Annotated in this window: 66 protein-coding genes and 2 tRNA genes (1 of these 68 running past the window's edge); 19 read left to right on the top strand and 49 right to left on the bottom strand. The window is 46.4% G+C overall.

The features are described from left to right. Together nadA and nadC are read left to right on the top strand one after the other, a co-directional pair. A protein-coding gene (nadA, locus tag T2812B_RS06050; RefSeq protein WP_004082140.1) for a quinolinate synthase NadA crosses the window boundary here: on the top strand, positions 1–690 show its 3' portion. The gene continues 207 nt to the left of window position 1, outside the view; only the last 690 of its 897 coding nucleotides appear in the window; the start codon falls outside the window, past its left edge; it ends in the stop codon at positions 688–690. Positions 691–694: 4 nt separating this feature from the next. Next, positions 695–1,516 carry a carboxylating nicotinate-nucleotide diphosphorylase gene (gene nadC, locus T2812B_RS06045; RefSeq protein ID WP_008194698.1) on the top strand — a complete coding sequence of 274 codons (822 nt, stop codon included), beginning with the start codon at positions 695–697 and terminating at the stop codon, positions 1,514–1,516. Here nadC and T2812B_RS06040 read toward each other — a convergent pair. The 21 genes from T2812B_RS06040 to T2812B_RS05940 form a co-directional block, all read right to left on the bottom strand. Then, the gene (locus T2812B_RS06040) at positions 1,507–1,965 is read right to left on the bottom strand and encodes a YaaR family protein (protein WP_004082145.1); all 459 of its coding nucleotides are present in this window, start codon (positions 1,963–1,965) and stop codon (positions 1,507–1,509) included. The genes nadC and T2812B_RS06040 overlap by 10 nt on opposite strands. Then, positions 1,962–2,618, bottom strand: a complete 657-nt coding sequence (locus T2812B_RS06035) for a hypothetical protein (protein ID WP_004082147.1) — start codon at positions 2,616–2,618, stop codon at positions 1,962–1,964. The genes T2812B_RS06040 and T2812B_RS06035 overlap by 4 nt, the downstream gene beginning before the upstream one ends. Further along, positions 2,602–3,198, bottom strand: coding sequence for a bis(5'-nucleosyl)-tetraphosphatase (symmetrical) YqeK (yqeK, locus tag T2812B_RS06030; protein ID WP_004082149.1), 597 nt, complete (start codon positions 3,196–3,198; stop codon positions 2,602–2,604). Before yqeK ends, T2812B_RS06035 begins: the two co-directional genes overlap by 17 nt. Beyond that, positions 3,199–3,480, bottom strand: coding sequence for a DUF503 domain-containing protein (locus T2812B_RS06025; protein ID WP_004082152.1), 282 nt, complete (start codon positions 3,478–3,480; stop codon positions 3,199–3,201). A 14-nt stretch (positions 3,481–3,494) separates the two neighbouring features. Next, positions 3,495–4,763 (bottom strand): alpha-amylase family glycosyl hydrolase, encoded by a 1,269-nt coding sequence (locus T2812B_RS06020; RefSeq protein ID WP_008194696.1) that lies wholly within the window; start codon positions 4,761–4,763, stop codon positions 3,495–3,497. Between the two features lies 1 nt (position 4,764). Next, positions 4,765–6,816 (bottom strand): elongation factor G, encoded by a 2,052-nt coding sequence (gene fusA, locus T2812B_RS06015; RefSeq protein ID WP_004082156.1) that lies wholly within the window; start codon positions 6,814–6,816, stop codon positions 4,765–4,767. After that, positions 6,816–8,477: a phosphodiester glycosidase family protein gene (locus T2812B_RS06010; RefSeq protein WP_004082158.1), complete on the bottom strand. Its 1,662-nt coding sequence runs from the start codon at positions 8,475–8,477 to the stop codon at positions 6,816–6,818. The genes fusA and T2812B_RS06010 overlap by 1 nt, the downstream gene beginning before the upstream one ends. Next, entirely contained in the window at positions 8,474–9,778 is a 1,305-nt protein-coding gene (locus T2812B_RS06005; RefSeq protein WP_004082160.1) for a pyrimidine-nucleoside phosphorylase, read from the bottom strand. The genes T2812B_RS06010 and T2812B_RS06005 overlap by 4 nt, the downstream gene beginning before the upstream one ends. A gap of 5 nt (positions 9,779–9,783) precedes the next feature. Then, entirely contained in the window at positions 9,784–11,022 is a 1,239-nt protein-coding gene (locus tag T2812B_RS06000) for a cell wall metabolism sensor histidine kinase WalK (RefSeq protein ID WP_008194692.1), read from the bottom strand. Between the two features lie 3 nt (positions 11,023–11,025). Beyond that, positions 11,026–11,745: a response regulator transcription factor gene (locus tag T2812B_RS05995; RefSeq protein WP_008194689.1), complete on the bottom strand. Its 720-nt coding sequence runs from the start codon at positions 11,743–11,745 to the stop codon at positions 11,026–11,028. 60 nt (positions 11,746–11,805) lie between these two features. Continuing rightward, complete coding sequence (locus tag T2812B_RS05990) at positions 11,806–12,468, bottom strand: hypothetical protein (protein ID WP_008194686.1); 663 nt, start codon at positions 12,466–12,468, stop codon at positions 11,806–11,808. A 68-nt stretch (positions 12,469–12,536) separates the two neighbouring features. Continuing rightward, positions 12,537–12,827 carry a 30S ribosomal protein S20 gene (gene rpsT / locus T2812B_RS05985; protein ID WP_008194684.1) on the bottom strand — a complete coding sequence of 97 codons (291 nt, stop codon included), beginning with the start codon at positions 12,825–12,827 and terminating at the stop codon, positions 12,537–12,539. A gap of 15 nt (positions 12,828–12,842) precedes the next feature. Next, entirely contained in the window at positions 12,843–14,030 is a 1,188-nt protein-coding gene (metK, locus tag T2812B_RS05980) for a methionine adenosyltransferase (RefSeq protein WP_008194682.1), read from the bottom strand. A 73-nt stretch (positions 14,031–14,103) separates the two neighbouring features. Then, positions 14,104–14,430 (bottom strand): hypothetical protein, encoded by a 327-nt coding sequence (locus T2812B_RS05975; protein ID WP_008194680.1) that lies wholly within the window; start codon positions 14,428–14,430, stop codon positions 14,104–14,106. 4 nt (positions 14,431–14,434) lie between these two features. Then, positions 14,435–15,406 carry a M23 family metallopeptidase gene (locus T2812B_RS05970; protein WP_008194678.1) on the bottom strand — a complete coding sequence of 324 codons (972 nt, stop codon included), beginning with the start codon at positions 15,404–15,406 and terminating at the stop codon, positions 14,435–14,437. 13 nt (positions 15,407–15,419) lie between these two features. After that, positions 15,420–15,914, bottom strand: a complete 495-nt coding sequence (gene def, locus T2812B_RS05965; RefSeq protein WP_008194676.1) for a peptide deformylase — start codon at positions 15,912–15,914, stop codon at positions 15,420–15,422. Next, positions 15,914–16,657, bottom strand: a complete 744-nt coding sequence (gene surE, locus T2812B_RS05960) for a 5'/3'-nucleotidase SurE (protein WP_008194674.1) — start codon at positions 16,655–16,657, stop codon at positions 15,914–15,916. Before surE ends, def begins: the two co-directional genes overlap by 1 nt. Beyond that, a complete protein-coding gene (ecfA1, locus tag T2812B_RS05955) occupies positions 16,617–17,396 on the bottom strand; it encodes an energy-coupling factor ABC transporter ATP-binding protein EcfA1 (protein ID WP_008194672.1) in 780 nt (259 codons plus the stop codon). The genes surE and ecfA1 overlap by 41 nt, the downstream gene beginning before the upstream one ends. Then, a complete protein-coding gene (locus T2812B_RS05950; protein WP_008194670.1) occupies positions 17,377–18,009 on the bottom strand; it encodes a class I SAM-dependent methyltransferase in 633 nt (210 codons plus the stop codon). The genes ecfA1 and T2812B_RS05950 overlap by 20 nt, the downstream gene beginning before the upstream one ends. Next, a complete protein-coding gene (locus tag T2812B_RS05945; RefSeq protein WP_008194669.1) occupies positions 18,002–18,553 on the bottom strand; it encodes a HAMP domain-containing sensor histidine kinase in 552 nt (183 codons plus the stop codon). The genes T2812B_RS05950 and T2812B_RS05945 overlap by 8 nt, the downstream gene beginning before the upstream one ends. 5 nt (positions 18,554–18,558) lie before the next feature. Next, a complete protein-coding gene (locus T2812B_RS05940) occupies positions 18,559–19,749 on the bottom strand; it encodes a M20 family metallo-hydrolase (protein ID WP_008194667.1) in 1,191 nt (396 codons plus the stop codon). 104 nt (positions 19,750–19,853) lie between these two features. Here T2812B_RS05940 and xylA point away from each other — a divergent pair, with 104 nt between their 5' ends. Beyond that, a complete protein-coding gene (gene xylA, locus T2812B_RS05935) occupies positions 19,854–21,188 on the top strand; it encodes a xylose isomerase (protein ID WP_004082185.1) in 1,335 nt (444 codons plus the stop codon). Then, a complete protein-coding gene (locus T2812B_RS05930) occupies positions 21,188–21,679 on the top strand; it encodes a DUF192 domain-containing protein (RefSeq protein ID WP_004082186.1) in 492 nt (163 codons plus the stop codon). The genes xylA and T2812B_RS05930 overlap by 1 nt, the downstream gene beginning before the upstream one ends. Positions 21,680–21,780: 101 nt before the next feature. Here the strand turns inward: T2812B_RS05930 and T2812B_RS05920 are convergent, their stop codons facing one another. Continuing rightward, complete coding sequence (locus T2812B_RS05920; protein WP_227738452.1) at positions 21,781–22,131, bottom strand: hypothetical protein; 351 nt, start codon at positions 22,129–22,131, stop codon at positions 21,781–21,783. Between the two features lie 262 nt (positions 22,132–22,393). Then, positions 22,394–22,468: transfer RNA gene (locus T2812B_RS05915), tRNA-Glu, on the bottom strand. Between the two features lie 151 nt (positions 22,469–22,619). Here T2812B_RS05915 and T2812B_RS05910 point away from each other — a divergent pair. Further along, a tRNA-Pro gene (locus T2812B_RS05910) sits at positions 22,620–22,696 on the top strand. 31 nt (positions 22,697–22,727) lie between these two features. Here T2812B_RS05910 and T2812B_RS05905 read toward each other — a convergent pair. Both T2812B_RS05905 and T2812B_RS05900 read right to left on the bottom strand, forming a co-directional pair. Beyond that, positions 22,728–22,988, bottom strand: a complete 261-nt coding sequence (locus tag T2812B_RS05905) for a FlhB-like flagellar biosynthesis protein (protein ID WP_004082188.1) — start codon at positions 22,986–22,988, stop codon at positions 22,728–22,730. Beyond that, entirely contained in the window at positions 22,975–24,132 is a 1,158-nt protein-coding gene (locus tag T2812B_RS05900; RefSeq protein WP_004082189.1) for a flagellar hook-length control protein FliK, read from the bottom strand. The genes T2812B_RS05905 and T2812B_RS05900 overlap by 14 nt, the downstream gene beginning before the upstream one ends. 62 nt (positions 24,133–24,194) lie before the next feature. Between T2812B_RS05900 and T2812B_RS05895 the strand changes: the two genes are divergently transcribed. From T2812B_RS05895 to T2812B_RS05885, 3 genes are read left to right on the top strand one after another with little or no spacing between them, the layout of a single operon-like run. Next, a complete protein-coding gene (locus T2812B_RS05895; RefSeq protein ID WP_004082190.1) occupies positions 24,195–24,908 on the top strand; it encodes a YdcF family protein in 714 nt (237 codons plus the stop codon). A gap of 4 nt (positions 24,909–24,912) precedes the next feature. Then, on the top strand, positions 24,913–25,419 hold the full coding sequence (locus T2812B_RS05890; protein WP_004082191.1) for a DUF996 domain-containing protein: 507 nt from the start codon (positions 24,913–24,915) through the stop codon (positions 25,417–25,419). A gap of 21 nt (positions 25,420–25,440) precedes the next feature. Then, positions 25,441–26,637, top strand: coding sequence for an HD-GYP domain-containing protein (locus T2812B_RS05885; RefSeq protein ID WP_008194655.1), 1,197 nt, complete (start codon positions 25,441–25,443; stop codon positions 26,635–26,637). Here T2812B_RS05885 and T2812B_RS05880 read toward each other — a convergent pair. From T2812B_RS05880 to T2812B_RS05865, 4 genes are all read right to left on the bottom strand, one after another. Next, entirely contained in the window at positions 26,594–27,361 is a 768-nt protein-coding gene (locus T2812B_RS05880) for an MBL fold metallo-hydrolase (protein WP_008194653.1), read from the bottom strand. The genes T2812B_RS05885 and T2812B_RS05880 overlap by 44 nt on opposite strands. Positions 27,362–27,409: 48 nt before the next feature. After that, positions 27,410–27,613, bottom strand: coding sequence for a DUF5320 domain-containing protein (locus tag T2812B_RS05875; protein ID WP_004082196.1), 204 nt, complete (start codon positions 27,611–27,613; stop codon positions 27,410–27,412). A gap of 5 nt (positions 27,614–27,618) precedes the next feature. After that, the gene (locus tag T2812B_RS05870) at positions 27,619–27,828 is read right to left on the bottom strand and encodes a DUF5320 domain-containing protein (protein ID WP_008194650.1); all 210 of its coding nucleotides are present in this window, start codon (positions 27,826–27,828) and stop codon (positions 27,619–27,621) included. A 70-nt stretch (positions 27,829–27,898) separates the two neighbouring features. Further along, entirely contained in the window at positions 27,899–29,356 is a 1,458-nt protein-coding gene (locus tag T2812B_RS05865; protein ID WP_231556569.1) for an HD domain-containing phosphohydrolase, read from the bottom strand. Positions 29,357–29,728: 372 nt separating this feature from the next. Here T2812B_RS05865 and T2812B_RS05860 point away from each other — a divergent pair, with 372 nt between their 5' ends. The 3 genes from T2812B_RS05860 to T2812B_RS05850 all read left to right on the top strand — a co-directional run bounded on the left by T2812B_RS05860 (position 29,729) and on the right by T2812B_RS05850 (position 30,674). Continuing rightward, a complete protein-coding gene (locus tag T2812B_RS05860) occupies positions 29,729–29,929 on the top strand; it encodes a cold shock domain-containing protein (RefSeq protein ID WP_008194648.1) in 201 nt (66 codons plus the stop codon). Positions 29,930–30,050: 121 nt separating this feature from the next. Then, positions 30,051–30,266: a 50S ribosomal protein L31 gene (gene rpmE, locus T2812B_RS05855; protein ID WP_008194646.1), complete on the top strand. Its 216-nt coding sequence runs from the start codon at positions 30,051–30,053 to the stop codon at positions 30,264–30,266. Positions 30,267–30,299: 33 nt separating this feature from the next. Continuing rightward, positions 30,300–30,674, top strand: coding sequence for a S1 RNA-binding domain-containing protein (locus tag T2812B_RS05850; protein ID WP_004082201.1), 375 nt, complete (start codon positions 30,300–30,302; stop codon positions 30,672–30,674). A 32-nt stretch (positions 30,675–30,706) separates the two neighbouring features. Here T2812B_RS05850 and T2812B_RS05845 read toward each other — a convergent pair whose 3' ends face one another. The 9 genes from T2812B_RS05845 to thiI are packed head-to-tail and all read right to left on the bottom strand — an operon-like array spanning position 30,707 to position 38,115. After that, positions 30,707–31,855: a L,D-transpeptidase family protein gene (locus T2812B_RS05845; RefSeq protein ID WP_038050981.1), complete on the bottom strand. Its 1,149-nt coding sequence runs from the start codon at positions 31,853–31,855 to the stop codon at positions 30,707–30,709. After that, positions 31,818–33,002, bottom strand: coding sequence for a bifunctional phosphopantothenoylcysteine decarboxylase/phosphopantothenate--cysteine ligase CoaBC (gene coaBC, locus T2812B_RS05840; RefSeq protein ID WP_008194642.1), 1,185 nt, complete (start codon positions 33,000–33,002; stop codon positions 31,818–31,820). The genes T2812B_RS05845 and coaBC overlap by 38 nt, the downstream gene beginning before the upstream one ends. A gap of 2 nt (positions 33,003–33,004) precedes the next feature. Beyond that, positions 33,005–33,244, bottom strand: coding sequence for a DNA-directed RNA polymerase subunit omega (locus T2812B_RS05835; protein ID WP_008194639.1), 240 nt, complete (start codon positions 33,242–33,244; stop codon positions 33,005–33,007). Next, positions 33,229–33,852, bottom strand: a complete 624-nt coding sequence (gene gmk / locus T2812B_RS05830; protein WP_008194637.1) for a guanylate kinase — start codon at positions 33,850–33,852, stop codon at positions 33,229–33,231. The genes T2812B_RS05835 and gmk overlap by 16 nt, the downstream gene beginning before the upstream one ends. Positions 33,853–33,863: 11 nt before the next feature. Next, entirely contained in the window at positions 33,864–34,142 is a 279-nt protein-coding gene (locus T2812B_RS05825; RefSeq protein ID WP_004082206.1) for a DUF370 domain-containing protein, read from the bottom strand. A gap of 12 nt (positions 34,143–34,154) precedes the next feature. Next, positions 34,155–35,033 (bottom strand): YicC/YloC family endoribonuclease, encoded by an 879-nt coding sequence (locus T2812B_RS05820; protein ID WP_008194632.1) that lies wholly within the window; start codon positions 35,031–35,033, stop codon positions 34,155–34,157. Positions 35,034–35,066: 33 nt separating this feature from the next. Continuing rightward, the gene (locus T2812B_RS05815) at positions 35,067–36,221 is read right to left on the bottom strand and encodes a cysteine desulfurase family protein (protein ID WP_008194630.1); all 1,155 of its coding nucleotides are present in this window, start codon (positions 36,219–36,221) and stop codon (positions 35,067–35,069) included. Then, positions 36,218–36,961, bottom strand: coding sequence for a 1-acyl-sn-glycerol-3-phosphate acyltransferase (locus T2812B_RS05810; protein WP_008194628.1), 744 nt, complete (start codon positions 36,959–36,961; stop codon positions 36,218–36,220). The genes T2812B_RS05815 and T2812B_RS05810 overlap by 4 nt, the downstream gene beginning before the upstream one ends. Further along, on the bottom strand, positions 36,958–38,115 hold the full coding sequence (thiI, locus tag T2812B_RS05805; RefSeq protein ID WP_008194626.1) for a tRNA uracil 4-sulfurtransferase ThiI: 1,158 nt from the start codon (positions 38,113–38,115) through the stop codon (positions 36,958–36,960). The genes T2812B_RS05810 and thiI overlap by 4 nt, the downstream gene beginning before the upstream one ends. A 107-nt stretch (positions 38,116–38,222) precedes the next feature. On the opposite strand from thiI, the gene T2812B_RS05800 reads away from it, so the two are divergent. The 6 genes from T2812B_RS05800 to T2812B_RS09830 are packed head-to-tail and all read left to right on the top strand — an operon-like array spanning position 38,223 to position 44,052. Further along, positions 38,223–39,296 carry a tetratricopeptide repeat protein gene (locus T2812B_RS05800; RefSeq protein WP_008194624.1) on the top strand — a complete coding sequence of 358 codons (1,074 nt, stop codon included), beginning with the start codon at positions 38,223–38,225 and terminating at the stop codon, positions 39,294–39,296. Further along, complete coding sequence (locus T2812B_RS05795) at positions 39,281–40,003, top strand: A24 family peptidase (protein ID WP_008194622.1); 723 nt, start codon at positions 39,281–39,283, stop codon at positions 40,001–40,003. The genes T2812B_RS05800 and T2812B_RS05795 overlap by 16 nt, the downstream gene beginning before the upstream one ends. Then, the gene (locus T2812B_RS05790) at positions 40,004–41,179 is read left to right on the top strand and encodes a class I SAM-dependent rRNA methyltransferase (protein WP_008194619.1); all 1,176 of its coding nucleotides are present in this window, start codon (positions 40,004–40,006) and stop codon (positions 41,177–41,179) included. It abuts the gene before it with no gap. Then, positions 41,179–42,372 (top strand): pyridoxal phosphate-dependent aminotransferase, encoded by a 1,194-nt coding sequence (locus T2812B_RS05785; protein ID WP_038050978.1) that lies wholly within the window; start codon positions 41,179–41,181, stop codon positions 42,370–42,372. Before T2812B_RS05790 ends, T2812B_RS05785 begins: the two co-directional genes overlap by 1 nt. 37 nt (positions 42,373–42,409) lie before the next feature. Next, positions 42,410–43,078 carry a hypothetical protein gene (locus T2812B_RS09835; RefSeq protein ID WP_231556567.1) on the top strand — a complete coding sequence of 223 codons (669 nt, stop codon included), beginning with the start codon at positions 42,410–42,412 and terminating at the stop codon, positions 43,076–43,078. Positions 43,079–43,131: 53 nt separating this feature from the next. After that, positions 43,132–44,052, top strand: coding sequence for an HD-GYP domain-containing protein (locus tag T2812B_RS09830; protein ID WP_231556617.1), 921 nt, complete (start codon positions 43,132–43,134; stop codon positions 44,050–44,052). Here T2812B_RS09830 and T2812B_RS05775 read toward each other — a convergent pair. Continuing rightward, positions 44,039–44,641 carry an HAD family hydrolase gene (locus T2812B_RS05775; RefSeq protein WP_008194615.1) on the bottom strand — a complete coding sequence of 201 codons (603 nt, stop codon included), beginning with the start codon at positions 44,639–44,641 and terminating at the stop codon, positions 44,039–44,041. The genes T2812B_RS09830 and T2812B_RS05775 overlap by 14 nt on opposite strands. A 64-nt stretch (positions 44,642–44,705) precedes the next feature. Between T2812B_RS05775 and T2812B_RS05770 the strand changes: the two genes are divergently transcribed. After that, a complete protein-coding gene (locus tag T2812B_RS05770; RefSeq protein WP_008194612.1) occupies positions 44,706–46,082 on the top strand; it encodes an MATE family efflux transporter in 1,377 nt (458 codons plus the stop codon). An 11-nt stretch (positions 46,083–46,093) separates the two neighbouring features. Beyond that, on the top strand, positions 46,094–46,477 hold the full coding sequence (locus T2812B_RS05765) for a hypothetical protein (RefSeq protein ID WP_004082218.1): 384 nt from the start codon (positions 46,094–46,096) through the stop codon (positions 46,475–46,477). On the opposite strand, the gene T2812B_RS05760 is transcribed toward T2812B_RS05765, so the two are convergent. The 10 genes from T2812B_RS05760 to T2812B_RS05715 are packed head-to-tail and all read right to left on the bottom strand — an operon-like array spanning position 46,459 to position 55,621. Continuing rightward, positions 46,459–48,240, bottom strand: coding sequence for an LTA synthase family protein (locus T2812B_RS05760; RefSeq protein WP_008194609.1), 1,782 nt, complete (start codon positions 48,238–48,240; stop codon positions 46,459–46,461). The two genes, T2812B_RS05765 and T2812B_RS05760, sit on opposite strands and share 19 nt — an antisense overlap. 1 nt (position 48,241) lies before the next feature. Continuing rightward, the gene (locus tag T2812B_RS05755) at positions 48,242–49,987 is read right to left on the bottom strand and encodes a peptidyl-prolyl cis-trans isomerase (RefSeq protein WP_008194606.1); all 1,746 of its coding nucleotides are present in this window, start codon (positions 49,985–49,987) and stop codon (positions 48,242–48,244) included. Next, positions 49,984–51,492 (bottom strand): lysine--tRNA ligase, encoded by a 1,509-nt coding sequence (lysS, locus tag T2812B_RS05750; RefSeq protein ID WP_008194604.1) that lies wholly within the window; start codon positions 51,490–51,492, stop codon positions 49,984–49,986. The genes T2812B_RS05755 and lysS overlap by 4 nt, the downstream gene beginning before the upstream one ends. A gap of 13 nt (positions 51,493–51,505) precedes the next feature. Then, positions 51,506–51,976, bottom strand: a complete 471-nt coding sequence (gene greA, locus T2812B_RS05745) for a transcription elongation factor GreA (RefSeq protein WP_004082222.1) — start codon at positions 51,974–51,976, stop codon at positions 51,506–51,508. Continuing rightward, positions 51,973–52,443, bottom strand: coding sequence for a transcriptional regulator NrdR (gene nrdR / locus T2812B_RS05740; RefSeq protein ID WP_004082223.1), 471 nt, complete (start codon positions 52,441–52,443; stop codon positions 51,973–51,975). The genes greA and nrdR overlap by 4 nt, the downstream gene beginning before the upstream one ends. Next, the gene (gene whiA / locus T2812B_RS05735) at positions 52,440–53,324 is read right to left on the bottom strand and encodes a DNA-binding protein WhiA (protein ID WP_227738401.1); all 885 of its coding nucleotides are present in this window, start codon (positions 53,322–53,324) and stop codon (positions 52,440–52,442) included. The genes nrdR and whiA overlap by 4 nt, the downstream gene beginning before the upstream one ends. Continuing rightward, a complete protein-coding gene (locus T2812B_RS05730) occupies positions 53,321–54,265 on the bottom strand; it encodes a YvcK family protein (protein WP_008194599.1) in 945 nt (314 codons plus the stop codon). The genes whiA and T2812B_RS05730 overlap by 4 nt, the downstream gene beginning before the upstream one ends. 3 nt (positions 54,266–54,268) lie before the next feature. Beyond that, positions 54,269–55,114: an RNase adapter RapZ gene (rapZ, locus tag T2812B_RS05725; protein WP_008194597.1), complete on the bottom strand. Its 846-nt coding sequence runs from the start codon at positions 55,112–55,114 to the stop codon at positions 54,269–54,271. Next, positions 55,111–55,377, bottom strand: coding sequence for a hypothetical protein (locus T2812B_RS05720; RefSeq protein ID WP_004082227.1), 267 nt, complete (start codon positions 55,375–55,377; stop codon positions 55,111–55,113). Before T2812B_RS05720 ends, rapZ begins: the two co-directional genes overlap by 4 nt. Beyond that, positions 55,355–55,621 carry a DivIVA domain-containing protein gene (locus tag T2812B_RS05715; protein ID WP_004082228.1) on the bottom strand — a complete coding sequence of 89 codons (267 nt, stop codon included), beginning with the start codon at positions 55,619–55,621 and terminating at the stop codon, positions 55,355–55,357. The genes T2812B_RS05720 and T2812B_RS05715 overlap by 23 nt, the downstream gene beginning before the upstream one ends. Between the last annotated feature and the right edge of the window lie 20 nt (positions 55,622–55,641).

Raw genomic sequence — 55,641 nt, 5'->3', positions numbered from 1 at the left:
AAAAAAGTGATCGTCCCCGACAGAAGCGCGACCTGTCCCATGGCGAACCGTTTGACACCGGAGATCATCAGAGAGTACAGAGAAAAATTCCCAGATGCACCGGTGGTTCTCTACGTGAACAGTACGTCCGAATGCAAAACGCTCGCCGACGTTATCTGTACGTCTGCCAACGCCGTGGAAGTCGTGAAAAAACTGGATTCCAGTGTGGTCATCTTTGGTCCGGATAGAAATCTTGGAGAGTACGTCGCGGAAAAAACAGGAAAGAAGGTCATCACGATACCCGAGAATGGCCACTGCCCAGTCCATCAGTTCAACGCTGAATCCATCGACGCTGTAAGGAAGAAATATCCGGATGCCAAAGTAATCGTTCATCCAGAGTGTCCAAAACCGGTGAGAGACAAAGCCGATTACGTGGGAAGCACGGGACAAATGGAAAAGATCCCAGAGAAAGACCCTTCCAGGATCTTTGTGATTGGAACAGAGATAGGAATGATCCACAAACTGAAGAAAAAGTTTCCTGACAGAGAATTCGTGCCACTCGAGATGGCAGTGTGTGTGAACATGAAGAAAAACACACTGGAGAACACTCTCCACGCTCTGCAGACCGAATCTTTCGAGGTAATTCTCCCAAAAGAAGTGATCGAGAAGGCAAAGAAACCGATCCTTCGAATGTTCGAACTCATGGGGTGATATGATGGAGAAAATCCTCGACCTTTTGATGAGTTTTGTCAAAGAAGATGAGGGAAAACTCGATCTCGCCTCTTTCCCGCTTCGAAACACAACTGCCGGCGCTCATCTTCTTTTGAAAACGGAAAACGTGGTTGCCTCTGGTATAGAGGTTTCTCGAATGTTCCTGGAAAAAATGGGATTGCTTTCTAAATTTAACGTGGAAGACGGAGAGTACTTGGAAGGAACCGGGGTGATAGGAGAGATAGAAGGCAACACCTACAAGCTTTTGGTCGCGGAGAGAACTCTCCTCAACGTTCTCTCTGTTATGTTTTCTGTGGCTACAACAACAAGAAGGTTCGCCGAAAAACTTAAACACGCAAAGATAGCAGCGACGAGGAAGATCCTGCCCGGTCTGGGAGTTCTTCAAAAGATCGCTGTGGTGCACGGAGGAGGAGATCCCCACAGGCTCGATCTGAGCGGATGTGTGATGATAAAAGACAACCATCTGAAGATGTACGGCAGTGCCGAACGGGCTGTTCAGGAGGTCAGAAAGATAATACCCTTCACCACAAAAATAGAAGTCGAAGTGGAAAATCTGGAGGATGCACTGAGAGCGGTTGAAGCTGGAGCGGATATTGTCATGCTGGACAATCTCTCTCCCGAAGAAGTGAAGGACATATCCAGGAGAATAAAAGATATCAATCCTAACGTGATCGTGGAAGTGTCCGGTGGGATCACGGAAGAGAACGTTTCTCTCTACGACTTTGAAACAGTCGATGTGATCTCCTCGAGCAGACTGACACTCCAGGAAGTGTTTGTGGATCTCTCACTCGAGATTCAGCGGTAGAGGTTGAGGATCAGTCCGTTTATCTCTTCTATTCTGGCGGCCAAGTTTATGGTCTGCCACTCGTTTTTCATGATCTTCTCCGTGAGATCCATCAGTTTTTCGTTCACTTCTTCGACTACCAAGTGGAGCCTTGCACGGCCACTGTTCATATCGAAACTTCCAGCCAGTTTGTAGATTTTCTTCTCTATGAGTTTCAAGAACTCCTTTATAGCGTTTTTGTATCTCTTCAAGTTGGAAGGAGTGGGGGAGCGCACGAGCTCGTTTCCTGAGTCGATCACTTCTTCCACAGCTTCCTCGAGCAGTTTTTCGAAGTGGTCTTCTTTCACATCCTCCAGAATATCGAAAAACTCCTTTTTCTTCGACTCACCAACTCTGGAAGTCTTTCCGGATTTTTTACCCTTCACTTCCTGGTTCTTCAGAGACTCCCCACCGAGAGGATCTATCCTCACCTTTTCATCTCCTCGGAGATGGCTTTGAGTTTCTCCGAGTCCAGATACAGTCTCTCGTACTTCTTGCCTTGAACTTCTATCACAATGGGCTTTTCCGTCACCGTCGGCGCTTCGAAAACGTCTACGGCGTAGTTCGAAATCTTCTCAAAGAACTTGTAGAGAGAGAACCTGTTCAGGTTGTTGAAACCGAACTTTTTCAACCAGCTTCCAACAAAGAGAAAGTCGAAAAACTTCAGTTTTCTTTTAGAGAACTCTTTAACGAAGTTCGAAAAACTCTCACACTGCTTTCCGAGAAGATCCTGACAGAGTTTTAGAAACTCTTCCTCAGACATAACGGAGTAGAAGGCTCTTTCAGCCTTTACATCAAGAAGGTTCTCCATCTTTTCAAGATCGCTCAGAGGTCTTTCAGAAATGATCGTTTCTCTTCTTTCGGGATCAAAGGACTCCTTTGGAAAAGAAACGACGAAGACCATTCTCTTCGAATCGTCTATTCTCACGAAGTAGCTATTGTCTCCCACTCTGAAGAGATAGTGAACCTCTGCTGCTTTGTAATCCGGGGAGGTGAGGAACGATCTGTAGTAAAGGAACAAAACGGCAGAGAGAGCAACAGCGATCAGCACAATTACCAGTACGATTTTACTCGACCTCTTCATCGACAAGACCTCCTCTTCCCATAAGAATGCTGTTCCACAGTTCAACGGTTTCCGGGATCAACAGGTAGTTCTTCCCGACCGCGTAAAAGATCTTGTTTTTCAAAACCTGAAAGAATCCTTCCTCCAGGTTCCTGAAAGCGATCCTTCGAAGCTCATCCACCCCTGGAAAGTCACGCGTGAACTCCAGAGAATCGGCTATGAACAGAATCTTTCCTACGGTTTTGAAGCTCACATGCCCTGAGGTATGATAAGCTACCGCGTTGAGAACTTCTTCGTCTTCCACATTGAAGCGCCTTTTCAAAAATTCCGCCGCAACTTTTCCATGCAGAAGAACGGGGTGTGTTCTCTCCAGTTCCGAAATCTTCAGACCATAAGCTTGGGCCATTTTCAAAAGCTTCCTTGGTGGAACGTCTCTGAAGAGATCGTGAGAGATAGCTGCAAGTTCCAGTTTATTTGAATCCGCACCGTACATTTCTCCCAGTTTCCTTGAAAATTCCACCACCGATCGCACGTGGTTGATCCTTTTTCTCGAAAGAAGCCTCTCCATAATGCTTTCAAGCTCGTTCGTTATCACGACCATTCACCACACCTCTCTTTCGATCTCTTCCACTTCCATTCCCGGATAAAGATCCAGATAATCGATGATTGAATCGAAAACTCTCTCAATAACGGCTCTGTCAGTGTTCACCATGGCGATTCCTATTTCAAAGAAGCTCTTCGAATCGTGCGCTCCTACTTCAGAGATGGAGATGTTGTACTTTTTTCTCAAATCGTTCATCAGTCTCTTCAGGATTCCTCTTTTTTCTTTCAAAGATCTCACACCGAAAAGTCTCACTCTCAGACTCACAACACCTACACTCATTCTACCACCCGCTCTCAGTAGAGCACGAAAGAGAGTATCAGAGGTTCTTTCCCTATCTCAACAGTCGCGCGGGAATTTTTCACAGGAACTCGAACGATCTCATCGTTGAACACGTTCTTCGAATGTATACACGCGTTTTCCCAGATACCGGAGAAGTCGAGAGTTACTTTTGTGTTTTCAAGAAGGGGATTCAGCATACAGAGGATGTATCTGTTTTCGTATCTCCAGAGATAAGATATCACCTTCTCTGGTTGATCGTTTTTCACAAAAAGCATCTCTCCTTCACTGAAAACACTTGTTCCGTATCTGTAGTGTGCGAGTTTTCTGTGAAGAATCGAGATTCTGTTCTCTTCCATGGGAAACGGTAACGTGTACTCGTTGAATATGTCCACGTCTTCTTTGAGACCGTACTCCTGTCCGTTGTGAACGAGCGGAACTCCCTTGAAGGTGAAAAGAAACGCTATCCAGTGGACCAGCGAATCCTCTTCGATGAACTTTGCAATTCTCGGCTGGTCGTGGTTTTCCAGAAACCTCATCTTTATGTAACCTCTGGGATACATGTGATCCTGCATCCTCAAGAAATCCACATACTCCCTCAAACTGCCTCTTCCTTCTATGAAATCCCTGAACTTGTAGTAGCCATCGTAGTCGTAAGTGATATCGAACGCCTGGTACATATAGGGATCGTGTGTTTCAGAAAGCCAGATGAGTCTCTTCACAGGATCGAGTTCTTTCCTTGCCTGCAGCCAGAAGTCCAGTGGGACAAGTCCTGCTACATCGCATCTGAATCCATCGACGTCGAATTCTTCGACCCAGTACTTCATCATGTTGATCATGTACTTTCTCAGCTCTCCATTCGAATAATCGAAATCGACTATATCTGTCCAGTCCGGAACCTTCCTTGTGGGATTTCCCTTTTCATCCCTGAGGAACCACTCGGGGTGTTCCCTGACTAAGACGTTGTCAGCTGCCGCGTGGTTCAGGACCATGTCCATCAAAACGTACATGTTCAACTCGTGAGCTCTCTTCACGAATCTCTTGAAGTCATCTTTTGTTCCTATGAGGGGATCTATCTCGTAGTAATCGCGTATGGCGTATGGAGATCCTAGAGTGCCCTTTCTTCCTTCTATCCCGGTAGGATGAATGGGCATCAACCACACTGTGTTGATGCCCATTCCTTTTAGTCTTTCAAGATCTTTTATGAGAGAATCGAATTTCTTTCCTTTTTCTCCTGGATAAGCGCGTGCAAAGGCTTCGTATATTATCAGCCTTTTGAAGTTCATCTCACTTCTCCTGTTCCTGCATCTCTCTTCTTCTCTCTTCGATGATCTTCTCCTGTATGTTCGGAGGCACTATTTCGTACCTCTGGAACCTCATCGTGAAGTATCCTCTACCGCTTGTGATGGAAGAAAGTTTGCTGGAAAAGTCGAGCATCTCAGCGAGTGGAACCTCTGCCTTCACCTTTACCATGCCTTTTCCAGACGGCTCCATTCCAAGGGGTCTTCCCCTTCTACTGGAGATCTCTCCCATCACGTCTCCTGCGTTCTCTTCTGGGACAAAGACCTCAACTTCCATTATGGGTTCCAGGATGACGGGTTTTGCCGCTTCCATTCCTTTTTTGAAGGCCTGAATAGCGGCTATCTGGAACGAAATATCCGAAGAGTCCACTTCATGGTAAGAACCATCAAAGAGTATGACTCTGACATCCGTCACAGGGTATCCCGCCAGAACGCCCTTCTTCATGGCTTCCCTGATACCCTTATCGACAGATGGTATGAAGTTCCTCGGGATCACTCCACCAACGATCTTGTCAACGAATTCGTACCCTTGTCCCCTTGGAAGAGGCTCCAGCTGTATCTTCACGTGACCGTACTGACCGTGTCCACCCGTCTGTTTCTTGTGCTTGTGTTCGGCGACAGCGGTTGTCGTGATCGTCTCTCTGTAGGCGATCTTCGGCTTTCCAACTTCCACATCGACACCGAAGATCTTCTTCAATCTCTCTATCATGACGTCGAGGTGCATCGCACCAAGACCAGAAACGACGGTTTCTCCTGTTTCAGGATCGTATTCCCACACGAACGTTGGGTCGGAGTCCGAAAGCCTTGAAAGTCCACTGCTGATCTTGTCGATATCGGACTTCGATTTTGGATGAACTGATCTGGAGAACATGGGTTCCGGGAAGGCAGGAGGCACTATTTTCACCCTTCTGTCTCTGTGTGCGAGTGTTTCTCCAACGGCACCCTCCTTGAGTTTCAGAAGAACAACGATCTCACCGGGACCAGCGGATTCAACTTCCTTCTGCTGTTTGAGGATAGGAACATAAACGTGTCCAACCTTCTCTGTAACATCTTTCTGGACGTTCACGACGGTATCACCGGGCCTGAGAACACCAGCTATAACCTTGGCGAAAGTGATTCTTCCAACGAACTGGTCAACCACGGATTTGAAAATGTAGGCGCAGAACGGTTCTTCTTCAGAAAATTTCACTTCTATCTCCGTTCCATCTTCCAGGAGTGCCTTGTACGAAGGAGCTTCCTCGGGAGAAACGCCTATGTCTCCCAGATAATCGAGAAGAAGATCCAATCCTATTCCTTTCAACGCGGATCCCGAAAGTACAGGCACGATTTCTCCCTTTTTGTAACCTTCTTTGAGTACTCTCATGAGTTCGTCGTATCCGATATCTTCGCCGTCGAGATACCTCATCATCAATTCTTCATCTTGTTCCACGATATCTTCGAGAATTTCTGATCTCATATCGTTGAAGCTCTCTGGCATGTCTTCTTCTTGAACTTTATCTCCATCGTACCTGTAGGCCTTTTTCTTCAGAAGATCCACGACACCCTCGAAGTTTTCAGCCGCACCGATTGGAACAACTACCGGGACGATCTTTCTGGAGAACCTCTCTTTCAGTTCTGCCACCACATTCTCAAAATTGGCTCTCTCTTTATCCATCTGGTTGACGAAAACTATGATGGGTTTTTTCATCTCATCCGCCATGTTCCATGTTCTTTCGGTCTGTATCTCCACACCGGCAACGGCGTTCACCACGGAGATGATGTTTTCAGAAACGAAAATCCCGTTTATAACCTCCGATATGAAATCCGAGAATCCAGGGGTATCTATCAAATACACCTTTTTGCCTTTCCATTCAAGGGACGCCACGTGTGAGGAGAAACTGGCTCCTTTCTCCTCTTCTACAGGATCGTAATCCACGTACTTTGTATCTGCTTTGTCGATCAGACCTGATTTGTAAAGAATCTGTGCGAGAAGAAGAGATTTACCCGATCCGTTGTGCCCTATCAAAGCGGCCGAACGCACATTCTGAAGTCCTCCCATCACTTACCCACCTCCGTCTTCTTTTTCTCCCAGACTACGATTCCCACAGGTATCGCGGCTGTGCTGTTCTCCGTCCTGCCGAAGAGACTGCCAGCCACTGCCATTACAGAGGAGCTTCCCCCATCTACACACATGGCGTCTTCGAACCCCCTGGAAACAAGAAAGTCCACGAGTTCATCGTAAGTCAATCCCCTCGTTATATGATTATAACCTTCGAAGACGAGAAACCAAAGCTTTCCATCTTTTGTAGCAATAACCGTCCTTGGAGCCTTCGCGTACGCTATTCCACCACCGTACCTTGCCTTCTCTTCCCAGGCATCTGGGATCGGAGCACCGTTCTGGATGAGAAGAGGACCCCCTTCAACTGCCTGCTTTATGCGCAGCGGAATGTTTGGCTGAAGAGATATATACACTTCGTCTCCTTCTTTGAGATCAGAGAGGTATTCTTCGTACTTCTTGCTGATAGAAACAACATACTCAGAATCTTCCGCGTGGCTTTTGTATCCAATTTGCGATACTTTGCTGTCTTTCACCACGAAGTAGATTTTGTCGTCTTTCTTCGGTATCTCTTTGGAGAATTCCTTTGTGTAAACGAGGACTTCACCTTCTCCGAGGGTGTTTATTCCCTTCACGAGAAAGAGGACATCCTTCACCATGAGTGTGACATCCACTATAACCCTTCCTATGAACACCTCGTTGTCCTCGGTGATGGCAAAAACCGGTCTTCCGCTGAACATGGCAGAATACGGTTTCCCATCTATCACAACAAGACCGATGGGGAACTTTGTGACCGGGTCGAAGTAGTTGCCGTTTATCCCGGCGATGCCTCCCACTCTTTTCACCATTTCGTCGAGCCGCTCGATGGTCCCAAAACCGTTTTCCGACACAACCGGTTTTATCGTTACCTTCTCTGGATCCATTATGAGATAATTGACAACCGTCTTCTCACCCTCGTCGAATTCTTCGATTTTCCTTTCGAAGACTACTCCATCTGCGACCTCCAGCCTTCCAAAGAAACCTTCGACGAGGAGAAACCGGAAAAGCAGTTTCCCATCACCAATGGAGTACTCCACGTCTGGATAAAAGTTTCCCACATCTACAATAAACGAAAGACCATTTTTCTCAAGTTCAACCTTTATGTCTTCAGAAACATTTGGAAGACTCACCACAACAGGAGACAGATTTATTCTGACTCTTCCCATGCTTTTTTCCACACTCACCATATCAGGAACGATCGTTCCCGTGTATGTTATCGTAACTCCATTTTTTTCCTTCGCCGCTGAAAGCACGATCGGAAGGGAATCGTAGATCAGAACCTTCTCACCTTTCGTGTACATTTGATAGCCTTCCATCACCTTTTTTAAGGCATCGATAGGCACGAAAAGAAGGCCATCTACGAAGAGCGGAGGGGAGAGTTTTTCCACAAAATCAAAAATCGTCTCATGCTCTTTTATGAAGAGCACGTGGTTGTCGTAGACGATGTAGTGGTAGCCGTTCGAATGTATGTAACCAACTCCGGCAGGTGCGAGATCCTCAGCGCACACATAATAAATCCCTTCACTGAAGACGGTTCTCAACGGAAAAGCCTTTCCACCACTGATCAGGTAGGAACCAAAAACGACACTTGCGAAGATCAAAAGAACCAGAATTATTTGCTTCATTTGATCACCTCTTCAACAACTCTGGGTGGTTCTGAAGGAGAGTCAGAGATCACATACGCTTCTTTCAGAAGTTTCAGAGCGCTTTCAACATCACTCCTGTCTGACACGAAGAGTCTCGCTATCGCCTCTCCCTTTTTCACAGAGTCGCCGAGCTTTTTCTCAACGATGATTCCAACGCTGTGATCGATTCGATCTTCTTTCTTTTTCCTTCCCGCTCCAAGCATCATCGATGCAATACCCACTTTCTCCGCGTCTATCTTTGAAACAAAGCCCTCTCTCGCTGCAGAGAATTCCACCACCTGTTCTGCGACCGGGAGCACTCTCCACGGGTCATCCACCACTCTTTCGTTTCCTCCCTGAGCCTTGACGAGAAGCCGAAACTTATCCAGAGCCTCTCCTGTTTCGAGCTTTTCCTGCAAGATCTTCTTTCCTTCTTCAAAATCCGCCACTCCGGCAAGTTCCAGCATGAGAGCTCCCAGAGTAAGCGACAGTTCCTTCAAATCCTCAGGACCGTTTCCTTTCAGAGTTTCTATCGCTTCTATCACTTCCAAGGAATTTCCAACGGCTTTTCCGAGGGGTTGATCCATATTCGAGAGAACGGCGACCGCTTTTTTTCCATGCTGCTGGGCTATTCTGAGCATGAGAAAGGCGAGTTTTTTCGCGTCTTCGAATCCCTTCATGAAAGCACCTGTTCCGAATTTCACATCCAAAACGAAGGCATCGCTCCCACCGGCGAGTTTTTTGCTCATGATACTGGAAGCGATCAGAGAAATCTCGTCAACGGTTGCCGTTGCGTCGCGGAGTGCGTATATCTTCTTATCGGCGGGAACAAGATTCCCCGTCTGTCCTACAATCGCTATTCCATATTTTTTGACGTTTTTGATGAATTCTTCAAGGGAAAGTTCCGTCCGAAACCCAGGAATCGACTCCAATTTGTCGATGGTTCCTCCTGTGTGACCAAGGGCCCTTCCAGACATCTTGGCAACAGGTACCCCAGCAGAAGCCACAAGAGGTGCGACGACCAGGGTTGTTTTGTCACCGACTCCCCCCGTCGAGTGCTTGTCCACCTTCGTTCCCGGTATTTCCGATAGGTCGAGTACCTCTCCCGATCTCATCATCGTCTCCGTGAAGTAGTAAGTTTCCTCCTCGTCGAGATGGCGGAAGTAAACGGCCATCAAAAAAGCTGCCATCTGGTAGTCTGGAATCTCACCTTTCACGTATCCACCAACCATGAACTCTATTTCTTCTCTTGAAAGCTTCTCCCCGTTTCTCTTCTTGAGTATCACATCGTAAGCTCTCACTTTATTCACCTTCTTTTCGGCAGGAGCACCCTCATCAGCGTTCCCTGGTTGATCTCACTCTCAACCTCTATCTTTCCTCCGTGTTTGTCAACGATCGTTTTCACTATCGTGAGACCCAATCCCGTTCCGCCCATCTTTCTGGAACGCGCTTTATCCACCCTGTAGAACTTCTCGAAGATTCTGCTCTGGGCTTCCTTGGGTATTCCAGGTCCCGTGTCTTCTACCTCAACAACCACCCAGTCCGGTGTATCGTAGGCCCTCACCCAGACCTTCTTTTCTCCTTTTTCCTTCAAAGATGTGTATTTGACAGCGTTGTCCACAAGATTCAGGAGCATCTGGATCAGCCTTTCTTTGTTTCCCCTGACCACAACATCCTCACATTCAACGATGAGATCCACTTCGTTCTCCTCGGCTATCGGTTGTATGATTCTGTAAACGTATTCTATCACTTCACACAGATCCACATCTTTCATTTCAAAATTGGCTTCGCTTTCTTCTGTTTTCTCAAGATCGAGAAGATCGTTGATGAGGCGTGTCATTCGAGCGGATTCTTCCTCTATGATCTTCAAAAACCTTTTAACCAGTTCCTTGTTCTCCAGATCATCTTCGAGGAGCGTTTCCGCATAACCATGGATGGAGGTGAGGGGAGTTCTGAGTTCGTGTGAAACTGTGGCTATGAATTCTCTTCTCATCTCGTCGAGCTTTCTTTCCTTGGTCACGTCATGGAAGAGAATGACAAAGATTTTGTCGCCGCTTTTCAGCTCGACGGGTATCACCTTCACGTGGAAGTATTTCTTCTCGTTACCAACATAGGTAACGAGAGTTCCTTCCTGCGGTTCTTCGCTTTTGATTGTTTCTTCCACCATCTCGTTTATATAGTAATCTTCGAATATTTCATAATAAGGTCTTCCTTCGGGGTTGATTCTGCCTTGCACGAGTTCACGGGCAATTTCGTTCAAAAATGTGATCTTTCCCTCTCGATCCAGAATGAATATGGGTTCGCTGAGGCTGTTCAAAATCGTGAGAAAGTTATCTCTGCTCACTTCGACACGTGAAATTGTTTCTTTCAGATTGTCCACGTACTTTTTCAGTCTCTCGAAAAGATAAAGTGGGGGAACACCCTTTTCCCCCAGCATATCTGACAGCTTTTCGATGAGAATTTTGTACTCGGAGAGACGCTTCTTGAACACCAGAAAGAGCAGGACGAATAGAACGGCTACTATGACGAACAGGAACACACTCATAGATCAGTCTTCCTTTCCGGGGTCTCTGAATTTGTATCCCTTTCCTCTCACAGTGATTATGTATTTCGGATTCGAAGGATCTTCTTCTATCTTCGTTCTCAGCCTTCTTATGTGAACATCTACAGTTCTCGTATCTCCGTAGTAATCGTATCCCCAGAGTTTGTCCAGAAGAACATCCCTGCTGAAAACCTTTCCTTCGTTTTCCGCGAGGAACCTGAGCAGTTCAAATTCGAGAGGAGTGAGATTCACCTTTTTCCCTCTCACCTTCACTTCGTACTTTTCCACATCGATCTCAAGGTCTTTTGCTACGATCTTCTTTGGTCTTTCTTCCTTGCTCTGAGTCGCAGCGGAGAGTCTTCTGAATATAGCCTTCACCCTCGCAAGAAGCTCTCTCACGCTGAACGGCTTGGTGATGTAGTCGTCCGCACCGAGCTCCAGTCCAAGCACCTTGTCGAATTCCTCTCCCTTCGCACTCAGGAAGATCACGGGGGTGTTCTTGTATTTCTCCATGGATCTGATCTTCCTGACCAGCTCGAAGCCGTCGATTCCAGGAAGCATGATATCCACTATGAACATGTCCACGTCTTCGTCGTTGGCAATTTTGAGTGCTTCCTCTCCATCATAAGCCTTGAGCACCTCGTATCCTTCCTTGGAAAGGTTGTATCCTACCAGCTCAAGAATCGCCGGGTCGTCGTCAACCACCAGAATCTTCTTTTTCGCCATCTTCGATCCCCCGAAGGGGTACACCTCCTTTCAGATCTGGTTTCTATACTATTTTAACATTTATGAACTCGTTTTTTGATAGGACCTTTTCCTGAAAGTGAACCACGCGGAAAGAAACAGGAAGAGCAGAAACAGAGACACGTAGAAGAAGATCATCGTTTTGTTCGCAAAGAAGGTTTCTGGTTTGAACTCTATTCCGAAAAGATCGGAAAGATAAAACAAAACCAGCACTGAAAGAATCGCTGCTCCCACCACAACTGAAAGGATTCTCGCGAATTCTTTTTCCTTGCGGTAAGCAGTCAGACCGGCTAAAAGTCCGATGAAAACGGAAAGTCCGAGCGTTATCCAGTTCATGTACTGAACACCCTGAAGATTAAAAGAACTCACCAGAAAGTTTATAACGTAGTAGGCAACGAAAGTCACGGTGACGAAAGCAGCGAGGAACACCAGGTATCTGTACAGGACGTAAAGCACAACGGCGGTCAAAACACCGGTTGCCACCAGTGCGATAACTTTCACATTCTCATTTGCGAGATAGGATTTGAGAAACTCAATATTCGAAAGAAGAGGAAACACGAAGTTGATGCCGATGACAAAACCGATCACCGCAAAAGCTATGTGCTCCACGTACCTGGCAGCGAACATGAGAAACAGAGCAGCAGGTAAAGAAAAATACCAGTTTTCAATAATCAACCTGAAGAAATCCCCCATCAACCCCTCCATGCACAATCCCTCCCTTTAAAATCAGAAATGCCCCGCAAGGGGGCTAACTTTCAAAAACCGTAAGAGATTCACTCCTGAGCTGTTTCGAGAGCCCTCAGGTATTCGTTCACCTTCTTGAGAAGTCTCGCTTTTCTTCTCGCACCCTGATTCTTGTGGATGACTCCCTTGGAAACAGCTTTGTCTATAGCAGCCTGCGCTTTCTTGGTGAGTTCAAGAACGACTTCTTTTGGTTCTTTGTTCTCAATAGCTTTGAGAACCTCTTTTATTCTGTTCTTGAAGAAAGTCTTGTAAGCCTTGTTTCTGAGTCTCCTCTTTTCAGAAACTCTGACCCTTTTCTTCGCAGATTTCGTGTTTGGCACTACCTGATCCCTCCCTTACATATTGAAAGCTCTCTTCAGCTCATCTACCATGTCGAGTTTCTCCCATGTGAATTCCTCTTCGTTCCTTCCAAAGTGACCGTAGGCGGCTGTTTTCCTGTAAATGGGTCTCAAGAGGTTCAGTTTCTTTATGATCGCACCCGGTCTGAAATCGAACAGTTCAGTGATCACCTTGAGAAGTTTGTCTTCATCCACCTTAGAGGTTCCAAACGTGTCGATCATTATGGAAACGGGTTTCGCGACACCTATAGCGTAAGAAAGCTGTATGAGGAACTTGTCCGCAAGACCTGCAGCCACAACATTCTTCGCTACATATCTTGCCATATAGTGAGCTGATCTGTCAACCTTTGTGGGATCTTTTCCGCTGAACGCCCCTCCGCCGTGGGGTACCCAACCACCGTAAGTGTCAACGATGATCTTTCTCCCTGTGAGTCCCGTGTCAGCCATGGGGCCTCCAAGAACGAATCTCCCTGTTGGATTCACCAGTATCTTCATTTTGTCGTCCCTGTACTGCTCTGGAATCACGGGATTTATGACGTGTTCTATTATCGCCTCTCTCAGATCTGCTTGGGAGATATCCGGATCGTGCTGGGTTGAAACAAGCACAGTGTCGACTCGGACTGGTTTGTCGTCCTCGTATTCTATGGTCACCTGTGTCTTTCCATCCGGTCTGAGGAAAGGAAGAGTCCCGTTCTTTCTGACCTCAGCGAGTCTCATGGCGAGTTTGTGAGCGAGAGTTATGGGAAGAGGCATGTACTCAGGGGTTTCATTGGTGGCGTAGCCGAACATGATCCCCTGGTCACCCGCTCCGAGTGCCTCGAGCTCGTCGGCTACTTCCTCTCCGGTTTTGACCTCAAGTGCCTTGTCCACGCCGAGAGCTATGTCAGGAGACTGACTGTGGATGCTGGTGAGTACTCCACAGGTTTCCCCATCGAATCCGTACTTTGCCCTCGTGTATCCTATCTCCAGAATGGTCTTTCTCGCTATGTCAGGAATCTCAACATAAGCTCTGGTGGTAACCTCTCCCGCGATGATGACAATCCCCGTCGTTACGAGTGTTTCAACGGCAACCCTGCTCCTTGGATCCTGCTCGAGCATGGCGTCGAGTATGGCGTCAGAAATCTGGTCGGCGATTTTGTCCGGATGCCCTTCTGTTACGCTTTCGCTGGTGAAAAGTCTTCTCATCTCCCATCCTCCTTTCGCTGATCTTATAACAGCCTTGATAGTTTATCACAATCTTTCTTAAAAAAAGGTTACATCATTGTTTTTGCGACTCTTCAAATTCTTCTCGGGTTATAAAAGTTCCACCCTCCAGAGAAACAGACACCGGTTTATAAGAAGACGTGAAGGTTGCAACAAGATGTATCCTGTTGGGACATTTCGAACCCACATAGAGTTTGTCTATCTTGTAAGGAACGCCTGGGTTATCGTAATCCACGATGAAATCGTATCCCGTTCTCAGATGACTCCTGAAGACTTCCCCACACCTGTCACATTTTATGTAAACTACAAGGGATCCCTTTTCCCTGTAAAACGGGTTTTTGTTCAGGTCTTTCTTTTTCTTTCCAAAAAACAGAAAGAGCATGATTTCACCTCCGCTGCAGGTAGAAAGAAAATTCCTTCTTCATGCCCCAGATGTCTTCAAGAACGACCGTGTATCTGGCAAAGTCGGGAGCCTTTCCCAGTTCAGGGAATTTGTTAACCTTTATCATCGAAGAGAATGTTTCAGGGAACAATCTATACCAGAGCTCAAACCTGTACGCAGCCGAAACGGACTTCCTATCGTACACTCCCCAGACGTTTGTGAACTCGGACCAGGGAATCTGATCGAAAGAGATCTGATAAATCTCTTCACCTTCCAGAAGGAGTGAAATCTTCTTGAGTCCTAACGTGTTGTTGAACCCTTTTGAATAGGCTTTGATCGCAAGATCCGGGAAATTTCCACTGAACGGGTACGTCCTCCCCTCGACGAAATCGTACACACTGTCTCCTATCTTTATTTTTTCCAGAACAATATCCTCATCCACGGGTTTTGGAAGGTTCAAGAAAGTCGAAGGGTCGTAGGAAACTTCCTCGTTCCTGTCTCTTATCTCGAAGTGTGCGTGGGGAATGGGTGCCTCTCCTGTGGTTCCTGAGTATCCGACGACTTCACCTTTTTCGAACCAGATTTCTCTCTCTGGAAAGTTCACGACGATCCTCACGTTTCCGAACTCTTGTTTCAAAGAACTCGCTATCGTTTCCAGCTTCTTCGAGAATCTGCTCAGATGGGCGTAGAGCGTTCTGTATCCATTCTCGTGTTCCAGAACCACTGTGTAGCCGTATATATCGTCTTCATCTATTTCCAACCTGACGAGCCAGCCTCTTTCGGAGGCGTATATAGGAACTCCTTCTTTCAATCCCGTGGAAAAGTCGATCCCCATGTGAAAATGAGGTCCTCTGTTTCCGCTTCCTCTGTACTCACCGAAAGTTGCCGAAACCCTTGGAGAATCAACGGGTGCGGAGAACGAAAACACAACCGCGGAGAGCATCATCAAGGAAATCAAAAGCAACCATCTTTTCACGTCTCTTCCCTCCTCATCTCTTAACGGTTCTTGCTATGTCCATGAGTTTCTTTCTGAGCAAAAGGCGCTTTGCTGGACTGATTCGATCGATGATCAAAACTCCGTCCAGATGATCGAACTCGTGTTGAAAAACCCTTGCAGCGTAACCTTCCAGTTCTTCTTCCACGTATTCTCCCTTTGTGTTCTGGTATCTGACCTTTATTCTTTTGCTCCTCTCTATCTCAACGAAAATCTCGGGAAAGCTGAGGCACCCTTCTTCTGCTACTTCAGTTTCTGGATCGATTTCAAGAATCTCCGGGTTTATCACGGCAACCGGGCCATTTCCAACGTCCATGACGAAGAACCTCTGAGATATTCCAACCTGCGGTGCCGCGAGACCCACGCCGTCGTAGTGGTACATCGTCTCTATCATTCTCTCTATGGTCTTTTTCAGGTTATCGTCGAACTTTGTGACGGGTTTTGCCCTCTTTCTCAAAACGGGATCTCCAAAGACTCTTATTCTGTACATCAATCGTACACCTCCCTTAACTTCTTCAGACACGCTTCGTTCGTGAGGAAAGGATGTATCGGAGTGATGGAGACGTACCCTTCTCTAACCGCTTTGTAGTCAACATCGTCTCTATCGTCGTCTTCGATGACCTCTCCCATCATCCAGTAGTACTTCTCCCCAAAGGGTGAGACTCTCTCTTCGAAGTAATCGTTCCACCTTCTTCTGCTCTGCCTTGTGAATCTCCATCCCTTTATCTCACCAGCAGGTACGTTTATGTTCAGCATGGTGAAAGGATCGAGGAGTGAGAAGTCGAATTCTTCCAAAAAGTCGATCAGAAAACGTGCAGCTCCTTCAAAATCGGGGCTCTCGTAGTTCGCACTCGATATGGCAATCGAAGGAATGTTCATCATGGCACCTTCCATCGCACCCGAGACCGTCCCAGAATAGAGAATATCCATGCCCATGTTGGGTCCCCTGTTCACACCACTCACAATGAGATCGACCCTTTTATCCATGACCACGTTGTAGGCGAGTTTCACACAGTCCGCGGGTGTTCCTGTGGTGGAGTACGCAACCACCCTCTCTGAGATGAAAACCTTCTTCATCCAGAGCGGAACGTGTATGGTGATGCTGTGACCGGTTGCACTCCTCTCTTTATCGGGAGCCACCACGAACACCTCGTGTTCCTCGGAAAGAAGCTCCGCGAGGACGATGATCCCCTTAGACTGTATCCCGTCGTCGTTGGTTACCAGAATTCTCATACCGATCCTCCCACAGGTTTATCTTCCCACATTTCTTCCAGAGTTTCCACTTGAAAGGAATCTCCACATCGCCGAACTCTCTTTCCATGAATTTCTCCCAGCTTCCACAGAAATCGATTGTACCATTCGAGATGTGGAGTATGAAGTCCATATCATCCAGATACTCCAGCTCGTGCGTTACCAGTATTATTCCCTTTCCTTCATTCTTGAGGCTTTCGAGCACCTGAAATATCTCCCTCTGAGAGGGAGGGTCCAGCATGGAAACCGGCTCATCTAAAGCGAGAAAGTGTGTGTCTCGAGCGAGCATCGAGGCGATTGCAAGCCTCTGTTTCTGGCCTCCTGAAAGGCTCAGCGGGTCTTCCTTTTCGAGACCGGAGAGTCCCACCAGTTCCAGGACCTTCTTTATTCTCTTTCTCATTTCGCTCTCGTCGAGCCCCAGTATCTCCAGCGAAAAGGCCACGTCCTCCTCCACGGTGGCACCTATGATCTGTGAAGACGGATTCTGGAAGACGTAGCCCACGTTCTTTCTCAAAAGAAACGGATCCGCTGGTGAACCGTCCAGGAAAATCTCTCCCTCGGCTTCCAGGAGTCCTGCGAGGATCTTCAAAAGGGTGGTCTTCCCGGAGCCGTTTTTTCCCACCACAACGTAGATCTTCCCCGTTTCGAACTCGGCGTTCACGTCCTTCAAAACGTAGTCTCCGTTGTATCTGAAGGAAACGCTATTCAGCGTTATCTTCATCTTCTTTCAATCCCTTCACGGATCTGTAAACCCTTATTCCACCTGTTTTGCAGAGCTCCTCCACGTTCCCGAAAACCTCTTTCATGAAATCTCTGATCCTTCTGCCACCTTTGTTGTGGTAAGCGACGATCTGAAGGCTTCCGCCCTCTTCAAGGAACTCGGGAGCCCTTTTCACTATTTCCATCCAGACTTTCTTTCCTGCAACGATCGGAGGATTGCTCACGATCATGTCGAACTTCATACCTTCCCATGGCTCGTAGAGATTTCCCCACCTTATATCGACTTCGACGTTGTGATTCTTCGCGTTTATCTTGGCGAATTCCACTGCGCGCTTGTTTATGTCACTCATGTAAACTTCAAGATCTGGATATTCTCTTTTCAGGACGATTCCTATCACACCGTAGCCGCATCCAAGATCGAGCACTTTCTTTCCGTGGACTTTCAGGTTTTCAAGGAGCACCTGCGTGGCTTTGTCTATCTTTCCGTAAGAATACACACCGGAAGGTGTTTTGAAAATGTACTCATGACCGTTTTTTAGAACGAGTTTCGCTTCCCTGACCTTCAGCTTCGATGTGGGTTCCACCGTGTAGTAGTGTTCGAATTTTTCACTCATTGTTTTCACCTCCTTTCAATTCTTTCTCAAGATTTTCCAGAGTTTCAAAGAGAAAAGCTGCAAAACCGGGGTTCTCCGGGTCCCAGAGTCCCTTCTGCTTCAGTTCGATGGTATTTATCTCATAACCGTCTCCATTTTTCTTCCTGACGATGTGCCAGTTCACATCGGGATCAGAAAGAATGAGACTCGCAAGTGCTCCGGCTACGTCCCCAACCGGCTGGCAATCCACACTTTTCAGATAGAACCGCGCTTCCACTCTCGTTCCCTTTCCTCTTTCTGTGTGTAATTTAACGAATCCTCCCGTCTGTTCCGTGGCCTGTTTCAAAAACGGAAGACCGAGCCCCACTTTTCTCAGCCTGGGATCCCTTGTGGTGAAGAAGGGATCGAACACCCTCTCTGGATTCTCTATCCCCGGTCCATCGTCTTCCACAACGAAAGTGAACCATTCATCGGTCTCTTCTATCTCTATCTTTATGTTCTTCGCTCCTGCTTTCACGGCGTTTTGCGCTACATCCATGAGGTGATCAGCGATCGTTCTGAGCAATCGATTCACCTCTCGGTTCCGAGAAGTGCGAACACCTTCGCATCTTCCACCATGTGCGATATCCTTCGGTACTCGTTGGGCTGATGAGCAGTCTCGTCTATTGTGCTCCAGACGACCGCGGGCCAGCCTTTCTTTCTGAAGAACGCAGCGCAGGTGCCTCCACCTATACCTCCCACTTTCGCTTCCAGCCCTCTTAGACTTCTCAAAACATTGGAAAGTTTCACCACGAGTTCCGAATCGGGTGGAGTTGGCTCGGGCGCGGGCTGTTTCACGACGACCTCCAGCTCTGCACCTCTTCCATCGAGAATCGACTTGACGATGGACAGCACCTCGTCGAGATTGTAGCGAGGCAGGACCCTGCAGTCGAAGTAAAAGACGAATCTGCCGGGAACGGTGTTCACGTTGTCCACAGTTTTTTCAGCGCGAGTGGGCTCGAACGTGCTGAGCGGTTCATCGAAGAGTTCATCTCTATCGGAGTATTTCCTGTGGAGTGCTTCATCTATCTCTGTTATGAGATGTGCACCCTTTCTGAGAGCGTTCTCTGTTGTTTGCGGTCTTGAAGCGTGTCCCTGTTTTCCGTTCACCATCACTTTGAACCACAGGATGCTCTTCTCTGCGATCTCGATGAAGTCTCCCTTTTCGTTTCCAGCATCCGGGACCAGGAACATATCCTCTGGGCTGAACAACCCTTTTTCTATCAGATATTGGATTCCATACTCACTTCCCGCCTCCTCATCGGCAACGAGTGCAAGACCGAAGTTGTACTCGGGAGTGATACCAAGGTCGATAAGGGCCTTCCCAGCGTATATGGAGGCTATCATGGAACCTCCGTTGTCTTCGGCTCCCCTACCGTAAACTTTCCCGTCCTTCACAACGGGCACGAAAGGATCCGTCTCCCACAAAGAGAGATCTCCCGGTGGTACCGTGTCGATGTGAGTCACGATCCAGAGCGTTTTTTCTCTATTTTTTCCCGGAATCTTTGCCACAATGTTCGATCGCCATATACCCCTATCGTCTCTCACATCGCAGTGGTCGACCTCGAAACCGAAATCCCTGAGGAGGCCTTCAAGCCAGTCGGCCTTTTCTTTCTCTCCCGGGCCTCCAAAAGCAGGATTCACCGAGTTGATGGAGATGAATTTCTTCAAGGATTCCACCATTTCCTCTCTGAGCTCTTCTATTCTTTTTGTGATCTCCATTGAAAACACCTCCCAGATTCAAGTATATCCTAAAAAAATATTTGAAATGATACCCCAAGATTTTATATAATTGATTGATAGAAAAAATTTAGGGAGGTGTTTACATGGCAGAATTTTTCCCAGAAATCCCAAAGATTCAGTTTGAAGGTAAGGAAAGCACGAACCCGCTGGCGTTCAGGTTCTACGATCCGAACGAGGTGATCGATGGGAAGCCCCTCAAGGATCATCTGAAGTTTTCCGTCGCCTTCTGGCACACTTTCGTGAACGAGGGAAGAGATCCGTTTGGAGATCCAACCGCTGAACGCCCATGGAACAGGTTCTCCGATCCCATGGACAAAGCTTTTGCAAGGGTGGACGCTCTCTTCGAGTTCTGCGAAAAGCTCAACATCGAGTACTTCTGTTTCCACGACAGAGACATCGCTCCCGAAGGAAAGACGCTCAGAGAGACAAACAAGATACTGGACAAAGTGGTGGAAAGAATTAAGGAAAGAATGAAGGACAGCAACGTGAAACTCCTCTGGGGAACGGCGAATCTGTTCTCCCACCCGAGGTACATGCACGGCGCCGCGACGACATGCAGTGCGGATGTCTTTGCCTACGCGGCGGCCCAGGTGAAGAAGGCCCTCGAGATCACAAAAGAACTAGGAGGAGAAGGCTACGTCTTCTGGGGTGGAAGAGAAGGCTATGAAACACTCCTCAACACAGATCTCGGGCTGGAACTCGAAAATCTCGCGAGATTTCTCAGAATGGCAGTGGAGTACGCAAAGAAGATCGGCTTCACCGGACAGTTCCTCATAGAACCCAAGCCGAAAGAACCCACCAAGCACCAGTACGATTTCGATGTGGCAACGGCCTACGCTTTCCTGAAGAACCACGGCCTTGATGAGTACTTCAAGTTCAACATTGAAGCGAACCACGCGACACTTGCCGGTCACACATTCCAGCACGAACTGAGGATGGCAAGGATCCTCGGAAAACTTGGAAGCATCGACGCCAACCAGGGAGATCTCCTGCTCGGCTGGGACACCGACCAGTTCCCAACGAACATCTACGACACAACACTTGCCATGTACGAAGTGATAAAAGCAGGAGGATTCACAAAGGGTGGCCTCAACTTCGACGCGAAGGTGAGGAGGGCTTCCTACAAGGTAGAAGATCTCTTCATCGGTCACATCGCAGGAATGGACACCTTCGCCCTCGGCTTCAAGATAGCGTACAAACTCGCGAAAGACGGAGTGTTCGACAAGTTCATCGAGGAAAAATACAGAAGCTTCAAAGAAGGTATCGGAAAAGAGATCGTAGAAGGAAAAACCGATTTCGAAAAACTCGAAGAGTATATAATAGACAAAGAAGATATCGAACTTCCATCTGGAAAGCAGGAGTACCTCGAAAGCCTGCTCAACAGCTACATAGTGAAGACAATAGCAGAACTGAGGTGATGTGGGGTTTGAGACCCCTTTTCTTGAGACTTCAAAAGTTTCTTCTGCCACTTCTGATCACGATCGGAATAATTGTTGTAGTCGTTGTATCCGGACAGAGCGACAGGGTGAAGTTCCCAAAAGGAAGGATTGTGATCACAGATGGTGAAAAGTCACTCAAACTGGATGTGGAAATAGCGAACACCCCCGCTCTTCGTTCCATTGGTCTGATGTACAGAAAGAGCATCCCGGACGATTTCGGGATGCTCTTTGTTTTTGAAGAGGACACCTGCTCGGGTTTCTGGATGAAGAACACGTACGTTCCCCTCGAGATCGCTTTCATAGACAAAAACGGTGTCATATTCTCCATTCAGGAGATGGAGCCATGCAAAGAGGAACCCTGCAAGATCTACTACGCACCAGGCCCTTTCAGGTACGCTCTCGAGGTGAAGAAAGGCTTCTTCGAAAGGCACAGATTCGGCGTGGGAAGCAGGGTTTCAATAGAGAAATGATCACAATATAGACTGCGGCTTTGGGTACAGTCTAACTTCGGTTCCTTCATCCTTTTGTACGATGTCCAGCGAGAAGGAGTAGTACTTTCCATCCACTGATATCATCGCCACTGAACCGCTGTGGTCGTTCCATCCACCGTTGTACACTTAAGAGAAAGGAAATAGGTCTTATCGACGAAATCTGGTTTGTTGTTAAGGAGAAATGGGATGAACTTTGTGGTATATTCCGTTATTCCCTCGATTTCGATCGATGTGACGGTTGCAGGCATGAAGAAACTTACCTGAAACACATAGTAGAGATACTGCCAGCCTTCTGCCCACACGAGTTGTTCGAAATCGCTTGGAATGTAGATCATAGAAGAGGCACCTTCCAGAAATCCCATCGCCCAATCCTCGTACTCGTCTGGAGAACTATCGGGATCTGGTATTTCAAACGAAGATGTGTTGCTCATCACCGCTTAAAGCTGATCGACGAGTCCCCTCGCTGCTTCTGAAAGCGTGTCAGCTTCCTGTGTTCCGCTGAGAAGATCAAACAGGCCAGAAAACACACTTTCTTTCCCATGATCATCCCCCCTATTATTGTTTGTATTATATTAAAATTTCGCCTGAAAAAGCAAAGTGTTTTTTGAAGAATCGCTGGAAAACAGAAAGATACCAGTTAAAACAAAAACAGGGATGCCTTTTGGCATCCCTTTACACTTCTGCTATTGCATCTGGCAGCCCCACGGGGAATCGAACCCCGACCTCCGGACTGAGAATCCGGCGGACTGGCCGTTATCCTATGGGGCCATCCAGGGGTAATTTTAAACCATATCGGAAAGAAAATCAAGTGGGGAGTTAAATTTTCCAGATACCAACACATCTAAGAGCTCTACGGAGGGCCGAACGAAAATCCATAAGGGTTGAAATCTTCACATCCTGTGATAAAATATAAAGACGGCGGGGCGTAGCGCAGGTGGCTAGCGCGCTTGCATGGGGCGCAAGAGGTCGCTGGTTCAAGTCCAGTCGCCCCGACCACGCAGAGGTCCCCACGTTTGGGGACCTCTTTTCATTTGTCGTATCTTTTCAGAAAGGCGTATATCTCAGCGATCACAAGGTACATCTCTTCAGGAATCTCTGAGAAAAGATCCAGTCTCAAAAGATCGTCTATGATATCCGGCCTTTCTTCTATTGGTATGCCATGCCTTCTGGCCATCTCGATTATCCTTTCTGCAACTTCACCCACACCCTTTGCCACAACCTCAGGTGCACTCGTTCTGGTGGGATCGTATTTCAAAGCCACTGCTTTCTTTATCTCATCCGTACGCATTGAATCCCTCCCAGTTCATGGGATCCTTTCTCAAAAAGAAGACGTGCGCGATCAATCCCAATCTTTCGAATTCCTTCTGAAGCTCTTCGCTGTGAGCGGACAATTCCTCCGAATTCTTCTCAGCGTAGAATCTCACCGAGAGAGATCTGCCCTCCAAAATCACGTCGGCAACGACCCTGCCGAACCGCACGGTGTTAACAACAAGGATCACTCTATTGTTGTCTTTCTCCCACCACATCTCCTGAACACCGAAAGAAGGCATCGAAGCGAACCTGACGTTTTCTTCCAGAAGGCTGTTCAAAAGAAAGACGGCATCTAAGAGGTCATCGTCCACCAGTTTTTCAGGTCTTGGGAGGAGTTCTTTGTCCGGAAGTTCAAACTCCATCATTTCTCTGTCTTTCCAGATGAGGACCCAGCCGTTTTCTCTTTTCTCAACCGCTACTTTGTCGTTCACAAAATCCTCAAAGAAGGTCAGATCCGGCTCCTCCTTGAGTTTGAATTCGACAAACGGAAAGTTTCTCCTTCTGAAAACAACAATCAGGTACTTTCCAGAGAGAGGTAATGCCATGTAGTTCTTCCCCGCGAATCCCTTAGAGAGCGGTTCATTCATCTGATAGACATCGTACTCTTCGGTGGAAAGGATGGGTCTTTTCAAAGTGACTGTTCTTCTGAGAGCCTCTTCATTTATATTCCGATTGATTGGAAAGTTCTTTTGAACGTACTCAAAGAAGCTCTTGACGGAAAACCTGATCCGAACGCTGGAAGGTCCTGACTCGAAAACCTCAGGGAAAGATTTCATTATGATCTTCTTTTCTTCATTGTTCATCTTGAGGAAGCGAGATGGAACGAGGTGTTTCACAAACAACTTCACAAAGTGAACGTACTTCTTATCGAACCCGCGGGAAATGTCGTGCAAGAATTCCAGAAGACCCGGCACTTTGAGAACCTTGAGGGAGAGTTCTTCATCGAAGTGTGCCAGGAGCTTCGCTTTGAGCTCCTTTCCGGTCATGACCCTGTTGTTCCAGACTCTCACGCTCTCTCCCGGCTTCGGTGCCTTGCCGTTTATCTCGAGGATGAGGATGCTGTTTTTCTTCGAGAGAACGAGCACGTTGCTGTACCTTCCCAGAACCTTCCAGACGTCCATTCTTCATCCTCCCCCTATGATTATCGACAGTCGTTTAAAATCATAAACGTGGAGGTGGAAGAATGTTCCTTCAAAAAATCCTCGGAGCGTTTCTGGTAACACCCGGTCTTTTCATACTCCTGTTGATCGTGGGGAGTTTCTTTTTCAAAAAAGCAAGATGGTTCCTCTTGGCTTTGGCAGCGATTGTGTATCTTTTCAGCAGTTACGTGGGGGAGTTTCTCTTTCTCTGGCCTCTCGAGAAAAACCTCGATGTTCCTGCAACGCTTCCAAACGACGCTGTGATCGTTGTTCTCGGTGGTGGTGTGGAAAGAAACACGAAGGCGGGTGACAACCTCAGCGATGCCACTCTGAGAAGGCTTCTGACAGGTGTACAGATCTACCAGAAGACAAAAATGCCTATACTCGTAACCGGTGGTAGTTTAACCGGGCTGAGGTCGGAAGCGATGATAATGAAAGACTACCTTGTTTCGCTGGGTGTTCCCGAAGAAAAGATCACCGTTGAAGACAGATCGAGAAACACGTACGAAAACGCCCTTTTCACGAGGGAAAAAATAGGAGATGTGCCCATCATTCTGGTAACCGATTCGATCCACATGAGAAGGGCTGTTTTCACTTTCAAGAGGTTTTTTCAGAGTGTGACACCGTACCCCGCTGGATTCTACTTTGGAGATCCGGAGTTCGTAGATTTCCTTCCGAATGCCACCTCTTTCTATCTGAATTCACGGGCCATCTACGAGTGGATCGGTCTTGTCTGGTACAATTTCAGGTGGAGGTGATACGATGAATCTTTCAACCGCGAAAACGTTGGCGGGGGTAGGGATGATACTCAAACTGTTTGGTGCGGTGCCGGTGGTAGGGTGGATCTTTTCTCTTGTGGGGCTCATACTGTTTCTCATTGGTATCTACAATATTTCACAGCAGGTGGGGGAAAGAAGAATCTTCAACTACCTCTTGATACCCGCTGTTTTGCTGTTGATCGTTTCTGTGATCTTCTCTGTTTCACTCGTTGCTTCACTCTTCGCGGGCGGTCTGTTCGCTGGTGGTGTGACCTTAGCCGGCTTCGTAACCATTGTTGTTCTTGGAATAATAGCCCTCGTTTACAAGGTGAAAGCCTACAGAATGATCGCCGAGAGTTTGAAAATCTCAGTCTTCAACACCGCCGCGTCTTTCTACAAATGGGGAGCGATCCTTCTTGTTGTTTTCGGGATGGGTTTCATACTCATGTTTGTGGGTGATATTCTCACGATAGTTGGCTTTTTCTCAAAACCATCCGAAGAAGCGGCTTGAAAAAACTCGGGGGGATGATTTTTGTATCTGAAACGTTACAAATGGATTTTCTTAGTCGTCGCAATGCTCATTTTCTTTGGAGTGGCTTTTGTTCAGATCCACTACCAGAAGAAACTGGAACGCTACCAGCTCGAAGTCTTCAAAATCATCGTTCAGCGATCTGTGGATCTCGTATCGAGTGGATACTTTCAGTGGACAGAACTGAAAGAAGCGATAGAAAAAAACGATGAAGAATTCATCGAAGAAGCCTTTGAGGAAATAAAATCTTTAGATCCATACATTAAGGAAATAAAGATCCTGAATCAACCTCCAGATTTCGAAGAGGAATACTACAGAGTGGAATCAGATGGGGAAAGACTCTGGGCACTGTTCAAAATATACGACAGCATGGGAGAAGAAATGATAGCTGACAGAACAGCGTATGTAGAATGGAACGTAGCTGGTATTTTGAACTCAATCGGTGCTTCTGTGGAGTTTCGAAAGGGAGGAAAGAAGACGTTCTGGGGTTTAGAGTACAGAAGCAAGTTCGGCAATAAATGGTTTGCAGTTTCTTTCTGGAGTTCACTTGGAGGGTTCTCAATCATACTCATCATTCACTCCATTTTTGTGAGGTCTATTTTGAAGTTTCACTATGAAACAGAAGGACTCGAAAGGATGATCAAAATTATCGACAAGAAAGATCACTACACAGCTCTTCACTCGGAATACACTTCGAGAATCGCTGTTCTCTTAGGAAAGAAATTGGGACTTAACAAGAAGGAACTGAAAGAGCTTGGAATAGCAGGCCGACTCCACGACATAGGAAAGATCGCTGTACCAGAACACATCTTGAACAAACCCGGAAAGCTCACAGATGAAGAATTCGAGGAAATCAAAAAACACTCCATCGTTGGTGCAGACATATTGAGGGAATATCCGGAGCTGTCCTTCGCTGTCCCTGTGGTTCTATACCATCACGAAAGGGTGGATGGTTCTGGATATCCTTTCGGTTTGAAAGATGGAGAGATACCGCTCCTTGCCAGGATTTTAGCGGTAGCGGATGTGTTCGACGCCCTTACCAGCGACAGACCCTACAGAAAAGCCATGAAGCCAGAAGACGCTGCAGCTCTCATGAAGAAAATGCCTCTCGATCAGGAGATCGTGGGAATCCTAGAAAAACATCTTTCGGAGTTCGTCAGTCTGAAACCTCAAGTTTCAAACCCGCGTAGCAATCCATGATGTTCCCGAGAAACTCTCTTTTGAAGATATCAACTGCTCTTTCACCCGTGCAGTGACAGGGAACCACGGTTTCAACTCCAAGCTCGTTGAAGGCCTTCACGATTTTCTCTATCTCATCATCGGAAGATCTCAGAAGATGGAAGCCTCCCATCACCATTTTGATGCGCTCGTTGAAAGTCTCTGCGATGTCAAGAAGAACGTTGTCGATCCCGCGGTGGGAACACCCGGTTATGACGACCAGTCCTCCCTTTGTTCTCACCACCAGAGTCTGTTCGTCTTCGAAGAGATCTTTTCGTCTCTCGCCGTTTCTCTCAACAAAGAAGTCCCCACCGGGAACCTTTCCTCTCAGATTCGCCGGTCCCAGAAGGAACATGTTTTTCCCGATCTCAGTGATTCTTTCGATCACGAACTTTCCTGTGTTCTTCTTGAGTACTTCATTCCAATCGGCTCCTGCGTATCTTTCTCCAGAATACTTCTGATCTAGGGCTTCTTTTCTGAGCCACACTCTCTTTCCTGAAAGATACAAAAGACCCCCTGCGTGATCGTAGTGACCATGACTGATGAGCACGTCCTTTGGAAGATCAATTCCCAGTTTTCGCGCATTTTTGAGAAACACATCGGATTTCCCCGTATCGAAAAGAACGGAATCCACAAGAACAGAAAAACCGTGTTCGCTTTCAAATCCATTTTGAGATGAATCATCACACAGAACGTGTATTCGCATCTTTCTCCCTCCGCTCAAAAACTGAAGGGGGTTGATACCCCCTTCATATTACCACCAGCCTCTCCATCCCCATCCTCTTCTGTGTCTCCAAGCAAAGCCCATTCCAAATGGCCATCCTCTTCTCCATCCATAACCAAAACCTCTCCACCATCCCCAAGGTCTTGCCCAGCTACCACCGAACCTGCACCATCCAAGACCTCTGCCCGTCATCGGCCCAAGTCCCATCGGGCCCGTTCCGTCGAGCCTCGGCATACTGCTCACCTCCTGTTTTCAAGCTCTTTCAGTCTCTCTTCAACATATCTGAGCTCTTCTTCCAGGTATCTTTTGTAATCCAGAAGCATTTCTTTTTCCTCTTCATGAGAAGGTGGCACTGGAGGATAATCGTAGTAAGCCCACCACGGTCCTCCTCCAAAACCGAATCCTCTCCTCCAGCCTCTTCTCCATCCGTATCCTCTGCTCCACCACATATTCTCACCTCCTATATATGTATTTTACATATATATATGAGGAAAAGTCAAGTTGTTCTCGACTTCAACATCAATTATTCACTGTAAGTTTTTCCCAGATTTCTTTGATCTTTTCGTGTTTTTCCCTGAAAATCTCAATCAGCTTGGGATGAAAATTGGACGGTGAGGTTCTTCCATCTCCCTCGAGGATCACCCTGACAGCCTCTTCATGGGACAAGGCTTTTTTGTAGGGTCTTTCTGAGCACAGGGCATCGTAAACATCAGCTATCTTGACGATCTGTGCTTCTATGGGGATCTCGTCGTCTTTCAGGCCGAACGGATAGCCCGTTCCGTCGTAATTTTCATGGTGGTAGAGGGCTATGTTTCTTGCAATTTCCAGTTCTTTTCTGCCGGAGAGCAACTCCCCACCCCAGATGGTGTGTTTCTTCATGATTTCCCATTCTTCCGCTGTGAGCTTTCCTTTTTTATTCAAAATCTCCTTGGGGACCTTTATCTTTCCGATGTCGTGGAGTGGAGCGTACAGATATATTTTGTGAACAAGATCCTCATCGAGGCCCATCTCTTCGGCGAAGAACTTCGACAGTTCTTGAACTCTTCTGACGTGGTTCCCCGTCGGCTCGTCGAAACCTTCCACGATATCCACCAGTTTGTAGGTGAAAAATTCGCACGCTTCTTTGATGGCTTGGCTTTTCTCCTCTATCTCCTGTGCCATCTTCTGAAGCTCAGAATAAGACGCTTCGAGTTCCTCGTAGGATGCTTCGAGTTCTTCTCTCTGAGATTCAATAATGGTAATCATATCGGAGACTTCATCGATGAGCTGATTGATCTCAAGTATTTTCGAAGATGTACTTCCTAAGTCGAAGATCCTGGAACTCAGGTACTCTTTTGAAGCTTTCGATAATACTTCGAGAGGAACTCTGAGTTCCCTGTCGATCAACTTGGATATTCTTCGAACGATCGGGAAAGAAATGACAAAAGCCAGCCCGATCACATAATTCAGGTGAAGAAGAGAGTTCCTCAGAAAAACAAGAAGCGGTACCTGAATCACAAAGACCGTGGATCCTGTTTTTCTGAAAAATGCAACACCAGACGGGCTTATCTTCACACCGTAATCTCTTGTTTCAAAGTCTTCGGGATCGAGTTTCACATGGATTTCACCGTTTTGAAGAAGAACCGTTCCGTCTTCTGAAAGAACGTACATGCCCGGTTGTAGAAGATCCTTCATCACCTTTGATGGAACGATATCTATTCCCAGAACACCGAGGAGATTTCCACGCTCATCAAATATTGCTTTTGAAATAGCGAAAGTGACTACTCCAAGAATCCGGTGAACGAAGGGAGGAGTAACCACAGCAGAGTTTGGGTTTTCGACAGCAGCTTTGTACCAGGGTCTCTCCCTTGGGTCGAAATCGGAAGGAAACGTGTAAAGAGGGTAGATGTAGTAAGTGCCATCCGGAGTGGCAAAGATGGGATAAGCTATGTAATCCCCGAAATGTTCATGAATCAGTTTCAAAACCTTGAGAGTCATTCCGGGATTTTCAAAATCCTCTCTGTGGTCGGCGAAGAAATCGAGGACATCCCGGTAATGATCGATTGTTCTTTTCCACTCGTTCGAAACAAGTGTGAGCTTTTCGAACCAGGCATTTTTATCAATATAGTTAGGTTACTGTAAAAACAATTATGGCTATCGCAAGCGATAGGAGAAAAATGAAGATCAGATTTCTCTTGTAAACCAGATTTTTGATAACATCACTCAATTTTCTCGGCGCCACGTTATCACCTCTTGACGTCGTTCTTATTTTACTACATCCAGATCCAGAAAGCACATTACATCTTGACATATCCACTTACGAAGTGTTATGATTGAGGAGTACCATCTTTCGTTAAGGAGGCATGTGTTATGAGAGGAAAGGTTAAGTGGTTCGATTCCAAGAAGGGCTACGGATTCATCACAAAGGACGAAGGAGGAGACGTGTTCGTACACTGGTCAGCCATCGAAATGGAAGGTTTCAAAACTCTGAAAGAAGGCCAGGTCGTCGAGTTCGAGATTCAGGAAGGCAAGAAAGGTCCACAGGCAGCACACGTGAAAGTGGTTCAGTAAAGAGACGAATCAGCCCCCGTCCGGGGGCTTAAATTTTCTTTCTCTACTTGATTTTTGGTCTCACATATGGTACCATTTGGCATGTGAGACGTAATAATATTCATGGAGAGGTGAGGACACGGTGAAAAAGGGAATACATCCAGAGATGAAGCTCGTAACTGTTAAGTGTGCGTGTGGTGCTGAGCATACTTTTTACACGACGGTTGACAATATAAGAATCGACGTGTGTTCCAAATGCCATCCGTTCTACACCTCCGGTGGAAAAGGTGGCGTTCTCATAGTGGACACGGAGGGTAGAGTGGAGAAGTTCAGAAGAAAGTACGGAGACAACTATTGAGAGGCAATATCACTTTTGTGAGGAGGGTTTTTTGTGAAAGTTGGTGAACTTGTGAAGGGAAAGGTTTCTAAGATCGTGAAGTACGGAGCCTTCGTGGATATCGAAGGGGGGGAAAGAGGATTTATTCACATTTCCAAGATCTCCAAAAACTATGTGAAAAGAATCGAAGATTATCTCCACGAGGGACAGGAGATATCCGCGAAGGTGATAGGAAGAGCCAGAAACGGCGGCTGGGAACTTTCCCTGAAAGATCTTGAAGAAGAAACACCAAAGACAGGTGAGAAATCTGAAGAAAAGAAAAATATGGATTTCGAGAAAAAGCTATCCAGATTCTTGAAAGAAAGCAGTCAGAAGCTTTCCGAATACAAGAAGAGACTCGAGAAAAAAGGCAGAAGAAGCGCATGGTAAAAAAAGCGGGGGTAATCCCCGCTTTCATTTTTTTAATAGATCCTTTCTGGAAATTCTTTATCTTCCTTCACCACCACAACTTCCGTTCCAACACCAGCAAAGGCGTCGATTTCTTCCACATCTCTGTTGAACATCCTGATACAACCGTGTGAGATCCTTTTCCCTATTTCCCACGGTTTCGAGGTGCCGTGTATCGCGTACGTGGGATCCGATAACTGCATATACCTCGTTCCGAGTCCGTTGAGAGGGGTTCTGGGGGATATGTACTCCCCAAACCAGTAGAGGGCAGGATCTATCTCTTTTCTGAGAACCCAGTAACGTCCCGGAGGTGTGGCGTCACTCCTTCCAAGGGCCACGGGATAAACTTTGAGCAGAACCCCATCGTAGTAAAGAGCGAGCTTAGATGAAAACAGATTCACAACTATTGTGACTGGATTCTCCCGGAAATAGACTCTTCCGATCTTCAAAACCTGACCAGCCACTATCCTGTCGGGATCTTCCAGGCGGTTTATCAAAACGATGTCTCCAACTCTCACACCGTATTGATTGGCTATGCTCCAGAGTGTTTCTCCTCTCTTCACAACGTGCTCGGCAAACACAGTGTAGTCGAAAGCGCCATCTTCTCCCCTCATAGGTACCGCAACGCGTTTTATAACGTAGATTTCTTTCTTCAAGCTGAAGGTGTAACCGTATGGACCGTTGAAAGTAATTTCCAGTTCGTGCGCACCATCTTCGAGAAAGGACTTGAAGACGCAGATCCACTTCCCTTCCAGGTTGAAGAATCTGAATCTCTTTCCCTCCAGGTTTAACGAGACAGGTACCACACCTTCTGGAGACTGAATGAACACGTACACCAGAACTTCTCCGTTTTTTATGTCCGAGATCACTCTTATTTCGGGTTTCTCCAGAGGTACCCTTAAAACCTGAGGTGCCACACGGTACATCCTCTTCCCGAAAGAATTCACACCTTCAACAATTGGAAAGAAGGGGCCTTCGAAATCCACCTCGAAGGTGTAATCGCTGTTTTTCACTTTTTCAGGAAACACAAATCCCGCCGGGGAGTAGAGAAGAAAGGTCGTTATTTCTCCTTCGTAGAGTTTTTTTACGGAGAGAGTCACGTGATCTTCAGAAACGCTCTTCAGTTCAAGAAGGTGATCCGCCAGCAAGGTTTGAAACAACATCAAGAATAATGCAAGCCACACGAATCTTGTCATCTTCATCAATCCTTTTGATGAAACCGTCTCTTCCGTATATGTAGACCTCCACTCTGTCGGAAGAGAACGCTTTCCGGGCATCGTTCAGCACGAGCAAATCCAGATTCTTCTCTCTCAGCTTTTTCACAGCGTTCTCTTCGAAATTTTCCACCTCAGCCGCGAATCCCACAAGAATCTGATGCGACTTTCTCTGTCCGAGTTCTTTGAGAATATCTTTTGTTCTTTCGAGATGGAGAACGAGATCGTTCTCTGTTTTCTTCAGCTTTCCTTCAAAGACCTTTTTCGGCCTGTAATCTCCCACGGCGGCGTTCATTATCACGATGTCCGTATCTTCGAATCTCTTCATCACCTCTTCGTACATCTCTTCAGCGCTTTCTACTCTCACAAATTCATCCACATAGTAAGGTGGTTTCAGAAACGTTGGGCCGGATACAAGAGAAACACGAGCTCCCATCCTCTTTGCGACCACTGCCAGTGCGTATCCCATCTTTCCAGAACTCGCGTTGGTGATGAACCTCACAGCGTCTATATGCTCTCTTGTTGGCCCCGCGGTGATAAGAACCTTTTTTCCAGCGAGTTTCTTTGGAAAAGTCAAAAGGTGTATTGCTTCGACTATCTTTTCGTTTTCCGGATACCTTCCCTTTCCGACCTCACCACACGCGAGATGGCCTTCTTCGGGTTCCACAACGAACCAGCCGTTGTTTTTTAGCTTTTCAAGATTCTCTTGAAACAGTTTGTTGCTGTACATACGGTAATTCATCGTGGGAACGAGAATCTTCGCGTCTTTATCAAAAGCGAGAGCGACGAGTGTGAGAAGATTGTCCGCTATTCCATTTGCGATCTTTGAAATGGTGTTCGCGGTTGCGGGGGCAACAACGAGCACGTCTGCCGTTCTGGAAAGTTCGGTGTGCGGGATCCAGCCATTCCTGACATCCATCCAGTCGTGGTACACGGAACAGTTTCCAACGGCAGAAAACACCACCGGAGAAATCATTCTGGTGGCGTCCGGCGTCATCACCACGTAAAGTTCATGTCCTTCTTTTCTCAACTTACTTGCCAGGTCCACGGCTTTGTATATCGCTATGCCACTGCTGATACCGAGTATTATCTTCACCTTCACTTCACCTTCGGAATGAGCGCTTTCAGTATCTCCTCGTTTTTGATCCTGATGTAATTCAGGCTGAGCTCCATGAAGGCGATACTTACAGGATTCTCATCATCTGTGATCACAAACGGTTTGGCGTATTCTCTGATCGCTTCCGCACGCTTTGCCACAACAACGGGTATGGCGTACTTATACGGTATTTTCTTAAGCAGTTCATCGTACTTGATGTTGAACTTCACCATCTTTTCCATCCTTTCACCTCCATCTTGAAGCGTTCTATCCTCTCTTGATTTCTGGTGACTTTCGCTCTTTCGGACCTCACAATCGACATGACCATCTCTACAGCATCTTCGAGATTTTCGTTTATCACGATGTAATCGAACTCATCCATGAACATGAGTTCCCACTTGGCATTTTCGAGTCTTACAAGCACGTCTGCTTCTCTCTCCGTTCCCCTTTTGAGGATGCGTTCCCTCAGATCCGCATAGGATGGAGGAGCCACGTAAATGAACACCGCGTTTGAGTATTTCTTCTTTACTGAGAGAGCACCCTGAACGTCTATGTCGAGTACAACATCTTTTCCTTCATTGATATGAGATTCCACAAAGGAGCGAAGGGTCCCATAGAGATGGCCGTGGACACGGGCCCACTCGAGGAACTCCCCTCTTTCGACGCGCTTCAGAAACTCTTCCTCTGTGATGAAGAAATAATCCTTGCCATCCTCCTCGTGAGGGCGCTTCGGCCTCGTCGTGCAGGAAACGGAGAAAACTACGTTGTCCAGTCTTTTGAGAACTTCTTTGATTATACTGGTTTTCCCCGCACCGGAAGGACCACAGATGACGAAAAGCTGTCCTTTCATTGGTCACACTCCTATTTTTTCGTTTCTCTCAACACTCTTTCTATTTCGTAGAAGTTCTCCATGAATCTCTGAGCGATCGTTTCCGGCTGGATGGCACTCAGAATGATATGGTTGCTGTCCGTGATGATGATCGATCTTGTTTTTCTTCCATACGTGGCATCAATGAGCTTTCCTTCAAGCTTCGCCTCGTCTTTCATTCTCTTCAAAGGAGAGGACTCGGGGTTCACGATAGCGATCACACGGTCACCCGCTACCACGTTTCCAAAACCGATGTTGATCAGACCGTACATACTTTCTCCCCCTCACTCAACGTTCTGAATCTGCTCCCTGAACTGAGAAACCAGTACCTTCCCCTCGAGAGCAAGGCTGGTTATCTCACCGGAGATAGACTTGGAAAGGATTGTGTTCAACTCCCTCAACATCTCTTGACCGAGAAAATCCAGATTCATTCCGACCGGCTCGTCGCTTTCTATTAGCTCAAGAGCTCTTTTTATGTGACTTCTGAGCCGGGTGATCTCTTCTCTTATGTCGGCTTTGGTGGCCATGAAAGCCACGTGATTCTCCAGAATGTCTTCTTTCACGGAGACATCCTGTGGAAGGATTTTCTCCACTTCTTCCTTTATCTTTTCACGGTAAAGTGCAGGAAGCTGATCAGAGATTTTTTCTATTTCTTCAACTCGAGACGAAAGGTCTTCCAAAATCCTCTTCAGATCCGCACCTATTTTTTGACCCTCTTTTTTTCTTTCCTCAACGAGCTTTTCCAGGGCCTCTCTGAGAATGGGAACCAGATGGTTCCAGATATTTTCTATTTCCTCGTCTGAAAGCTCTATTCGAAAGACCTCCCTGAAGTTCAGAAGGTCCGAGAGTTTCACAGGTTCAGGAAGAGAAAGTTCCCCTACTATTTCATCGAGCATCGAATAATACGCCCTGACAACGTTTTTGTCTATCTCGAGCACCTTGGGAGGTTCCAGGAACTTCACCTGAACTCGAGTTTGGACTTTTCCTCTGCTCACGTACTCCTGAACGAGGTTGTTCAGCTCTATCTCTTTCATGGAAAGATACCCGGGCAGCTGGTTTATGATGTTAAGGCCTTTCGAATTCAAAGACTTCATCTCGACTCTGAACTGATAGGGACCAGACACCTTTTCGACTCTGCCGAAGCCGGTCATGCTTTTTATCACCAGATATTCCCCCTTCTGGTTGAAATTATACCATTATCGGCGATTATTTCCAGTTAAATCCAGAAAACTGAGAATTTCTTCGATTTTCTTTAGGAAGTAATCCACTTCTTCCTCTGTGTTGTATTTGCAGAGGCTGATTCTGATGGCTCCCTGGGCAATTCTCCTGTCTACCCCCATCGCATTCAGAACATGGCTCAATCTTTCATCCTTGCTGGTGCAGGCCGATGAGGTTGAAACGTAAATACCATAGCCGGAGAGTAGATTCTGAAGAGTGGAACCTCTGATGTTCGGAAAAGAGACGGAGAGGGTGTTGGGAAGGGATATCTCCAGGGGAGTTATGATGTGGGCTCCCAGGTTCATCAGACCCGATACGAGTTTGCTTCTGAGCTTTTCCATGTGTTTTGCTGCTTCGCTCAGCTCTTCAACAGCGATTTCCATAGCGCGGGCTGCCCCGACGATTCCCGGAACATTCTGCGTTCCAGATCTGAGCCCTCTTTCCTGCCCTCCGCCGTGTATGAGGGGTCTGATAGGAACTCCCTTCCTGATGTAGGTTATTCCAACGCCTTTCGGCCCGTGAAATTTGTGCGCGCTGAAACTCGCGTAGTCCACTTCCAGTTTCTCGAGGGAAAATGGAATTTTCCCTATCGTCTGAACGGCATCGACATGAACGAGGGTCTCTTTGTTCTTTTTCTTCACTATCCTGGCCACATCTTCAACGGGCTGGACAGTTCCCACTTCGTTGTTCGCAGCCATGATGCTGACAAGGAACGTGTCCTCATCTACGAGTTTTTCCAGTTCTTCCAGTTTCACAACACCTCTGGAATCAACGGGAACGTACTTCACTTTGAAACCTTTCATCGATAGATATTTCATCGTTTCGAGAACGGCTTTGTGTTCTATGGGAGTGGTGATGATGGTTCTTTTTCTTTTTTCGAACGTCTCAGCGACTGTTTTGAGAATCCAGTTTATCGACTCCGTTGCGCAGGAGGTGAAGAATATTTCTGAAGGTGAGACGCCGAGTACCTTTGCCACCTTTTCTCTCGCTTTTTCCATGTGTAAATTCGCCTCTATACCCATGCCGTGAGCAGAATTGGGATTTCCATACTTTTCGCGGTAAAAAACGATCATCTCTTCGAGAACCCGATCGTCCACCCTCGTCGTTGCGTTGTTGTCAAAATAAACCCTCATTTCGACCACCTCGCTTTCAACTCTTCAACTCCCCTTTTCACGACCTCTTCCACGTATTTTCTGAGTTCTTCCTCGTTCGAAAACCCTTTCGGATCGACCGGCTCGTGTATCTTGAGAAAGACCTTCCCAGGAGTGAACGTCCATCTTCCCTTTGGAATCAGATGATAAGTTCCCCAGATGGAAACGGGCAGAACTGGAACACCGGTCTTCACAGCGATCATGAGGCTGTCTTTTTTGAAAGGAAGAACCTTTCCGTCTGGTGATCTCGTTCCCTCCGGAAAGACGATGAAGGTAACTCCGTTTTTGAGCTTTTCAATAGCTTCCCTGAGTGCTCTCACCGCTCTCCTCGGATTTTTCCTGTCAAGAAACACACCGTTCAGATATCTTATGTACCAGTTCACCCCTGGAATTTTTCTCAGTTCTTCCTTCGCTATGAACGCGCCTGTGGCAACGAAGCCGAGGATCAACGGGATATCCATGAGGCTCTGATGATTCGCAACTACTATGAAATTCCTATCCTTTGGAATGTTTTCGCTGCCTTCAACTACCACATCAGAAAAAAGCCATGTGAAGGCTCTTTTCCCGAATTTTTCTATCTCCTTCAAAACGTACTTTCTGGCTTTTTCACGGTCTCTCATTAAAAATGATCTGAAAAGCACAAACCCTCCGTAAAAAACAATGTATACGGTGGCTATGAAGTAGAAGTACATCGTCAGCAGAAGATCTCTGATTTTTCTCACTCTATCACCTCGACTTTTCTGGAGGTGAACGCTTCTTCTTCGAGAACGGGAAGATCTGGAACCTGCTGTTCCAGCTTCTCGAGGATCGAGGGATGAGATCTCGTTGCAGGATTTTTCGGAGCGAAGAAAACACAGCTGTCCTGGTAAGGCTTTATAGAGATCTCGTAGGTTCCGATCTCTTTCGCCTTTTCGACGATCTCTGTTTTGTCGAAACCGGAAAGAGGCCTTATCACGGGTCTTGTAGTCACGCTCTCTATAGACCAGAGGTTTTCCAGCGTCTGGCTCGCCACCTGTCCTATGTTCTCTCCCGTGTAAAAAGCAACCGCACCGGTTTCCTCTGCTATTTTTTCCGCTATTCTGAACATGGACCTTCTGTACATGATCAGCGAGTATTTGTCCGGTACGTTCTTTTTGACCTCAAGCTGCAGCTTTGTGAGATTCACAATGTGCAATCTCAAGGGATGACCTCCACTGAATTCCCTGAGAACTCTCAATATGTCTCTCACTTTTTCCACGGCCCCCTCCGATGTAAACGGAGGAGACACGAACGTGACGGACTCTATGAGAACTCCTCTTTTCAGTGCGTACCAGCCTGCCACAGGACTGTCTATTCCTCCAGAGAGAAGAAGAACCGCTTTTCCTCCCGTTCCCACGGGAAGTCCACCGTAGCACTCCACCCTGTCTGTGAAAATCAGAACTCCTTCCGGTCTCACTTCCACCCCGAGAACAAAATCCGGATTGTGCACATCAACGGAAAGTTCCTTGAAATTTTTGAGTATCAAGGCACCGAGTTCACTGTTTATTTCGTACACACCTTTTTTGTATTCCTTGTAGGCCTTTTTGGCCTGCACCTTGAAAGTTCTGTAATTTCCTTTTTCCAGCTTTTCTTTCACCGCGATCAGCGAATATTTCTTCACTTCCTCGAAATCGTGACTCACCAGAAATCCTTTGCTGAAATTTTGAATTCCAAAGATTTTCTTCAGCTTGTCATCGAGTGTTACGTTTTCATCTATTGGAATGAGAAATCTTCCCCACTGTCTCTTCACCTTCATTCCGGTTACTCTCTCGATGTTTCTTCTAAGAGCTTCTTCAAAATCTTTTCTGTTCTTTCCTTTGAGACCTATCTCGGAATATCTCACTATGTAAACTCTCAACTCTTTCACCTCCGGATAAGATTTTAGCAGAAGAAACACAGAATTTGCCGTTTCCTGGTTTATAATGTAAAATGAATATGAACCGCAAGTTTCAGGAGGGATGGCTGATGGCAGAACATATAATAACACTTGTCTTATCTGGAGAAAGGCTGGATGTTACCACTTCAACACCTTTCGTTGTGGCTCTCAGGGATCTCCTCTACGAAGGAGACTGGGAACTCCTAAAAGAAGATATGAAGAAAAAAGAAAACATAATGAAAGAAGTACAAACCTGCGAAAAACTGGAGAAGGTGGTTCATCTCGATGAGACCGTTTATGAACCTCTCATCTTTCCCGAATTTCAAGAATGGCTCAGAGAAGAGAACATAACCCCAAAAGATTTCAAAAATGTCTCTCTCAAGGGTCTGTACGATCTTGCGCTGGAGTACGCTGATCGAAACCTTTACGATATAGCGCATGATATCATAAAGTTCATGCTCGACATAGACGAAAACTACGCTCCAGCCTACGAGCTAAAAGGCTCTCTTCTCGTTGAGCAGGGCAAGATAGAAGAGGGAATAAAATTCCTCGACAAGGCCGTGGAGATAGATCCCTGGCTGGTTCAAGCGTACGCCTCTCTTGGGGAAGCCTACTACAACCTGGGTGATTATGAGAAGGCAATTCATTACTGGGAAAGAGAACTGGAATACAATCCGAACGACAAGATCACATACTTCATGATCACGGAAGCCTACTATGAAATGAACCGCAAAGACCTCGCTGTGAAAACACTGGAGCGCCTTTTAGAAATCGATCCAGATAATATACCTGCCCTGTACCAGCTTTCGCAGCTTTACAGAGAACTCGGCAACGAAGAAAAGGCACGGGAAATGGAAGAGAAGATCATGAACTGTAAACCCAAGTATCCCACAGAATTAGAACCATGGGCTCGCGTGATGCTGAAACGCGGAAGATACAAAGAAGTTGTCGAAGAGCTTGAAAAGATCGTTGAATCTTCTCCGCTGAGCACCCTGGCACGGCTGCTCCTCGTGGTTCCCTATGTGAAACTCGGTCAAATCGATAAGGCGAGAGAAATCCTCGATGATATTGGACAGAGCAATTTCTGGTATTATTATGGAAAAAAGGAAATACTGGACGAACTTCTCACGGAGGAGGAAAAACGGGCTTGTGGTATCTCCTGACGTTCGCAATAGGCACCATAGTTGGAAGTTTTCTGAACGTTGTCATATACAGATCTACGAAGGAGGATCTCAAGCTGTGGGATCCTCCTCATTCATTCTGTCCTAACTGTAAAAGGAAAATAGAGTGGTACGACAACATTCCCGTTATCAGCTATATTCTTTTGAGGGGAAAATGCCGGCACTGTGGATGGAGAATTCCGATCAGATACCCCATCGTGGAGATCTCAACGGGAGTTTTGTTTCTAATGAATCGTTTTCTCATAAAAGATACTCTGCTGTTCGTATCTTCGTGCGTGATTGCCTCTGCCCTCATCGCGATATCACTCATAGACCTTGAAACGTACCTGATTCCGGATTACCTGAATTTTACCGTTCTGATCTTTTCCTTCGTGGTGGCTTTGAGAACCTCCTTTCTGGAGCATCTGATTTCCTTTCTCATCGTGACGATCATGTTTTTGATTCTGAAAGCGATGTACAGAGACGGTCTGGGAGCAGGTGACGTGATCCTTGCAATGGGAATAGGCTTCCTCCTCGCACCAGTTCCTTCCATTTTTGCCATCTTGATCGCTTCAATTTCTGGAATACTCTATGCACTGATCAAAGGAAAAGGTAAAATGGATATAAAAACGCGTATACCATTCGGCCCCTTCCTTGCCCTTGGAGGTTACACTCTCTTTCTCATATCGTACGGAATGGGGTGGTTGTAGTTGGCAAAGGTGTTTTTGAAGAGGATGAATCGAAGGATCTCAGGCGGTCATCTGTGGATCTTTTACAACGAGATTCTGAAAGTCGAAGGAGAGTATGAAAACGGAAGTGTCGTGGATGTTTTCAGACCCGACGGTTCTTTCTTCGGAAAAGGATACATAAACGACAACTCGAAGATCAGGGTGAGAATTCTCACCTGGAGAAACGAAATCATCGATCGAAATTTCATAAAGAACAGGATAGAGAGCGCTCTGAAGAGAAAGAAAAAACTCGTGAAAGAAACTACGGCCTTCAGAGTCGTGCACAGCGAGGGGGACTTTCTGCCAGGTCTCATAGTTGACCTTTTTGGGGATTATCTTGTCTTTCAAATAACGACTCTGGGAATGGAAAAGATGAAAGATTGGATCCTGGATAGTCTCATCGAGATATTCAAGCCGAAGGGAATATACGAGAAATCAGAGGGCACCTTCAGAGAGAAAGAAGGGCTTGATAATCGAGAAGAATGGGTCTACGGTGAGGGTCCTGAACTGATAGAGTTCGAGATGAATGGTTTCAAATTCCTTGCTGACACCAGAGGACAGAAAACGGGTTTCTTCCTGGACCAGAGAGAAAACGCCAGAATGGTGATGGATCTGGCCGAGGAAAAAGTCTGTCTGGACGTGTTTTCCTACACCGGAAACTTCGCGGTGCATCTCCTCAAGGGAGGAGCGAAACACGTTACCCTCGTCGACTATTCGGAGAGGGCTCTTGAGGTTGCCAGAGAGATCTTGAAACTGAACGGATTTGACAGCAGCAGGTACGATCTGCTTCCGGGAAACGCTTTCGACATTCTGAAAAGTTTCGACAGAGAAGGGCGAAAGTACGATCTCGTGGCTCTCGACCCCCCATCTTTTGCGAAGAGTTCGAGCAATCTGGAAAGTGCGAGGAGAGGATACAAGGAGATAAACCTGAGAGCGATGAGGATATTGAAAAAACCAGGTGTTCTCGTGACCTCTTCCTGCACTCAGATAGTTTCTGAAGAGTTGTTCAGAGAGATTCTCCTGGATGCGTCCTTTGACACGAAAACGAGTTTGACCGTTTTGAAAAGGGGAGGACAGCCTCCTGATCACCCCGTTCTCATGAACGTTCCAGAAACGCAGTACCTGAAGTTCTATATCTTTCAGGTTGACAAGAGGTGATGAATGTGTTTTCCGATCGCGTCCTGCTGACCGAAGAAAGCCCAATCAGAAAACTGGTTCCCTTCGCTGAAATGGCAAAGAAGCGAGGAATAAGGATACACCACCTGAACATAGGACAGCCCGATCTGAAAACTCCCGAGGTGTTTTTTGAGCGCATCTACGAGAACAAGCCGGAAGTGGTGTACTACTCTCACTCTGCGGGTATCTGGGAATTGAGAGAGGCTTTCGCATCTTACTACAAAAGAAGACAGAGGGTAGATGTGAAACCGGAAAACGTTCTGGTGACGAACGGTGGAAGCGAAGCCATTCTTTTTTCATTCGCTGTGATAGCAAATCCTGGTGACGAGATCCTCGTTCTGGAACCGTTCTACGCGAATTACAACGCTTTCGCGAAGATCGCCGGTGTGAAATTGATTCCCGTAACGAGGAGAATGGAAGAAGGATTCGCCATCCCTCAGAATCTCGAAAGCTTCATAAACGAAAGAACGAAGGGAATAGTACTCTCAAATCCCTGCAATCCGACCGGAGTGGTTTATGGAAAAGACGAGATGAAATATCTCGTGGAAATAACGGAAAGACACGGACTCTTTCTGATTGTCGACGAGGTGTACAGCGAAATCGTGTTTCGGGGAGAATTCGCAAGTGCCCTCAGCATTGAAAGTGACAGAGTCATAGTGATAGACAGTGTTTCGAAGAAGTTCAGCGCCTGTGGGGCGAGGGTAGGATGTATGATCACGAGAAACGAAGAAGTGATAGCACACGCCATGAAACTGGCTCAAGGGAGGCTCGCTCCGCCTCTGTTAGAACAAATCGGATCCGTTGGTTTGCTGAACCTCGACGATTCCTTTTTTGACTTCGTGAGGGAAACGTACAGGGAAAGAGTCGAAACAGTACTGAAGAAACTCGAAGAAAACGGTTTGAGACGGTTCACAAAACCTTCAGGGGCCTTCTACATAACCGCAGAACTCCCCGTAGAGGACGCAGAAGAATTCGCGAGGTGGATGCTGACAGATTTCAACATGGATGGTGAAACAACCATGGTCGCTCCCCTGAGAGGATTCTATTTGACCCCAGAGCTTGGAAAAAAAGAGATAAGAATCGCGTGCGTGCTTGAGAAGGATCTCCTTTCCAGGGCCATTGACGTGTTGATGGAAGGACTGAAGGCGTTTTGTTCTAGTCGTATTTCCTGTTGAAAAAATGTTCATCAAGTATCGCAGGAGGTTATTGGAAGTGACGGAAAAGATAGAAAAACTCATCAATCTCTTCGAGATTTCCTTGGTTGTTCTCCTTTCCAGTTTCTCTTTCTTAGAAATTCTCAAAGGCAACTTACTGTCCCTTTCTCACCTCTGCCTTGTTTTTGCCGTGTTTCTCTCCCTGTTTAGGCGAAGATGGTCCAGAAATTTGAAGAACGAGATGAACGAAAAGAGTGAAAAAATGTCCGCAATGAATCAAGAACTCACAGCTCTCAACCAGCAACTCACAGCCGTGAATCAGGAGCTGGAAGCTTCCTACGAAAGTCTTCAGGTTCTCTCCACCCAGCTGGCCAGAATCATGGAAACTATGGGAGAAATGGATCTTGAGGTCGATCCCGTTCCTACTCTTGAGAGGATTTTTTACGATGTGAAGAAGCTGGTAGAACCGCTGTCGGGACTCGAGTTGAAAAACTCACAAAGATCCATTGTTGTCGGTGAATTCACAGAAAATCTGCTCTACAAAGAAGCCGGAAAGACATCCGCCAAGATCTTTGTAAGCAGAGAACTCGAAAAGGATGAGGAGCTCTTCCTGAACTCCGTTCTGAACTTTTCCCTCTTCCTTCTGAACGCCCACGATTCGTATCTTGAGGTTATGAGGAACAGAGACACACTTTCAAGAATGATCAGCTCTCTGGAAGAGTTTTAGACGTTTCAAGAAGAGCAGAACTCATAGAGAAGACGCTGCATTATTTGAAAGACATGTTCCCCGGCATCGTGCTGTCGTCCGTTTCTCTTCTCGAAGATGGAAAAATAAAAACCTTCTTTTTGAAAAACGGCCAGATCGAGGTGGTCAATCTCAAAAGAGGTATCGTGGTAAAGGCTTTTGAAACAAAGAGAGATCTTTTCGTGAACGATGTAAGGGATTTCCCGGAGTTTTACGATGTCACGAATGGAAGAACAAGATCCGCAGCCGCCATCTTCTTCGAGTACGAAAACACTCCCCTCGTCCTCGAAATTGAAAAGGATTCGGAAATCACCGAATACGAACTCTCATCCCTCAAAATGATGGCGAGAATCCTGGCGATCTTCTTCTCACGTTTGAGCCTCTACAGGAAACTCCGAAAAACTTTTTTCCAAACAATAGAAGCGTTCTCGTACGCGGTGGAGTTAAAAGACCCCTACACCAGCGGGCACAGCCTGAGAGTCGCTGATTATTCACAGGAAATAGCCAGAAGAATGGGTCTTCCAGATCAGGTGGTGGAGAGAATCAGGATAGCCGCTGTTCTCCACGACATAGGAAAGATAGGTGTCAAAGGTGCCATTCTCAACAAAACCTCTAAGCTCACAAAAGAAGAATACGAAGAAGTGAAGAAGCATCCAGAACTCGGTGAAAAACTGATCAGCAAAATCGAAGACTTCTCCGATATAGCGAAGATAGTGAGACACCATCACGAATGGTACAGCGGTCAGGGATACCCGGATGGACTTCGCGGGGAAGAAATACCGTTGGAATCGAGGATCATCGCCGTAGCTGACGCATTCGATGCGATGACCAGCGACAGACCGTACAGAAAAGCCATGGATAGAAAAACAGCCTTCGAAATTCTTCGCAGAAACGAGGGACCCCAGTGGGATCCTGAAATTCTGAAGATCGCCTTAGACTACTTCAGTGGACTCTGATGAACTTCATCCCTACCTTTTCACACGCTCCATCGTTCAATTCGTCGTCACCGTACATAACACAGTCTTCTGGAGAAACTCCCATTTTTTCACATATCTCGAGGTAGTACCTCGGGTCTGGCTTGCAAAAATGGAAGCTCTCCATGTCTGTTATCAAGTGGAAATCGTCTTCTGACAGTCCAATCCAGTTCAGTCGCTTCAAAATAGCGATTCTTGGAAAGACAGGGTTCGTTGCCAGAACAATCTTCCCTTCTTTTTTCTTCTCTTTCAAAAGGTCCACCGTCCCCTTCACGGGTTCGACCGTACCTTTGAGCGAATCAAAAAGCTCGCTTTCATAAAACTCCATGAAGAGTTCTTTCCATTTCTCTGCACACTGTGACGTTCTCTTTTCAAGGCATTTCATGTATCTCTCCAGATTGGTTGACCCATCCGGATTCCTGGTTATTTCCTCCACACAGCCAAGAACCAGCTCTGGAGAGATCGAAACACCTCTATCTCTGAAAAAAGAAGTGAGTTTCTTAAAATATTCCTCTGCGAATCCGTTGTCTTCGGCCAGTGTGCCGTCGTAATCGAAAAGGAAAATTCTCACACTCATCCCTCCTTTTTAACTATTCTAACACTGGTTCGATGATAGAATCTTTAACGGGAGGTGATTGGTTCTGGAGAGAGAAACCATCGGAATAAAACTTCTGAGAGGAGATCCCAGAAAAGCCATAGTGAAACTCTCAATTCCCATGATGCTCGCCATGCTGGTCCAGACGATTTACAACCTAGCCGATGGTATCTGGGTCGCGGGACTGGGGCCTTACGCACTGGCAGCGATAGGATTGTTCTTCCCTGTTTTCATGGTGATCATCTCCCTCGCCGCAGGTATAGGAGTTGGAGCGAGTTCGGTGGTGTCCCAAAAGATTGGAGAAAGAGACAAGGAAGGAGCAGATACCGCGGCTTCTGTTTCCATCCTGCTTTCAATCGTCATTGGTTTTTTGAGCATTGCTGTTATTCTTCCCTTCATTTCTGATATCCTCAGTTTCGCGGGAGCTCAGGGGGAAACTCTCAGACTGGCCCTCGAGTATTCGGTGATCCTCGTGTATTTCATTCCCCTTATCATGTTCAACAACGTAGCAAACGGTGTTTTCAGAGGTGAAGGAGACGCGAAAAGAGCGATGGTGGCCATAACGATAGGTTCCCTTCTGAACATAGGTCTGGATCCCGTGTTCATCTACGTCTTCGGTATGGGGATCAGAGGAGCAGCGTACGCCACCGTGGTATCAATCGCTGTTTCTTCCCTTCTGATCGCGTACTGGATGTTTTTCAAGAAGGACACGTACGTATCCTTCCGTTTGAAATGGGATGGAGAAATCCTGAAGAGAATATTGAAGATCGGTATTCCGGCTTCGCTGGCACAAATTTCAATGTCGGTGGCGATCTACGTGCTCAACGTCTTTGCGGTGAGGGCAGGAGGAGACTATGGAGTGGCGGTTTTCACGAGTGCGTGGCGTGTTATAAATTTTGGGACTGTCCCGCTCATCGGAATGGCCATGGCCGTGACATCCGTTACAGGTGCCGCTTTTGGTGAGAGAAACGGAGAGAAACTCGAAACGGCACATCTCTACGCCGTGAAACTCGGGTTTTTTGTAGGATTGGTAGTGATGTTCACAATCTTGATTTTTGCCCCATACATCGCTAGGCTGTTCACTTATTCCCAGGAAGGTGAAAAATTATACAGCGATCTGGTGAAAGCCCTCAGAATCCTGAGTCTTTTTCTTCCAGGTGTTCCATTTGGAATGTTCACTTCCTCCATGTTTCAGGGAGTGGGTCAGGGACTCAAAAGTCTGATTGTCACCATAATGAGAACTGTGATTATGCAGGTTGTTTTTTCGTGGCTGTTCGTCTTTGTTCTGAGAATAGGACTTGTGGGCGTCTGGTGGGGCATAGTCCTTGGAAACGCCACATCGGCTTTCATCACTTTCAACTGGGGAAGGTTCACAGTGAAACACCTCAAAAGGGATTTTCAAAAAAACATCGTATAGGAGGGGTTTGAATGCTCAAGTTGGAGGCCAATTACTCCACGATCGAGAAGATCGTTCTGAAAAGCACCGAAGGATTTTCTCAATTCTCACTTTCGAAGGAGGATGAAAACCTTAAGGTGAAACTGAAACACGGTTCCTTTCCTTTTTCCCTGTCGGTGAAAGTCAAAGTAGTATCGACGCAGAAAACACCCGATGATCCCATCATCCTGAAAGTAGGTGTGCCCTCTTTCCTGATGGAAATGCTGAAAAGCAGAATAGAGCGAGAAGGACTGGAAGTTCACGGGAACGAGATTCACATCTACCCCAAAAAGATAGCAAGATTTTTCGAGGATCTGATCGTATCGAGATTGGAATTTGAAGACGACAGAGTGATACTTCACCTCGAGGAGGTCTGATCCTTGGCGACCTTCTGCAGAGGCTGACAGTTTCTGAGGATGAAGTATCTGGAAGCCTCTATTTGCTGTATGGCCTTTACATAGCCATCTAAAAACTCCACGTACCTTTGAGGAGTACCATTTTTTCTGTCGATAGCCGTACTCTTATCCAGTCTACCGTCCCATGAGACAATGAACACTCGGTTGTCGTCTATGAAAGATCCGTCCGGAACGTGATATCTCAAAGCAGCAAAACCATGTTTCGCGTTCAGAAGATCCTGCCCCATGAAGAAACCTTCTCTGTAATTTATTCCCATCACGTTCAGGATCGTGGGAAGAAAGTCTATCTGTCCTCCAGGGATGTTGACCACCCTACGAATGTTCTCTCCAGGGATGTGGATAGCAAAGGGAATATTGAGGGCGATTTCGAAAGAAAATTCTCTATCCAGGATCTCGGGTATCTTCGTTTTGACTTCCCTGTTGAATGGATACAGGCCCGCGTGGTCACCGTAGAGAACGATCACAGAGTTTTCGTAGAGGCCAGCTCGTTTCAATTCATCAAGAAAAACACCGAACGCTTCATCGGCGTAATGTATAGCCTGCAGATAGTGTCCAACGATGGTATCTGATATGTCTTCAGGAAGTTCGAGTTTTCTGTGCTCTTCAGGAATAACAAAGGGAGTGTGACTGGATATAGTTATCAAAAAAGCGTAGAAGGGTTGTGGATAGTTTCGCAGTTTCTGAACAGCCTGCTTGAAGAAAGAAACATCTGCCAGTCCCATCCCGAAAACCTCATCCTGCTGGAAATCCTCAAGACTCACGAATTCGTCGAAACCGATGTGTTTGTAAACCTCTTCTCTGTTCCAGAACCAGCCAACGTTTCCATGAAACGCTATTGTGTGATAGCCGTTTTGTTTCATAATTCTGGGCAAAGTAGGAAGGTTTATCACGGGGTACTCTTCATAGACCACACTGTCTCCCAGTGTGTGAAGAGAGGTGTTCACAACAAACTCGGCGTCGGCTGTGTTCCCGCTTCCCACCTGCTGGTAGCAGCTTGAGAAATAGACGGTTCCGGAATCTCTAAAAAATGAATTTATGTTCGGCGTGATCTCTTGCCCGTTCACTTCAAGACCGATCACGAAATTCTGTAGCGATTCCATCTGAACGACTATCACGTTTTTTCCTTTTCCTATTCCGAAGAAGCTTTTTTGAGAAGGTTTTGTCGTTTCATTTCTAACAGAAGAAACTGTCAGATCGTTGTTTTCTTCTTTCTTGTTCACAAAGAGATTGATGATGTCCTGAACGTGATAATCGAAAACACCGTATCTGTTGAAGACAAACTTCGATTGTAGATTCTGAGAGGTGTGGATGGCACCGAGAAAGGTGAAAGACAGAACCAGGACAAAAAGCGAAGACAGAGAATACGCTCGCTTCGTATTTTCTTTGAAGAAGAACCACACAAAAGGAAGATCCGCCACAAAGAGAAGAGAGTACAAATCGATGAAGTACTTGATTTCACCGCCGAGATCTCCAATCTGAGGGAGAAGAACAATTTCCTTAATGGAGGGAAGATTTCCGAAGTTCTGAAAGTACAGAAAATCAACGAACAACAAAAGGGAGAGCACCGTGTAAAGAAGCCTGTGCCCTCCCTTGAAAACCAAAAGCAGCAAAATCAACCATCCCGCGGTACTGAAAACAACGGAAACGCTGAAAGAACTCAGAGTAGGCACGTAGAAAAGAACGATCTTTGCTGTCAAGAAAACAACCAGAAGATAGTCGCTCATTTTACTCCCCTGTCGCCGTGGAAGGTGTAGACTCTTCTGTTGTCTTCATCGCTTCGAGAATGGCTTCCACCTGATTGTAGGCAGATTCGTAATCCATGAAGTTTGGATCGATTTTTTTCATCTCATCGAGGTAGTACTTCGCAGATGTGGGATCGTTCAGTGCAAGACTCATATCGTAAAGCATGTAATAAGAGTCGAGACGTATGCTGGTAGAAGCGTCCGTTGCTTCAGCCACTGTGTAGAGACCGAGAAGAACTCCAAATATCTGGTTTGGATCGTAGGTTCCAGTTGACAGATAAGGTTTGATTTGATTGTAAAGATTGGCGTAATAGTTGTACTTGATGTTTATGTCGTTGGGGTGCAAGCGGTACGCGTACTCCAGTACATACGTGGAAGACGGGTAGTTCTCGTAAAGATAATCCACAACTGCTCTTTTTTTGTTTTCCAACTCTGCTTTTTTCTTTTCAAGCTCTTCTTTTCTTGCGTCGACTTCCTCGATGGAGAGTTTCCCATATTTCTTTATAAGATCCTCATCTGGTTCCTGAGAATTTTCAAGCGCTGTTCTGTACTGAGTCAATTCGGCTATCTGTTTGGTGAGTTCCTGGATCTTGCTGTCGGAGAGAAGGACGAAGAGAGATTTCAGCTCATCTGGTGTTTCTGCCGCCAGGTTTTCTCCCTGGAAGAGAAGGTTCGCCAGTTTTTCATAGAGATCTTCTTCGTTCTTGAGGTACTTCCACCAGTATTCAAGAACCTGATCGTTGAACGCGTACGATAGATTTTCTTCCTTCATGAACTCTTCCAGCCACTTCTGGAATTTCTCCTGTTCCAGTTTCGTTTTCACATCACTGTACGCGTCGCTGTTCTCGAAGGCGTTGAAATCCGTGAGAACCGAAGAAGTTTTCACCCTGAACACGTACCATTGATCGAGGAAAAAGAACGGTCCGACAATCGAACCTGGAGTGGCACTGAACAGAGCCGTGTCTATTTCATCCGGGAAAATCCCCCTTGTGGCGTTTGAAAAAGGTTGAACAGTAACATTCATACTGGAAGCTGCTTCATCGAAACCCATTTCACTTGCTTTTGCAATGAACTCCTGAGCCGTGGAACTGCTGTCAAACGACACGGCTTCTATGTCAACTCTGTCGTACTGCTTCTGAAGGTCTTCCTTGTTTTCCTCGAAATATTTCTTTATTTCGTCCTCGGTGACAACTCCCACTTTTTCCTGAACCTTTTTGATGGTGAGCTGAACTCGAATTTGAGGTTCCAGGTAGTTCTTCTCGTAGTTCGAAAGGCTTCCGTACATTCTCTCTATCCGGTTGAGCTGATTTTGATCGTTCTTTATTGTTTGGATAACGTTGTTCACTTCCTGTTCGATTTCTTTCTTGGAAGGCTTTATGTTGTTCTTTTCCGCATAGTAAAGAACCACTTTCTGCTGGAGAAAGACGTCCGCTATCAGAGCTTTGAGTCTGGGTTCTTCAAAAAGTGGATCGAGAGATGTGATCTGATAAGAACTCAACAGGTTGGAGTAGTAGTCATTCACTTCCCACGGCATGAGCCAGTAGATAGGATCGTTCAGAGCCGTTCCGTCTTTTGTGATGTAAGCGAGACTCTGTTCGAGGGTGTATTTAACGTTGTTCTGGGTGTTTCTGAGGTTGATCGACACCGACCACCAGATCATACCCGCCACGAACGCAATAGCAATCGTCCAGATAATGACCCCTTGCCACTTTTTCATCCATTTTCTCATTCTTCAAACCCTCCTTCGAATTCCGCCTCTTCTTCCTCGAACTTTTTGGGTTTCACAATTGGGAAGGGAATCACATCCCTTATTGTGGGGGAATCCGTGATGAACATGAAGAGCCTGTCAAGACCGATTCCCAGTCCTCCCGTGGGAGGCATTCCATACTCGAGGGCCCTCACAAAATCGAGATCCATCATGTGTGCTTCTTCATCTCCCTCTTCTCTCATTTTCGCCTGTTCGAGAAATCTCTGGTATTGATCAACGGGATCGTTCAGCTCACTGAACGCGTTCGCGATCTCTCTTCCGAATATGATGAGTTCGAACCTTTCCGTGAGTCTGGGATCCTCTCGGTGCCTTTTGGCAAGAGGAGAAATCACTACAGGATGATCGATTATGAAGGTGGGATTCACCAGTTCTTCTTCCACCAGATCTCTGAGTTTGTCTATGAGGTGTGCTCTGTTCTTTATTTCCAGTTCTACCCCATGTTCTTCGAGCTTCTTCAACAACACTTCATCGGGATCTTCGAGGATGTCCACCCCGAGTTTTTCTTTGAGAAAGTCTCTCATTCTCACTCTTTTCCAGGGTGGTGTGAAGTCTATCTCCTTGCCCTGGTAGGAGATTTTCAAGGTGCCACATGTTCTTTTCACAACTTCCACTATCAACTCTTCAGTGAGATCCATCATATCGTTGTAATCCGCGTAAGCCTGGTAGATCTCTATGCTGGTGAACTCGGGACTGTGTTTGTAAGATATTCCCTCGTTTCTGAAGTTCTTTCCTATCTCGTATATCTTCTCGAAACCGCCAACGATTAGCCTTTTCAGGTAAAGCTCCGGTGCGATTCTCAAATACATATCGATATCAAAAACGTTGAGATGGGTCACAAAAGGCCTCGCTTCCGCACCACCCGTGACGTAATGAAGAATAGGTGTTTCCACTTCGATGAATCCCCTGCTGTTGAGAAATTCTCGTATCACCCGGACAGCCTTGAATCGCTTTTTGAACCTCTCAATAGCCTCGTCGTTCACGATGAGTTCGAGGTACCTCTGCCTGTATATGATTTCCTTATCTTTTATGCCGTGCCACTTCTCGGGCAAGGGACGTAGAGCCTTACTCAGAAGCGTGTATTCTTGAACGTAAATGGTCAACTCTCCGGTTTTGCTTTTGAACGGAAAGCCTCTTACTCCTATAAAGTCACCTATTTTGACGTGTCTTTTGAAGAGATCCATTTTTTCCTTTCCAACAGAATCTGCTCTTATGTAAGCCTGGATCCGGCCCGTGTCATCTTTCATGTGAAAGAAGGCCGTCTTTCCGTGGTGACGTATCGACATGACTCTCCCTGCGAAAGAGAGCTTTTCAGATTCAAGAACTTCTCCAGCTTGAAGATAGTCGTACTTTTCCCTTATTTCTCTGGCCGTGAGTTCCTTTTCGAATTTGTAAGGATATGGCTCTATACCCATAGAACGAAGTTCCTGTATCTCCTTGAGCCGTTGTTCTTTGAACTCTTTCAGCACACAACCACCTCCGTTACTTGTTCATTACCGCTATCACCTGATAACGCTGAACACCACTGGGAGCTTTTACCTTTACCACATCTCCCACCTTTCTACCGAGAAGGCTTTTGCCCAGTGGAGAATCGGAGCTCAACTTCTGAGCGAAAAAGTCCGCTTCCTGAGGTGTGACGATTCGAAATTTGTGCTCTTCACCGGTATCCAGGTTCTTTATAACAACCCATTTCCCCAGTGTAACCTCGTCGCTTTCCTCAGAATCTTCTATGATCTCCGCGTTGCTCAGAATCTGCTCGATCTCCATGATCCTGCTTCCAACACGCCCCTGTTCGTTCTTCGCGGCTTCGTACTCTGAGTTTTCCGAGAGATCTCCGAGTTCCCTCGCTTCTTTTATTCTTTCAGAGATCTCGTACATGAATTTCCTTTTCAGATCTTCCAATTCCTTCTTCAGCTTTTCATAGCCCTCACGGGTGAGCCGAACCTTCTTCATTGTTCTTCGCCCTCCTTCTCTCTTTTTAGTTCTTTCACGATCTCCAAGAATTGATCCACTTCCCTGAAATCACGATAGACTGAAGCGAATCGTACGTAAGCAACCTGGTCCAGTTTCTTCAACTCCTCCATAACCAGTTCTCCTATTCGTTTCGTTTCAACTTCGAAGGATCCTTCTTCTCTGAGTTTCAAGCAGATTCTGTTCACAGCTTCTTCGATCTGCTCGTAGGTGACGGGCCTCTTCTCACAAGCTTTTATCATACCATTTTTTATCTTTTCCCTGTCGAACTTTTCCCGTCTGCCATCCTTTTTTACAACGAGAACAGGCGCTTCTTCGTATCTCTCGTAGGTGGTGAATCTTTTACCGCAAGAAGAACACTCCCTGCGTCTTCTGATAGCAGTTCCATCGAGGGTTGGCCTCGAATCGAGCACTCTCGTGTCCATCGAACCACAAAACGGGCACTTCATTTTACATCACCAAACCTTTCAGCTATTTTGATAATTCTTTTCAGTTTCGAGTATATTTGAGATTTTGTGAGATTTAACTTTTTCCCCAGCTCTCTGAGTGAGAGTTCTTTGTTTCTCAATCGAACCAGAGCGACTCTTCTCAAATCCTCGGGTAAGTTTTCGAGTCCCATGTTCTCTTTTATAAGCTCTATCGCACGTATCTGACGAGCCGTACTGTTTGCTGTTCTGATGGCGTTCGCCTCTATAAAGTTGACCGTTCTGTTCACATCACCGATCACTTTTCTTTCAGTGACGATTCGATCTATCTCTTCCAGCTTTCTCTGAACCCCTATGGCTTCAAGGAACACAAGAATGTCCTTTATAGACTTTATATAAAGTTTTCTTGTATTCCTGAGTTCTATGATGCCTGCGTTTATGTTGAAGAAATCTTTCAAGCTTTTTCTGGTGAGAGCGAGCGTTTCTTCCTCAAACAGATTGATTTCCAGATGATAATGATACCTTGGATTCGTCATGGATCCTCCGCTGAGAAACAGTCCTCTCAAAAATGAAACAAAGAGGGCTACGTCGAAGAACGGCTCTATCACCATGAAACTTTCTGAATACTCTGCGGTGATTTTTATGTACCTCTTCTTTATGTTGTGTGATTTCTCTACAATTATCTCCGAAACGGGTTTTGAGAGATACTTCATTAAATTCAAAAGCCGCCTCGAGGCGGCAAAAGAGTGCAAAGAAAAAACGATATGCCTGCTCTTAACATCCAGATCGCCCCGCGCTTTTATGAAACCTAAAAGTTCCGATATAACCTCTTCACGACTACCAAAAGGGACGTTCACGAGTTCTTCTTTTATCTCTTCAGAGAAAGTTCGCCTCAAGAGGCTCACCACCTCGAAATTCTCTCAATCACATCCGCCAGTTTCACAGAATCGTGTCTTATCTTTCTTTGACCATCTGAGGGATCTACTACCTCTATAAGAAAAGGCTCTGCTAGAATGGTGTTCTGTATGTTTTCAGCGTCGATCTCCACGAAATCACTGCCCTCTTTTCTATACCTTTCGAGCACCTCTTCAGAGGGCTTGCGGGTGTTCACCAGCACGAAATCTACGCTTTGCTCCAGGTACCTTTCGAGTTCTTTGACGTGGTCCGAGACCCTGTATCCTGTTGTTTCACCTGGCTGGGTCATGAGGTTACACACGTATATTTTCTTCGCCTTCGATTTTTTAATCGCATCCTTCACACCGTTTACGAGAACGTTTGTGATGATACTCGTGTAGAGACTCCCTGGACCAAAGATGATGATATCGGCCCTTTCAATCGACTCGAGGACTTCAGGAAGTGCATCGATCGGTCTATCCAACCTGACTTCGACTATCTTTCCACCTTTTCTGACGATGTTCGTTTCACCGATCACCTCTTCTCCATCTTCGAACCTTGCCACAAGTCTTGCGTGATCTTCGCTTACGGGTAAGACTCTCCCTTTTATAGCGAGCACCCTCTCCAAGATCCTTATGGCCTCCGAAAAACTTCCTTCGATCTTGGTAAGAGCCGCTATTATCAGGTTTCCCAGACTGTGTCCCTTAAAAGACCCCTCACTGAAACGATAGCTCATCAGCTTCGCAAGAAGATCTTCATCTTTTGCCAGAGCCACGATGTTGTTTCTCACATCGCCTGGAGGAGGTACGTTCAGCTCTTTTCTTAACTTTCCGGAGCTTCCCCCTTCGTCAGTGACTGAGACAACAGCGGTTATTTCAAAAGAATCGATGTTTTTCAAGCCTTTCAAAAGAGTGGAAAGTCCCGTCCCTCCACCTACAGCAACCACCTTCACCGCTCACACCTTCTCTATGTCCCTGTGCTTCTCAATGACTGTAAAACCTTCTTTTTCCAACATTTCTTTCAGCCTGTGTGCGATATACACAGATCTATGCTTGCCGCCGGTACATCCTATTCCCACAGTGATTATTCTTCTTCCAGTTCTCTGGTACTCTTCTATCGCCACCTTTAGTATTTCATAAATCTTTTCGATGAACTCTTCCACCACCGGATAATTTTTAAAGTACGCTTCTACCTCGCTATCCAAACCCGTTTTTGAAGAAAGTTCCGGTACGTAGTGTGGGTTCGGGAGAAAACGAGCATCAAAAACGAAATCCACGTCCATTGGAATTCCGTGTTTGAATCCGAAACTCATTATTCTGACAGAGGTTCCACCGGCCTGGTTCACGAGAAAATGCGTCAGAGTTTCGCGCAGTTGATGTGTGTTCATGCTGGTTGTATCTATCACAACGTCCGCGATTTCCCTTATACGAGACAGGATTTTCCTCTCCTTCTCTATGGCATCTTCCAGCCCTACTCCGTCCTTCTGAAGAGGGTGTCTTCTTCTCGTCAGAGCGTATCTCCTCAGAAGTTCCTCCGTGGACGCCTCCAGAAAAATCACCAGAGCGTTCGTCTTTTCTTTTATTCTCTCAACCGTCGATATGGGATCTCCGAGGTGTTCGCTTCGCACATCAATGGCCATCGCCATCTTTTCAAGATCGGAACTCATGAAGAGCTTCAAAAGTTCCTCCAGTATGTTACCGGGAACGTTATCAACACAAAAATACCCCAGATCCTCCAGAAAACCCATCGCGGTGGTTTTTCCCGCTCCCGAAAGCCCGGACACAACGACTATTCTCTTCAAGGTTCCTGATCACCTTCCCTGAGTGCCTGAGAAAGTTTTTTCTTCAGATTTCTAATTCTCTCACTCATTTTCACGTTTTCGAGCACGGTGTTGGCCAACATGACGAACAGGATGTTATCTATCCCCACTTCGTCGATGAATTCTTCGTACCGCTTGAAGTCTTTTTCTATTTTCTCTATGGTTTGATTGACTATCTCCAGATCCTCATCCGTAACGAGGTTGTACACTTTCTTTCCAAGTCTAACGCTTATTTTCTTCTTCATCCTGTATCATCCCCTGATCGGTTGTGAGGGAGAGAAAACGCTGAATTTTCTCCACGAGTGTGTTCAGAGACCTTTTGTGTTGCTCGATGGTCTTTTCCAGCTGCTCCTTCTCCTTTTCTAAGTGAAGTATCCTTTCATTCAACTGTTTCACCTTCGACCACAGTTCCTTATTTTCCTCTTTCAACTTTTTGTAATCCTCTATCATTGAATCGAGAATCCTTTCGAGATCCTCCAGTTCTTTCATTCATTTTCCCTCCTTCGTGA

The sequence above is a fragment of the Thermotoga sp. 2812B genome, assembly GCF_000789335.1.
Classification (GTDB): domain Bacteria; phylum Thermotogota; class Thermotogae; order Thermotogales; family Thermotogaceae; genus Thermotoga; species Thermotoga maritima.
The sequence above is the reverse complement of the archived record's forward strand: the minus strand, read 5'-3'. Positions and strand labels throughout refer to the sequence as shown.

Bases quoted from the DNA above. Each gene is read 5' to 3' on its own strand.
- nadC (WP_008194698.1), top strand. From the start codon at position 695: ATGGAGAAAATCCTCGACCTTTTGATGAGTTTTGTCAAAGAAGATGAG.
- T2812B_RS06035 (WP_004082147.1), bottom strand. From the start codon at position 2,618: ATGAAGAGGTCGAGTAAAATCGTACTGGTAATTGTGCTGATCGCTGTT.
- yqeK (WP_004082149.1), bottom strand. From the start codon at position 3,198: ATGGTCGTGATAACGAACGAGCTTGAAAGCATTATGGAGAGGCTTCTT.
- T2812B_RS06025 (WP_004082152.1), bottom strand. From the start codon at position 3,480: ATGAGTGTAGGTGTTGTGAGTCTGAGAGTGAGACTTTTCGGTGTGAGA.
- T2812B_RS06020 (WP_008194696.1), bottom strand. From the start codon at position 4,763: ATGAACTTCAAAAGGCTGATAATATACGAAGCCTTTGCACGCGCTTAT.
- fusA (WP_004082156.1), bottom strand. From the start codon at position 6,816: ATGGGAGGACTTCAGAATGTGCGTTCGGCCGCTTTGATAGGGCACAAC.
- T2812B_RS06010 (WP_004082158.1), bottom strand. From the start codon at position 8,477: ATGAAGCAAATAATTCTGGTTCTTTTGATCTTCGCAAGTGTCGTTTTT.
- T2812B_RS06000 (WP_008194692.1), bottom strand. From the start codon at position 11,022: ATGAGTGTGTTCCTGTTCGTCATAGTAGCCGTTCTATTCGTCCTGCTC.
- T2812B_RS05995 (WP_008194689.1), bottom strand. From the start codon at position 11,745: ATGGCGAAAAAGAAGATTCTGGTGGTTGACGACGACCCGGCGATTCTT.
- T2812B_RS05990 (WP_008194686.1), bottom strand. From the start codon at position 12,468: ATGGAGGGGTTGATGGGGGATTTCTTCAGGTTGATTATTGAAAACTGG.
- metK (WP_008194682.1), bottom strand. From the start codon at position 14,030: ATGAGAAGACTTTTCACCAGCGAAAGCGTAACAGAAGGGCATCCGGAC.
- T2812B_RS05975 (WP_008194680.1), bottom strand. From the start codon at position 14,430: ATGCTCTTTCTGTTTTTTGGAAAGAAAAAGAAAGACCTGAACAAAAAC.
- def (WP_008194676.1), bottom strand. From the start codon at position 15,914: ATGTACAGAATAAGAGTCTTTGGAGATCCCGTTTTGAGAAAGAGGGCA.
- surE (WP_008194674.1), bottom strand. From the start codon at position 16,657: ATGAGAATTCTGGTAACCAACGACGACGGGATACAGTCTAAGGGGATC.
- ecfA1 (WP_008194672.1), bottom strand. From the start codon at position 17,396: ATGAAGATAACGCTGAATAGCGTTTCCTTCAGATACAACGGAGACTAC.
- T2812B_RS05950 (WP_008194670.1), bottom strand. From the start codon at position 18,009: ATGAGTGAAAAATTCGAACACTACTACACGGTGGAACCCACATCGAAG.
- T2812B_RS05940 (WP_008194667.1), bottom strand. From the start codon at position 19,749: ATGGAGATCACAAAAAGAATAGAAGAGCTCAGAGAGGAAATGGTGGAA.
- xylA (WP_004082185.1), top strand. From the start codon at position 19,854: ATGGCAGAATTTTTCCCAGAAATCCCAAAGATTCAGTTTGAAGGTAAG.
- T2812B_RS05930 (WP_004082186.1), top strand. From the start codon at position 21,188: ATGTGGGGTTTGAGACCCCTTTTCTTGAGACTTCAAAAGTTTCTTCTG.
- T2812B_RS05920 (WP_227738452.1), bottom strand. From the start codon at position 22,131: ATGAGCAACACATCTTCGTTTGAAATACCAGATCCCGATAGTTCTCCA.
- T2812B_RS05905 (WP_004082188.1), bottom strand. From the start codon at position 22,988: ATGCGTACGGATGAGATAAAGAAAGCAGTGGCTTTGAAATACGATCCC.
- T2812B_RS05900 (WP_004082189.1), bottom strand. From the start codon at position 24,132: ATGGACGTCTGGAAGGTTCTGGGAAGGTACAGCAACGTGCTCGTTCTC.
- T2812B_RS05895 (WP_004082190.1), top strand. From the start codon at position 24,195: ATGTTCCTTCAAAAAATCCTCGGAGCGTTTCTGGTAACACCCGGTCTT.
- T2812B_RS05890 (WP_004082191.1), top strand. From the start codon at position 24,913: ATGAATCTTTCAACCGCGAAAACGTTGGCGGGGGTAGGGATGATACTC.
- T2812B_RS05880 (WP_008194653.1), bottom strand. From the start codon at position 27,361: ATGCGAATACACGTTCTGTGTGATGATTCATCTCAAAATGGATTTGAA.
- T2812B_RS05875 (WP_004082196.1), bottom strand. From the start codon at position 27,613: ATGCCGAGGCTCGACGGAACGGGCCCGATGGGACTTGGGCCGATGACG.
- T2812B_RS05870 (WP_008194650.1), bottom strand. From the start codon at position 27,828: ATGTGGTGGAGCAGAGGATACGGATGGAGAAGAGGCTGGAGGAGAGGA.
- T2812B_RS05865 (WP_231556569.1), bottom strand. From the start codon at position 29,356: ATGACTCTCAAGGTTTTGAAACTGATTCATGAACATTTCGGGGATTAC.
- T2812B_RS05860 (WP_008194648.1), top strand. From the start codon at position 29,729: ATGAGAGGAAAGGTTAAGTGGTTCGATTCCAAGAAGGGCTACGGATTC.
- T2812B_RS05845 (WP_038050981.1), bottom strand. From the start codon at position 31,855: ATGTTGTTTCAAACCTTGCTGGCGGATCACCTTCTTGAACTGAAGAGC.
- T2812B_RS05835 (WP_008194639.1), bottom strand. From the start codon at position 33,244: ATGGAAAAGATGGTGAAGTTCAACATCAAGTACGATGAACTGCTTAAG.
- gmk (WP_008194637.1), bottom strand. From the start codon at position 33,852: ATGAAAGGACAGCTTTTCGTCATCTGTGGTCCTTCCGGTGCGGGGAAA.
- T2812B_RS05825 (WP_004082206.1), bottom strand. From the start codon at position 34,142: ATGTACGGTCTGATCAACATCGGTTTTGGAAACGTGGTAGCGGGTGAC.
- T2812B_RS05815 (WP_008194630.1), bottom strand. From the start codon at position 36,221: ATGAGGGTTTATTTTGACAACAACGCAACGACGAGGGTGGACGATCGG.
- T2812B_RS05800 (WP_008194624.1), top strand. From the start codon at position 38,223: ATGGCAGAACATATAATAACACTTGTCTTATCTGGAGAAAGGCTGGAT.
- T2812B_RS05785 (WP_038050978.1), top strand. From the start codon at position 41,179: ATGAATGTGTTTTCCGATCGCGTCCTGCTGACCGAAGAAAGCCCAATC.
- T2812B_RS09830 (WP_231556617.1), top strand. From the start codon at position 43,132: ATGTTCCCCGGCATCGTGCTGTCGTCCGTTTCTCTTCTCGAAGATGGA.
- T2812B_RS05765 (WP_004082218.1), top strand. From the start codon at position 46,094: ATGCTCAAGTTGGAGGCCAATTACTCCACGATCGAGAAGATCGTTCTG.
- T2812B_RS05760 (WP_008194609.1), bottom strand. From the start codon at position 48,240: ATGAGCGACTATCTTCTGGTTGTTTTCTTGACAGCAAAGATCGTTCTT.
- T2812B_RS05755 (WP_008194606.1), bottom strand. From the start codon at position 49,987: ATGAGAAAATGGATGAAAAAGTGGCAAGGGGTCATTATCTGGACGATT.
- greA (WP_004082222.1), bottom strand. From the start codon at position 51,976: ATGAAGAAGGTTCGGCTCACCCGTGAGGGCTATGAAAAGCTGAAGAAG.
- nrdR (WP_004082223.1), bottom strand. From the start codon at position 52,443: ATGAAGTGCCCGTTTTGTGGTTCGATGGACACGAGAGTGCTCGATTCG.
- T2812B_RS05720 (WP_004082227.1), bottom strand. From the start codon at position 55,377: ATGAAGAAGAAAATAAGCGTTAGACTTGGAAAGAAAGTGTACAACCTC.
- T2812B_RS05715 (WP_004082228.1), bottom strand. From the start codon at position 55,621: ATGAAAGAACTGGAGGATCTCGAAAGGATTCTCGATTCAATGATAGAG.